We start from the raw sequence: 56863 nt of genomic DNA on the forward strand, positions 1-56863 counted from the left end.
GACCATCATGACCAACGCGCCGGAGCTGGTCGCGCGCCGGCTCGAAGGCATGCCGACGGAGAAACGCCCGGCCGTCACGCCACTGACCGCGACGATCGAGTTGCCGAAGAACACGCCGTTCTACGCCGCGCATTTCAAGCTCGACCTGATGGACCAGGTAGCGGAGAGCTTGCCCGCCGACACGATGATGTTGTTGCTCGACGCCGACATGGTGGCGCTGCTGCCGCTCGACCCCGATCTGATCGAACGATGCGCGCAAGCCGGCCTCGGCGTATTCGATATTTCGGATCAGGTGTTTCCGGCCTACGGCAGCGAGCGCGTAGTCGCGGATCTGCAAATCGTCGCTGATCAGCGGTTGATGAATCCGCGCTGGTACGGCGGCGAATTTCTACTCGCGACACCCGCTGCGTTGCGCCGGCTGGTGCCGCGTGCGCGAGCCAGTTACGCACGCTATCTCAGCGAAAGCGAGCGTCTGAGGCATCACGGCGACGAAGCGTTCATCTCGGCCGCGCTCAATGCGCTCAGCGACGAAGGGCAAGTGCTGATCGAAGTCGGTGCGTATCAGGCTGTAGGGCGTCATTGGCCCGGCAACAACTATCGGGATTTGCGCTGGTTCCGCTGCTGTTCGTTCGTCCATTTGCCCGGCGGCAAGGCACTCCTCGAAAAAGAAGCGCGTTTCGACGATTTCGTGCCGGACCGTTTCTGGCGCAACATGCGCGTGGCGCATTTGCGTGGCCGCGTGCGTCACGCGGTCAAGCGGATCGTGAGGATGCTGAACGTGGAGCGGCTCGCGGCGCGCATGCGCTGCGCGGCGTGAAGAGCTAGCCGCGTCAGTCGCCTATGCATGGCAGCGAGCGCCCGCAAAGCGCGTTCGCCCGTCACATTTTCACATCGATACGTCCATAGACGCCGTTCGCTTCTTCATTCGGCCCGGCGGCGAAAAACAGCGTGTTGACCGGCTGATTGCTGAGCCCATTGCCGAACGCGATACCCCAAAGGCCGTGCTGCACGAACGACGTGTTATCGGGCGAGTTGATGGCGCCGAGAGACTGGCCGCTCGCCGGATCGAAGGCGTTGATCGTGCCGTCACCGAAATTGCCGATCAGCACGTCGCCACTGAAGCGTCCAAAATTGGCCGGCGCCTGCGTGACGCCCCACGGCGCGTTCAGCACGCCCCCTGAGGCGAAACGCTGCAACAGGTTGCCCGCCGTATCGTAGACATCCACGAAACCGAGGCCGGCGCCGTCGACGTTGTCGTGGGCCGCCGCGTCCTGTTTCGCGTAGGTCACGAAAAGCTTCGCGCCGATTGCCTGAATGCCGAACGGCGCAAAGCCTGCCGGGAGCGACGCGTCCTGAAACTTGCCGGGCGTCGACACCTTCGCGAAGCTCTTGTCGAAGACGTCGATTCTGTTGTTGTGAAAGTCGGCGGCGTAGAGGAAGTTGGCGCCACCGTTGCTGGCCAGTGCGAGGCCCTTGTAGACTGCGGCGGCGCTGCCGCTGTCGAATACGACGAAGGCGGTGGTGGGCCCGACCGCCGGCGCCCACGCGGTAATCGTGCCGCCTTCGCCGTCAAAGATAAATGCGCCCACGCCGGATTTGCCGCCTTGAGTCACGACGAAGTCCGTCGTGCCGTTGAACACGATACCGGTCGGATTCGCCGGTCCGTTGATTCCGTTCGGAATGCTGACGACGAGCGATTGTGGCGTGCCGTTGCCGTCATAGAGCGTTGCCAGCGAGGTGGCGTTGTCGGCCACCCAGACGAAACCCTTTGGATTGAACGCAACGCCCCACGCGTTTTTCAGATTCGGGTCCGTATGCGACGCCGCGACGGCGCCGTCCGATACGAGTGCCGTCGACGTAAACGATTGGCTATTGACCGAATTGGAGCCGCCACACGAAGCGACAAGACTCACCAATGCCGCGCCGCCCACGACGACGCCCAATGCCTTAAGCACAGATTTCATGGCCGCACCTCTCTGTCATGACCGATGGTCATTGCGCCTATTGAACGCACGGCGTTGCGGCTTTATTCCTTTGGCAGAGAAGTTTTTTTGATCGATGTTGAGCGGCCAGTTGGGCGGCGCGTCATATCGTGCCGAACAGCGCCCGCGGACGATCCTTGAGCGTGCTGGTCAGGAGCCGCAGCGCGCTCACGAGCTGATCGCGGCTGGTCGCGCAGGCGAGGTTGATCCGTACTCCATGCTCGATCTCCGACCGGTCCACGGCAAACGCCGACGACGGCATCACCACGACGCCGCGCGCCTTCGCATTGGCCGCGAAGTCGTCGGCGCGCCACGGCGGCGGCAACTTCAGCCAGACGAACATGCACGCCGGATCGGTCTGCAGCAACTCCTGCGGCAACAGTTCGCGCGCGAGATCCTGGCGCGCGCGAATCTCGGCGAGTTGCGCGTCCATGATATGGCGCGCGGTGCCGTCTTCGATCCAGATCGACGCGATCAGCATCGACATCGGCGCGGGCATCCATGCCGTCGTGCGCACGGCTTCCGCGCATAGCGCGGCGCTGTCGGGCGGACTCAGCAGATAGCCGAGCCGCAGACCGGGGGCGAGGATCTTCGACGTAGCCGCGAGGTGGAAGGTGAGTTCCGGGCACAGGCTCGCGATCGTCGGCAGCCGTTGCGAGACGAGCGGGCCATATACATCGTCCTCGATGATCGCCACGCTGTGGCGTCGGGCAATATCGACGAGCGCCATGCGTCGTTCGAGACTCATGGTCGTGACGGTCGGGTTCTGCAGGTTCGGCACGGTGAAAATCGCCTTCACCGGCATGCGCCGGCAGGCGCGTTCCACTTCGTCGGTCAGCAGCCCGTCGCGATCGCTAGGAATACCGACGATCTCGAACTGGAACACCGGCGCGAGCGCTTTGAGGCCGTAGTAGGTGAGCTGATCGGCGAGGATCACGCCGTCGGTGCCGATCAGACTGTTCAGCACCGCGTACAAGCCATGCTGCGCGCCGCTCGTGACGACCACGTGATCGGCCGACGGGGCAAAGCCGGGCGCGGCCATCCAGCGCGCGCCGGCCACGCGCGCCCACGCGGGCCCCTGCGGCGGCTGGTACTCCTGCAATTGCGGATAGCGCGGATCGCGCGGCAAGTCGGCCAGCGTGCGAGCGAGGCATTTCAGGAACTCGCCCGTGGCCGGACGGTTGACGGTCAGATCGATCGCCGCGTTGCTCGTGGCCTGCGCCGGTTCCACGCTCGGCATCGCGCCACCGGTCACGAGCGAGCCGCGCCGTTTGCTGCCGATCACGAGTCCGCGCAATTGCAATTCCTTGTACGCGCGCGAAACCGTGGACACGTTGATGCCCAGTTCGGTGGCCAGTTGCCGCTGCGGCGGCAGGCGGCTGCCCGGCGGATAAATGCCGCTGCGAATCTCGTTTTCGATCGAACTGGACACCTCGATATAGGTGGACCGTTTCGCCTGCTCCGGCGCGCCATGGGCGGGGCGGGCGGCGTCTTTGTCAGAAGCCATAAGATCAGGTGTCTCCATACAAAACCGGCTTTGTCCGCAATTGTGCGGAGGTTTGCCGATTCTATACCAGACATGCCTGACTGCAAGCCTTCAGCGCTTGCTCAGGCGGCCACGACGCGCTGGCAAGGAGTGCACCAGCGGCGATCCAGGGAAAATGCTAGGGCCACACAATGTGCGTTTTAATTGCACACAAAAAAATATTGTGTGATTCTAGAGCCATGGTTTGTCTGGTGGCGCGAAGCAGGAGACGTCGCCGGGCGGTGTTCAGCAATCTGTCAGCAGGAGTTGTCCGATGAGCTTTCCCCAGTCCTCCGCACCCGACACCGCGCGGAAACCCGGCGCCGGCTCGTTCACCGGAGACGCGCGCATGGGCTTCGGCGAAGGGCGCAAGTGATGCCGGAGATTGCCATCATCGGTGCGGGATTCATCGGCCTCGCGAGCGCTGCGGCGCTGATGCGCGACGGTCATCGGGTCACGCTGTTCGATCCGGCCGGTGTGGGGCAGGGCGCGTCGTTCGGCAATGCCGGCACCTTCGCGCACTATGCGTGCATTCCGGTCAACAACCCGTCCGTGTTCCGCGATTTGCCGCGTTTCCTGCTGTCGAATCAAAGCCCGTTCAGATTGCGTTGGGGGTATCTGCCGCATCTCGCGCCGTGGCTCGCGCGCTTCATGATGAGTTCGCTGCCGCGCCGCTATGAAACAAGCGCCGGTGCGCTCGCCGCGCTACTGGATTGCGCGAAGGACGGCTACGCGCCGCTGCTCGCCAATGCGGAGTTGGCGCGTTTTGTCCGGCCGCGCGAGTGTCTCTATCTGTATTCGAACGCGGCTTCGTTCGATGCCGCGCGTCCCGCGCTCGAGCTGCGGCAAAAGCTGGGCGTCGCTTTCGAGGTGCTCGACGGCGCCGCAATTCGCGCCCTTGAACCGGCGCTGGCGCCGATCTTCGAGCGCGGCGTGTTGTTCAGCAATAGCTGGCACTTTTCCAATCCGCAAGGCTTTCTGCAGACGCTTTATGAGCAACTCGCCGCGCAGGGTCTGAAGCTCGAGCGCTCGACCGTCGACGCGGTGCAACCCGGCACGGACAGCGCGAGCCTGACGGTCGGCGGCGTGACGCGGCGTTTCGATCACGTGGTAGTGGCGACCGGCGCACGCTCGGCGCAGTTCGCCAGCCAGTGCGGCGACCCGGTTCCGCTCGACACGGAGCGCGGCTATCACGTGCGCTTTCCCGGCGCGCAGCACCTGGTGTCGCGGCCGGTCGGCTGGGCCGAGCGCGGCTTCTACATGACGCCGATGAGCGACGGCTTGCGCGTGGCGGGCACGGTCGAACTCGCCGGCTTCGGTGATACGCGCAACCGCTCGCTGCTCGATCTGCTGACGTTTTCGTCGAAGCGGGCGTTGCCCGCACTCGATACGCCGGATAGCAACTGGCTCGGCTTTCGCCCCACGTTGCCCGACGGCGTGCCGGTGCTCGCACGCTCACGCGCGAGCACGCGCGTAATTTACGCATTCGGTCATCAGCATCTGGGTTTGACGCTGGCGGGCGTGAGCGGGCGCATCGTCGCCGATCTGATCGCACAGCGTGCGCCGCCGCTCGATCTTGCGCCCTACGCGGCCACGCGCTTTTGATTGCAACAGAGGGTTCGTTCGCAGATTTTTTTAAGGTTTTACCACCAGCATCGCAGAGCGGTTTCGACGCGTCGCGCATCGGATCGGCCAACCTGCACACACACGCGCGACGTCACATCTCGCAAGGAGCGCATCATGAATCGCCGCTATTGGCTGTTGAGTGCCACTGTCTGTGCACTCGCCACGTATATGCCGTTTTCGTGGGCCGCCGACCCCCAGATCGTCAAGATCGGTTTCGTTGGACCGTTGACGGGGCCGGTTGCCCGGGTCGGCAAGGACTTGCAGTACGGCGCGCAGTTGGCGCTCGATGAAGAGAACGCGAAGAACCCGGTGATCGGCGGCAAGCCGGTCAAGTTCGTGCTCGACGTGCAGGATGATCAGGCCGACCCGCGCGTGGCGATTCAGGTCGCGCAGAAACTGGTCGACGACGGCGTGGTGGGCGTGATTGGCCACTACAACTCGGGCTGCAGCATTCCTGCGTCGACGGTCTATCACCAGGCGAATGTGGCGATGATCACGCCTGGATCGACCAATCCGCAATTGACGAAGCAAGGCTTCAAGAACGTGTTTCGCACGATGGGCCACGACGGTATCGGCGGCGTCGTGGCGGGGCATTTCGTGGTGGAGCAGATCAAGGCGAAGCGCATTGCGATCATCGACGACCGCACCGCGTTCGGGCAAGGGCTGGCGGATGCGTTCGAAAAGGGCGTCAAGGAAGCGAACGGCAACATTGTCGATCGGGAATTCACCAACGACAAAGCGATCGATTTTCGCGCCATTCTGACCACGCTGAAGAGCAAGAACGTCGACCTGATTTTCTTCGGCGGTCTGGATGAGCAAGGCGCGATGCTGGTCAAGCAGATGCGATCGCTGGGCATGAACACGCAACTGTTTGGCGCCGGCGCGCTGAAGAGCAATGCATTCCTGCAGATTGCCGGCACGGCGGGCAACGGGACGCAGGATCTCGAACCGGGCCCGGCGCTCGACAAGCTGCCGGCCGCGCAGGCGTTCGGCAAGCGCTACAAGGCGCGTTTCAATCAGGATGTCGAACTGTACGCGCCGTTTTCCTATGACGCGGCGCTCGCCATGCTGAAAGCGATCCACGCCGCCGACTCGCTCGATCGCGCGAAGATCGTCGACAGTCTCGCCAAGGTCACGGTCACGGGCGTCACCGGCAATATCACCTTCGATCCTTACGGTGATCTGATCAAGCCGCCGTACACATTGTTCCAGGTTGAGCAGGGCCAATGGAAAAGCGTCAAGACGGTAGGCGGCAGCGGCGCATGATCGGTCTTTTCGAAAGCAGACCGTATTGAGCTGCCGCTTCGCTGAGGTCTGTGAGAAAACCGTGGTGCCGGCAGTGATGGTTTTGTCGAGGCACAATAGAAACAGGCAACCGTTCGTCGTCATCGCGTCGCGCGGTTGCTTCATTTCTGAAAGCTTTCGACGCGAGGCCGACAGCATGCCCGCATCCATCACGCTGGTTCTGTTCGACATGGAAGGTGTTCTGTCCCACTACGACCGCGCCGCGCGAGTCGAGCATCTGGCGGCGACCGCGGGTTGCACACCGGACACCGTGCGTCACGCAATCTGGGGTTCGGGCCTCGAAGCGCGCGCGGACGGTGGCCAGATCAGCGATGACGAGTATCTGCGCGAGTTAGGCATGCTGCTGAACTACCCGATCAGCCGCGACGATTGGCTGGCCGCCCGTCACGCGTCGATTACGCCGAACCACGAGGCGCTCGCGCTTGCCGCCCAGGTCGCCGAGCGGCACCGCATCGCGGTGCTGACGAATAATTGCCGCCTGTTGACCGATCACATCGCTTATCTGAATCCGCCTGTCGCACGGCTGTTCGGGCCGCAGGTTTACTCGTCGGCGGCGTTCGGTGCAGCGAAGCCGGCGGCGCAAACCTATCTGCGTTGTGTGGAGCAACTCGGCGTGCCCGCGGCCCAAACGCTTTTCGTCGACGACACGGCAGCCAACGTGAACGGCGCGGTCGGTGCGGGACTGCAAGGGCACACGTTCGTCAGCGTCGGCGCATTGTCGGACGAATTGCAGCGTCGCGGTTTGATATAGCGGCCATGGCGGTTTTCAAACTCGCTAATCGCTGAAGTCCGGATTCTGCTGCACCAGTTCGTGCACCCACTCGCTGAACACCCGCACGGACATGCTCAAACGACGGTGCGGATAAAGAATCGAGAGCGGCAACGGCGCGCAATGGCAGTCGCGCAGAATCTCACGCAGCGCGCCGGATTCGAGTGCCTTCGCCACCATGAAACGCGGCGTCTGAATCAGGCCCAAGCCTTCCACTGCCGACGCAACATAGACCAGGCCTTCGTTGACCGCGAGTTTGCCCTCGATCGGTCTTTTGATGAGGACGCCGTCCGCTTCGAACTCCATCGGATAGACGCGCCCTGTGCGCGCGGAAAAATAATTCACCGCGCGGTGCCGGTCGAGATCGTCGGGCGTGGCGGGCTCGCCCATCTGCTCAAGATAGGCAGGCGCGGCGCAGATCGTCATGCGCACGCTGCCGAGCGAGCGCGCCACCAGGTTCGAATCGTCGAGCACGCCGATTCGGATCACGCAATCCACGCCTTCCTGCACGAGATCCACGTTGCGGTCAGCCAGGCCCAGCTTCACCGTGATGTCGGGATAGCGCGCGTTGAAATCGCGCATCACGGGAATCAGCACGTGAGCCGCGAACGTGGCGGACGTGTCGACGCGGACCGTGCCGCGCGGACTTTGACGTTTGCTCGATAGCGCCGACTCGGCGTCGGAGACCTCGGCGAGAATGCGTGCGCAGTATTCGTAGTAAAGCGCGCCGTCGTCGGTCACCTGCACGCGGCGCGTCGTGCGATTGAGCAGGCGCACGCCGAGATGACTCTCCAGATTCTGCACGACCGTCGACACGGAGGCGCGCGGCATTTCCAGCGAATCGGCCGCTTTCGAGAAACTGGAGGCGTCCACGACGCGCTTGAACACTGCCATGCCTTGAAGAAGGTCCATACGGTGCTGTCCTCTCGAAGCTGAGCGAATCCGTACTCGCGAATCGTTGGAATGATAGCCGTGACGCGTTCATGACGGACAGTGCGAAGCGGCCTACGGGTTCACGGAGTCGGCCGCAAAAAACCTTGACTCCCGGAGTTCAAGGCCTATAGTTCACCATATGGCAAAGTCTCCAGTCAGTCAACTCGATCGCACGTTTTCCGCCCTCGTGGACCCCACGCGGCGGGCCATCCTCGCGCGTCTCGAGCGCGAGCCCGGTCTGTCCGTCACGGAAATCGCGCGTCCGTTGCCGCTCAAACTGCCCGCCGTCATGAAGCACCTCGACGTGCTGAGCGACGCAGGTCTGGTGGCGCGCACGAAAAATGGCCGAACCGTTTCGGTCGAACTGGTCGCCGGTCCGATGGAAGAAGCGATGGCGTGGTTGCGACGCTACGAACGCTTCTGGTCCGCGAGTCTCGACCGGCTCGCCGATTTTGTTGAGGGGAACGACGAATGAACGAAAAGCCCAGCCTGACCATCATTCGGCGCATCAAGGCGCCGCCTGCAAGAGTCTATGCAGCATGGACGCGGCCCGAACTGATGGCGCGTTGGTGGGGACCGGACGCCGGGCCAGTGCTGAGCGCCGAAGCCGATCCGCGCGTGGGCGGCCGCTTTCGCGTGGTGTTTCAGACGCTGGATGGCGAAACGCACGACTGCCGCGGCGAGTACCAGGAAGTCGAAGCGGACCGCAAGCTCGTCTTCACGTGGGAGTGGGTCACGCTGCCCGAGCGCCGGTCGCTCGTGACGATCCGGTTTCGTCCGGTCGAAGAGGGCACCGAACTGTATTTCACTCACGCGCAGTTCTTCGATGAGGCCGCGCGCGATGGTCATCAGACTGGCTGGAACGGTGCATTCGAAAAGCTGGACGCACTGATTGCCGAGCTGGAAAACGAAGCCGGATGAAGCACATTCCACCGAAGTCAACGCCTACTGAGGTCGACCATGAAGCTTTACTATGCTGAAACGCTGTCTCCCAGGAAAACCTGCGCATTGGCCCAATATTTAGGGTTACCAATCGACTACGCCTTTGTCGATCTGAGCAAGGGCGAGCATACCCGGCCGGACTATCTGGCGATCAATCCGAACGGCAAGGTGCCTTGTCTCGTCGACGGCGAGACGATCATCTGGGAGGCCGACGCGATCATGTGCCATCTTGCGCAGCGCGCGGAATCGCCGCTCTGGCCGCGGGGCGCGCAGCAGCAGATCGACATCGTGCGCTGGTTCAGCTGGAATAGCCAGCATCTGCTCCGGCATGCCGGCGCGCTTTACTTCGAGTATCTGATCAAGCCGTGGGTCGGACTCGGCGAGCCCGACGCCTCGAAGGTCGCCGAAGCGCAAGGGTTTTTCCGCAAGCATGCCGCCGTGCTCAACCAGCATCTGAAGGGACGCAAGTGGCTGCTGGGTGATGACCTGTCGGTCGCGGATTTCTCGGTCGGCATCTCGCTGCCGTACGCTAAAAGCGCGGCGATGCCGGTTGAAGAGTTTCCGGAAGTGGTGCGCTGGCACGATCAGCTGAACGCGATCGACGCATGGCGCGATCCGTTTCCCGCGCGGCAGGAGCGCGCCACGGCGAACGCCTGAGGAGGAGTCATGTGCTGCGCGATCGTTGCACTCACGATGACCTTGCTGGCCAGCTGGCGCAGCGTGTCGGGCTCGCTCGCCGGCCGCATCGGGCGGCTGCGCCGGATTGCGATCGCGGTCATCGCGATTGGTGCCGCGGCGGGGTCCGCCATGGCGGCGGATCAGTTTGCGGTGGCGGGTGGTGGACAGCAGTCGTCGTTGATCGGGCTGCTGGGCAGCATGCCGAATTGCGGGCACTTTATCCGCTAGTGCGCGTTTGATCGTCGAAGCAGGGCGGCTTGCGTGGCTTCAACGTGCTGTGTCGATTTGCCGTATCGTACAGAGTCACTGTACTGCGCGCGAATCGAGGGCACGTCATGGCACTTTCGTCGAAAAACGCTGTAGGGGTTTTGGGCAGACGTCGTTTTCTGCGCACGGCTCGCAGTACCGCGATCGGCTTGTCGGCATCGCTCGCTTTGCCGCGACTGGTGACGGGCCAAACGCAAACGCCATCGCCATCGCCCCAGTCGCAAACCGGATCCGCCACCACGCCGCTGCCACGCATGGCGCAACGCGTGATTCCCGCCACGGGCGAACGCTTGCCTGTAGTCGGCTGCGGCACCTGGCGCACCTTCGATGTCGGCAACGATCCCGCTGGCCGAGCGCAACTCGCCGACGTGCTGCGCATTCTGTTCGAAGCCGGTGGTTCGGTGATCGATTCATCGCCGATGTACGGCTCGTCGGAAGCCGTCGCCGGTGCGCTGCTCACGCAACTGAATGCGCACAACCAAGCCTTCGTCGCCACCAAGGTCTGGACCGAGGGACGCGAGGCGGGCATCGCGCAGATGGAAGAATCGCTGCGCCGCTTTCAGCAGCCGCGCATCGATCTGATGCAGGTTCACAACCTGCTCGACTGGCGCACGCAACTCGCCACGCTGCGCGACTGGAAAGCACGCGGCCGGATTCGTTACATCGGCATCACGCACTACACGTCGAGTGCCTTCGACGAAGTCGCGGCCGTCATGCGCAGCGAGAAGCCCGACTTCGTGCAGATCAACTACGCTGCGGACGACCGCGCCGCCGAAGCGCGCATCTTGCCGCTCGCGGCGGAGTTGGGCATCGGCGTCGTGATCAATCAGCCCTTCGGCGGCGGCGGGCTGCTGGCACGCGTCGGCAAAACGCCGCTGCCTGCGTGGGCAGCGGAAATCGGCTGCACGAGTTGGGCGCGGATTCTTCTGAAGTTCGTGCTCGCGCAGCCAGCGGTGACGGTCGTGATTCCCGGCACGGGGCGTCCGCAATACATGGCCGACAACGTTCAGGCCGGTTCGGGCCCGTTGCCCGACAAGGCGATATGCGCACGAATCGTGGCAGCGGTGAATGGCTAACCGATCGTTTGCGTATTATTCGCGCTAATTCCTTTGTGAACTTTAAGTGCTGAGGTGCCAACACGTCCTTATATTCTCGCTAGCCATTCGGTGCTAATGCGGGAGACCTTTTTCGCTGAAAAAAAAATGAGAAAACCAGCTTAAGCACTCAACGCACTTGTAGTTCTGCGGCCCGCATCGAGTTGCATCGATGCGGGCCGCTGTTTTCATGCCGCTTCATATGCCGCAACAGGTCACGCCGCAGCACCGGGTCGCGAGGACACCGTGTCATACCAACGCCTGAGCGAGTTCAGCTCAGCCGGCACTTGCAAGTCGATTGCTTTCGCGGCGAAGTCGATCGTCACCAGCGCGCTAATGTCGGCGACCGAGAAACGCTCGCCCGCCACGAACGCGGACTGTTTCAGGCGATCGTCGAGGTCCGCCAGAAAATGGGCGGCCCGTTGCCGGCTGCGTTCGGCGAGCGCCGCAATCTGCTCGTAGTCGTGCGGGCCGGCAATCGCGCGGCCCTTTAAACCGGGCGCGGTGTTGCGGATCGCTTCCATCACCGAGGCAAACCCCTCCTGTTCCGCGCGCCGTTCCCACATCGTGATCAGCGCTTTATCTTTCGGTGTGGTGCCGAAAAGCGGTGTGTCGGGATAGACGTCTTCAATGTAGCGCTGGATGGCGGGCACCTCGCCGATCGACGTGCCGTCTTCGAGCACCAGCGTCGGCACGACGCGCCGGGGATTGATCGCGCGATAGGCGTCACCGTGCTGTTCGCCTTTGCCGAGGTCGACCGCCGCGAGCGTCACCGTCACGCCTTTTTCAGCGAGAAAGATGCGTACGCGCCGCGAGTTCGGCGATGCAGTGGAATGGTAAAGCGTCAATGTTTCGGTAGTCATGTTCATAGTCCTTTGAATGATGCTTCGAGGCGCGCGCTTTGCCGCGCGCCGCTGCGATCGGGCGACATTCAGCCGGCGGTCTTGCCGCCGTCGACGGTCACGATCTGCCCCGTGACGAACGACGCCGCCTCCGATGCCAGGAACACGATGGCGCGCGCCACGTCGTCCGGCTTGCCGATGCGGCCGAGCGGCACCTTCGCGGCGAGCGCGGCCTTGTTCTCCGGCGTGCCGGTGAAGCGGTCGAGCATGCCGGTGTCGGTCGGCCCCGGCGCGACGGCGTTGACCCGCACGCCGGTGGACGCCACTTCGAGCGCCGCCGACTTGGTCATGCCTTCCACCGCATGCTTGCTGCCGGCGTACACGGAAGCGAAGGCCGCGCCTTCATGACCGTAAGTCGACGAAACGTTCACCACGCTGCCGCTCTTTTGCGCCGACATCACGCGGAGTTCGTGCTTCATGCTGAGCAGCGTGCCGAGCACGTTGGTGTCGAACGTTGCGGCGTAGCTCTCGACGGTTTGACTGGTGATCGCGCCGGGCTGGCCTTCGGTGCCGGCGTTGTTCACGGCGGCGTCGATGCGGCCGAAGCGCGTGACCGTCTGGTCGACAAGGCTCGCGACTTCCTCGTCGCGGCGCACGTCGGCCTGGATGAAGTGGGCATCCGCGCCGAGTTCGCGCAGTTCTTTTTCAAGCGCCTTGCCTTCGGCTTCGCGACGGCCGGAGACGACGAGACGGGCGCCGGTTTCGGCGAAAGCGAGGGCAGTGGCGCGGCCGATGCCGGTGAGTGCACCGGTGATCAGAATAACGGGCTGGCTCATTTCAAACTCCTGAAGGGTATGTATTTGCGGTATGGGGGCGAAGCAGTTGCGGCTGTTTGAGCGGGTTGCGATCTGCTTTAAATCGTTGCCTTGAGTGCAATTTAGTGACTTCCCAGCCGGAGTAAAAAGACTTTATAAGCTGGCGGGCATGCCTGTCAGGTATGGGGCGTGTTGGGCAACGCAAGCGTTCGGCACGGGCCGGGCGTTCGGTCGTTGCGACGTGAGGCTCTTTGCCAATCCGCCAACGCCGCAACACGATTCATCCGCCGGTTGATCGAAGCTGGAATAAAACCGACCCCGGCTCAGTCATGCCTGACGAACGACTCGCGAGGGCCGCCGGATGATCCACGGCTCGACTGCGACTCTTAATCGTGAGGTCAACATGTCGTCACATCAATCATTCGACGCGTCGCGGCGCGGCGCGCTGAAGTGTCTTGCATTCGGTGGCTTGGGCACAGTGTTCGTTCTCGCCGGCGGCATTCTCACGCCGGTGGAACTGGCACTCGCCGCCGACCAGAACTCGTCCGCCGCAAAAGGCGGTGTGCCACTTTTCCTGCAGATCAGCGACTCGCATATCGGCTTCAACAAGGAAGCCAATCCCGACGTGGCGGGCACGCTGAAACAGACCATCGAGTACGTCAACGCGATGCCGGTCAAGCCCGCGCTGACCATCCATACCGGCGATATCACGCATCTGTCCAAGGCATCGGAGTTCGATCTGGCCGCCCAGTTGATGTCCGGTTTGAATATCACGGAGTTGCATACCGTGCCCGGCGAGCACGACGTGACGGACGGCCCCGGCACCGAATACTTCAGCCGCTTCGGCAAGGCCTCGGACAACAAGGGCTATTACAGCTTCGACCATCAGGGCGTGCATTTCGTCGGCCTCGTCAACGTGATGCATTTCAAGCCGAACGGACTGGGCGGCCTCGGCGACGAACAGATCGAGTGGCTCGAAAACGATTTGAAAGGGCGCTCGTCCAGCACGCCGATCGTCGTGTTCGCGCACATGCCGATGTGGACGATCTACGAGCCGTGGGGCTGGGGCACCGGCGATGCGGGCCAGGCGATGAGCTATCTGAAACGCTTCGGCTCGGTAACCGTGCTGAACGGCCACATCCATCAGATCGTGTCGAAAGTGGAGGGCAACATCACTTTCCACACGGCGCGCTCGACGGCCTATCCGCAGCCGACCGCCGGCAACGGCCCCGGCCCCGGACCATTGACGGTGGCCAGCGACCAGCTCCCGAAAATGCTCGGTGTGACGAGCATCAAGATTGCGCGGCATCCGCTCAAGGCCACGCTCGACGACACGACGCTGGTTTAATCGTCAGTTCTTTTCTATCGCAGGAGATCAGTTATGCAAACTAAAAACATTCGCCGCGTTTTGCTCGCAATGGCCGCAAGTTCGGCGTTGTTCGCGGCATCGTCCGGGTTGTCCGTGGCGCGGGCGGAGACGCCGAACGCGGTCGTCATCAAGAACTTCATGTTCTCGCCGATGGAGATGACGGTCAAAGCCGGTTCGACCGTGACCTGGAAAAATCTCGACGGCGAGCCGCACACCGTCGTGAACGACTCGGGCATGTTTCGCTCCGCCGCGCTCGACCAGAACGACACGTACCAGTTCAAGTTCGACAAACCGGGCGTGTACAAGGTGTTTTGCGGCATCCATCCGAATATGAAGGAGACCATTACCGTGCAGTGAGCGTGAGCGTCGCAGGAGACCCATCTACCGACTGCGGCGAGGGCGCTCACGCATTGCATGCAGATCGGCTGCGTGCCTTGTCTGAAGCGCCTTGAGCGCACGCAGCAGCGATTCGATGTCGAGAGATTTGCGGTAGTCCACGTCGACGTGGACCAGGGCGGCGCTGCCGTCGCGATCGAGCAGAAACGTGGCCGGAATGGGAACCAGCCAGCGGCTTGCCTCATTGGCCGCCGGCCGCGTGTAACCCAGCCGTTCATACGTGGCGCGCAGGCGCAGCGGCAGTTCGAACGCCACGCCATAAGCGCGTGCAACCTGCAGGTCCACGTCGAGCAGATCACGCAAATGGCCGGGGGCGCGATGCACCGCGGTCGCGCACGGCGGCGCGATGGCGACGGCGCTCGCGCCGAGTGCGAGCACATCCTCGTAGCCTGCCGCGAAATCGGCCAGGCTCGACTCGGCAAACGTGCACCAGCCGCCTCTGAAAAAATGCAGCACGACCGGTCCGGCGCTCAGCAGTTCGTCGAGACTCACGCGTCGGCCGGCGCTATCGGGTAACGTGAAAAGCGGTGCGCGCGAGCCTGCCCGCAAGGCGTTCGACGCCGCCGCGGCCGCAGCGCTGACTGCCAGTTCGGCGTCGATATCCGACTGCCGCGATGCGACACTGTCAACGGTTTGTGCGTCTGCCATGTTTCCCTCCGTGCTCTTGCGACCCATTTATTCATTCCACTGTCCGTGCGAAAGGTGCAAAATCGGCTGCACTTATTCCACGGGAGACGCGTGATGGACCGGTTGGCGGCAATCGAAATTTTCATACGCGTGGTCGACACCGGCTCGTTTTCGGCCGCCGCGCGCCATTTCGATGTCGGCCAGCCGGCGGTGTCGAAAGCAATCGCGCAACTCGAGGAGTGGCTCGGCGTCAAGCTCCTGCTTCGCACCACGCGCACCCTCACGCCGACCGAAGCCGGCACCAGCTTCTACCAGCGCGCGAAACGCGCGGTGGAGGAAACCGACGAAGCCGTCATTGCCGCGCGCGGCTCGGCGGCCGGTCTCTCGGGCAAACTGCGGGTGTCGGCGGCGGTGTGTTTCGCGCGGCTGCATATCGTGCCGCGTCTGCCGGCGTTTCTCGACGACCATCCGAACCTCGAACTCGAACTGGTCCTCGACGACCGGAATATCGACCTCGTCGAGGAAGGTATCGACGTCGCCTTGCGCATGGGCGTGCTCGCCGATTCCAATATGACCGCGCGCCGCATTGCCGAGGCACGCCGCCGCGTGATCGCCACGCCGGCGTACTTCAGCCGCCACGGCATTCCCGCAGCGCCGGCCGATCTGCTCGCGCACAAGTGCCTGATCTACACGCGCGACGGCGGCGGCGAAGACTGGAAGTTCCGCAAGGAAACCGCGGAAGTCTCGGTGCGCATGCAAGGGCGGCTCAGGATCACCGCGACCGAAGGCCTGCGCGCGGCCGTCTTCGCCGACATGGGTGTTGCCGTCGCCTCCGAATGGGCCTTTACGCCGGAACTGAAGTCGGGCGCGGTGGTGTCGGTCATGGACGACTGGATGCTGCCCACCATCAGTCTGTCGGCCGTCTATCCGACCGGACGCCTCGCGAGCACCAAGGCCAGGCAGTTCACCGCGTTCGTGGAAAACTGCCTGGCCGACGAAGCCGCTCCCGCTTCACGCGTGGCGAACCCGGCGCTCGAATCCGCGCGGCCAGTCTAGAGCGTCACGACGATCTTGCCGAATTGGCCGTTCTCTTCCAGATAGCGGTGCGCCGCCACCATGTCGTCGAATTTGAAGGTGCGGTCGATCACCGGCTTGAGCGCGCCGCTCGCGAAGCCTTTGAGCACGTAGTCCACCGCGGCCTTCTGCCGTACGGGGTCGCCGCTCGTCAGCCAGATGTTGTGGGCCTTCACGGTCAGCACCTTGGCGATCATGTCGAGCAACGGCAAGGCCGTGACCTCATCGCTCAGCGCGCCGTAGATGTAGGCGACGCCCTGAAACGACAGCGCCGCGAGCAGCTTTGCGAAGCTCGGGCCGCCGACCGGATCGAACGCCACGCGCGCGCCTTTGCCGTCCGTGATGCGCATGACTTCCGCGACCAGACCGGTTTCGCCGGTAGCGATCACGTGCGCGGCGCCGGCTTCAAGCAGTCGCTCGCGTTTCGCCGAAGTGCGCGTGAGCGCAATGGACGTCGCGCCCGCGTAGTTGGCGATCTGAATCGCCGCGAGGCCGACACTGCTCGACGCGGCGGGCACGATGACGAAGTCGCCTTTGCCTACCTTCGCATCTTCGATCAGCGCGCCGTAGGCGGTCACGAACATCATCCAGACCGATGCCGCCTCGGCGGACGAAAGCGACTCGGGATGCTTCACGACGGCAGTGTCCGGCACGACGATGACTTCGCCATAGGTGAAGTACTGGTTCATCGAGAAGGACGGGATCACGTTGACCTTGTCGCCGGGCGCGATACCCGTGACGTCGGCGCCGACCGCATCGACGACGCCCGCGGCTTCGTAGCCGAGTCCCGCGGGAAATTTGACAGGCTCGATATAGGCGTCGCTGCGCCACATCGACTCGGCGCGATTCAGGCCGATGGCCTCGACCTTGATGCGCACTTCGTGCGGACCCGGCGTGGCCACCGGCGTCTCGATGAATTCGAGCACTTCAGGGCCACCGGCTTTTGCAAACATGATGGTGCGTGACATTAACAGTCTCCGGGTTGGGTGAGCGCCCCCGCCACCAACGAGGCAAGCGAGGCGAGGGCGAGCGCGCTCAGGCAGTTTCAGCGGTTTGTTTAGCGGTTTCTACAGTAGGCGAATAAACCGGAAAATCCGAGTAGTGCTTTTCGTCGCCGCCCCAGAACGCCGCGCGGACATACGGCGTGAGCGGCAGCTTGTGCTGGAGCCGGTACGGCAAGTCCGGATTCGACGAGAAGTGGCGGCCAAAGGCGACCAGGTCCGCGTCGCCGGACGCGACGATGGCTTCGGCGCTGTCGCCGTCGAATCCGCCGGCGGCGATGATCGGGCCGGAGAAGTGCGGGCGCAGATATGTCACGGCGACCGGCGCATGGCCTTCGTGCAGCGTTTCGTCACCCTTGATGCGCGGTTCGATCACATGCAGGTAGGCAATGCCGTAGCCGTCGAGCACGCGGGCGACGTGGCTGAAGGTGGCTTCCGGATCGCTATCGGAGATGCCGCCCCATTCGCCGGACGGCGAGATGCGCACGCCGACCCGGTCCGCGCCCCAGACGGAGATCAGCGCCTCGACGGTTTCGCGCAGGAAACGCACGCGGTTTTCGATCGGGCCGCCGTAGGCGTCGGTGCGGTGGTTGGTGCCGTCCTGGATGAACTGGTCGACGAGGTAGCCGTTCGCGCCGTGCAATTCCACACCGTCGAAGCCCGCATCGAGCGCCCGCTGCGCGGCCACACGAAACTCTTCGACGATGCCGGGGATTTCCTCGATGCCGACCGCCCGATGCGGCGAGGCCGGTACGAAGCCGTCTTTCGTCAGCGCCACGCCGTCGAACGGGACGACTGAGGGCGCGAGCGGCGCGACACCGCCGGTCATCTCGACGTGGCTTTGACGGCCGCCATGAATCAACTGCATGAAGACCCGGCCGCCTTTGGCGTGAACCGCATTGGCAACCGCTTTCCAGCCTTCCACCTGGCCGTCGTGATAGAAGCTCGCGGCGCCCAGATACGAGCGGGCGGGAATCGAAATGCTGACGCCTTCGACGATCTCGAGGCCGCCTTGCGAGGCGCGCTGGCCGTAGAAGTCGGCCATCATCGGGCTGGGAATGTCGCCGGGCTGAATGGTGCGCAGGCGGGTCATTGGTGCGAGCACGACGCCATGCGTGAGGGTGTAAGCGCCGACCTTTTTCGTGGTGAACAGGTGAGCCATGATCTTTCCTTTACCGGGTAGTGAGTTCGGAGACGTTCAGCGAGTTGCCGATTCGTTGATGGAGAATTTATCCATTCCGATATGCCCCGGGAAGGCACGCGACGGCATATGAATCATTCCAGAGCGGGATCAATGGTCGCGCGCGGCGTCCGTCGAAAGACGAGCGTGTTGCGGATCAGGCGTGAGTGTGAAAACAGAACGAGCGACTACGCAGGCGCTCCGCAGAAAGAATCCGTCTCGGCTGCAAAGCCGGCCGTCAGGAACGCCACTTGCGTTTAAAACGCATGCCTCGAAGCGTCGATGTCCCCTCACTGTGCTCGGGCGTGGTTGTTACGTGAATGACAGCCACCGGCAGCTCCCTGCCGCGCGCGCCTGTACGACTTGTCCAGACGCCCTGCCAAGCGTTCCCGCACATAGCGCGTAGCTACTCGCGGCGTGGAACGTTTTACTTGTTCCTTCCGCGCAAAACTGCCTCGCAAAGACTGCGTTTAAAGCGCAGCATTGCCGTGTTGATGTTGTCGTGCGATGGGCAGGTTACATTCTTCGAGCGGCTTTGCACGGACCTGCAAAATCGTGTGAATAAAGTCGGCCTACAGGCCAGACGTAGGATTCCGGAGCGTATTGCGATGTACAACGATACAGACTCGCCAAAATCGGTGCTCGATGGCCAGGATGCTGGCGGCCAGACGAGCGGTCTGTCAATTTCCGCCACGCCGCCGAGGTTCGGACGCCTCGCCATGTGCGTGGCCGCGGCCAGCGCGCTCGCCATCGGCGTGATGGGTACGGTGGCGTATAGCGTCTGGTTCAACCACGATCAGCAGGCGTACGCCGAAGCCATGGCCGGCGCACGCCGGGCGCTCGGCAACGGCGCGTCGGCGAGTGCGCCAGTGATGGCGAAAACCGCGAGCGTGACGGCGCTGCCGGCAGCGGCCGTGCCGGCGAAGCCGCCGCAACTAGCGCCAGCAATGGCGACGAGCGGCGCGACGGTAGCGGCGTCGGCAGCCGTCGCGGATCGGGAAGCGGGCGGGCAGTTCGCGTCCTGGTCCGGCCAGGTCAGGGCATCCGCGGCGCAGCCTGAGGTCGTTGCAAATGCGGCGCCCGCCACGCCCGTATCGGCGGCTCCGCCGCCCACGTCTGCTCGCCGCTCGGCAAACGCAGCCACTCCGCCGACGCAGCAGCTGGCCGCGTCGCGTCAAGGCAAAGATGGCCGCGCCACGCCTCAGGAGCGCCGCGCCACGCCCGAGAACGCGCGCCACAAAAACAATCTGTTCGCCCGCGTGGGGCTCTTCTTTCGTCGTGTGAATTACCGGCAGCATGGCAACGCAAATCGGCAAGACATCTACTCCCATCCGTGAGCGGCGCCGTGCCGGGCGCGCTGATTCGAAAGGCGCTTTCATGAGCCGCTTCAGACGGGCTCCCGCCATGCTGGCCGGCGCGTCATTGCTTTGTCTGGTGGTCGGCCTTCTTTATCTCGCGTTGCAGATCAGGACCATCTTCTCCGATCAGTTGAAGCAGGAATACGCCGGACTCGTGCTCGAAGCGGCGGAGCGCGCGGAAAGTGCTCGCGCAATTGTCGGCGTGTGGCAACAACACGCCGGCGACAGTCAAGCGCAAACGCAGGGTTACCGCCATGCACGCATCGAACTCGCCGATCGCCTGAAGTCGCTCGCGGCATTGGTGAATGCCAGTCCGTCCGCGGCGCCGAGGGTGCCGGCGTCGGCGTTGACGCCCGATGCCGGCCTGAATGGCACCGATGCGTTGCTTGCCACGATCCCGCCGTATTGGCGCGCGCAGCGCGATGCCGATGGCGCCGACGTGCGCCTGCGGATTGCCCATGTCGCGAACGTGTTGATCGCGCTGGCCGCGCTGCTGTTCTGCATGTTGCTCACCGCGCTCGGCATGTACGCGAAACGCAATCGTCAACTGGCGGGCGAGTCGCACGAGTTCGAGTACGCGGCATTGCACGATTCCATGACCGGCTTGCCGAACCGGCGCAAGCTCTTTGCCACGCTCGACGAGGCGGCGGCGAATTCGCACGCCGGCCCGATGCCTCGCAAGATCGCCGTGCTGTATGTGGATCTGGACGGCTTCAAGCAGGTCAACGACACGCTCGGTCACCGCGTGGGCGATGAATTCCTGATTGCGGTGTCGCGTTCCTTTCGCGAGTCGGTGCGCAAAGTGGATGTTGTCGCGCGCATTGGCGGCGACGAATTCGCGGTGCTGATTCGAGAATATTCGACGCCGGATGAATTGGCCGAGATTGCCCGACGGCTCATCGCGTGTGTGGTCGAGACCGACGAGGAGATGGGCATCGGCGTGGTGCGCGCTAGCATCGGCATTGCCAGCTATCCCGATCTCGTCAGCGATTACCAGCGCCTCGTCGCCGCAGCCGACGACGCGATGTATCGCGTCAAGCGCGGCGGCAAGAACGGTTACGCGTTTGCGGCTCAGGCTGATTGAGCGGCGCGCTCAGGACGTTTGGGTCTCGGGTGTTGCTTGCGTCGCTTGCGTTTCCGATTTCAGGATCACTTCCCGACCTGGCCGTTGATTGATGACCGCGAGGCGCACGTCGTCGCTCATGGTCTTCCACGCGCGGATTTCGTCGCGCGTACGCAGACAGCCGAGGCAGAAGCCGGTTTTGCCGTCGAGTTTGCAAATGTCGATGCAGGGTGACTGGATTGTCATGATCGGAGCAGCGGTTCCGTGGGGTTGACCTCGACGGTGACGTGCGAGAGTCGGTTAGAAAATGCTGCGGCATTGTAGGGGAGAAGCGCGCTTCGCGGGTCGAAGCTCGCGCACCGTCGCGCACGCTGAGTCTTGTTTCGTGTTACAAAATCGAGGCTTGCCGATGCGCGTCGTTCCATGCGCCGGCACAGCGGCAGCCATTCCGGGTTCATCTACAGCGGAAAGATCCATGTCCAGATATTCGTTGATGCGCGCCGTCGGGCGCTTGAGCCAGCCTGAGTGGATCGTCGCCGTTGTGGCCGCGGCGCTGGCCGCCTGTGCGCCGGTGCCGCCGGCCAGCAGTCAGGCGAGCGCTCCGCCCGCCGTGGTCCAGCTCGTCAGCCGGGCCGACGCTCAAGCCTCCGCACGCCCGGCCGACGGCCCGCTGGCCGTGCCGCCGAACCTCGTCGCGTTGGCGCAGCCGGCCGGCCAGAAACGACTGACGAGCGCCACGTCCAATCAGTCGTACTGGCCGCTCTCGCAGTATTTCGAAACCCAGCGCAACGAAGCCTATTGTTCCGTCGCGACCTCGGTGATGGCGCTCAACGCATTGGGCATCCGCCGGCCGCAATCGACGCAGTATCCCGACTTCCCATTCTTCTCGCAGGAAGATTTCTTCCACGGCATCGATCCGCAGGTGGCGAACGCCGCCAAGGTCTCGCAGGAGGGCATGACGCTCGATCAGCTCACCACGGCCTTGAAGGTCTTTCCGGTCGAGGTCAGGAAATATCACGCGGCGGATCTGTCGCTCGGCCAGTTTCGCGATCTGGTGCGCGCGACCACGAGCCGCAGCGACCGCTTCGTGCTGTTGAATTTCAGGCGGGTGGAAATCGGCGAGACGGGCGGCGGACACTGGTCGCCGCTCGCCGCCTACGATTCGGCGAGCGACAGCGCGTTGCTGCTCGACGTGGCGCGCTACAAATATCCGGCTGTGTGGGTGCCGATCGCGCAGTTGTATGCAGGCGCGTTGGCGCTGGATAGTGTGAGCGGACTTTCACGCGGCATCGTGATCATCGGCAAGCGGCGGAATTGACGCCTGCTGGGGCGAGGCGGCCACGGCATTCAATCGCGCGACACGAGAAGTGGCACACGCGAGTGCGGCCACAGCCAATAGGTCCGCGCGACCTCGATCGAACTCGCATCAATCTTCCTGGTTACGCCATTCGGTCAGTCCTTCGCGCGCATTCAATTCGATGAACGAAGGTAGCGCGCGCAGCTGTCGGATATAGCGGGCAAGATTCGGCCAGCCGAGCGCGGGCCGCGGCATATTGCGGGTCCAGCGCATCAACATGACGGCCATGAAGTCGGCGGTGCTGAGCTTGTCGCCGATCAGATAGTCATGGCTTTCGCCGAGATGGGCATCGAGCCTGTCCCACGCTGCGTCGAGACGACGGCAGGCGAGCGCGCGAACCGCTTCGGCGCCGGCAGGATCGCCGTCGGAGTCCGCATAGAACCAGTCGCGCATGGCGGGCAGAATCGTGTTGGCGAGATAGACCATCATTTCGAGCCACGCGGCGCGATCGACGGAATCCGGCGAGGGGGCGAGCGCGGCCTCGGGATGCCGCTCGGCCAGCAGGATCAGTAACGCGGTCGACTCGTGGCGCGGCATGCCATCCACCGTCAACGTGGGCACCCGTCCCGCAGGATTGAGCCGCAGATACGCCGGGTCGTGCTGCTGGCCGGCGTCGATGTCGACTAGTTGGGCGTCGAACGCGACGCCCAGTTCGATCAGCATCCAGTGCACGGCCATGCTCGCCGCGCCGGGCGAATAGTAAAGCACGTAAGGGGTGGAATCGCTGTGCATAGTCGCTTGATATCCGGTTTCGATCCGGCGAACAGTCTACCGCCGTTCCCGACGGATGCCCATGCGCAAACGCCGAGGGAACGCGCAGTCTCGTAGTGGCACGCTCGATTCCCGCTACTTCACCCGCTTGACCACCGGCGTCTTCCACTTGCCATCCAGCAGCACCGGTTTCGGCCAGTAAAACCGCATGGTGATCATGAACGGTCCCTCCGGCGCCGGCAGCCAGTTGGCCTCTTTCGCCTTGCCCGGTGAATTCGCCTGGATGTAGATCGTCACGCCGCCATCGCGATCCTTCTTGAGTTGCGGCAACATCGGCGAATTGATCAGATAGCGGTCGAGCGGATTCTTCACGAGCAACTGACTGGGCAGCGCATACATGGTCACCGACCAGAACGCATTCACCGGCGGCAACTGTCCTTTCGGAAAGCGCAGCACGTAGCGATGCCGGCTGCCGTCGAGCGGCTGCCCGCTCGAATCCTTGTCGAGCACCGGATACAACGCTTCTTCACGCGAGTTCGCGCCGATCCCGACCTGGGTGCCGGTGGCGCGCGCCACGTAGTCGTTCCTCAGATACTCGCGCGAACCGAACAGCGTATCCGTCTTACCGCCGAGCGACGCGCGCTTGTCGTCGATCGCCTTCTGACCATCCTGCATGCCGGCCTGAAAGGCCGCTTTCTGAGCCGGCGAGAGCGCGTTCGCGTCGAACCGTTTGCCGGGCACCACGCCGATCTGCGCAAGGCGGCTGCGCAATCCGGCTTCGCTCGGATTGACCGGCGCGAACTGCAACACGAACGCGAGCTGATTGAAAAATTCGAGCGATGTCCGCGCGGCGGCCGGCGCGATCGGCTTGATCCACCGCACTGGCGGCGCGGTGGGCGCGGGCTTGCTGCCAGTGAACGCCGACAGCGTCTGCACCTTGTAGCCCGCCTGGATCTGCTTGACGTTATTCAGATCGTCGGGATTGAACAGCTGCGTGCGTCCGACCACGTTCACGAGATCAGTCTCGGAACGGATCACCTGAGTGATGCCGTTCGGCGTCCGACCGTTCCAGCGCGGTCCCGCGATCAGGAATTTGCCGCCGTTGTTGCCCATGGTGCGGCTGCCGATATACGCGAAGTTGAAGGTATAGAGATCCATCAACTGGAACACGAAGTAGCGCTTCGCGTCCATCGGCGGGACCGTGATGACGATGGGTTCCGCGCGCAGATCGAGGCCGGCGAACGAATACGGCGTGTCGGAGTTGGGCGTGACAAAGGCGGTGTCGTCCGGCGTGAAGACGCGCGAGACGTTCAGGATGGAATTGAACGGGCCTTTGTATTGCGGGTTGGTGGTATCCACCGAAAACGCATACATGATGCCGTACACATCGACCATCGGGGTGCCGTAGAGATACGCGTCTTTGGCGATCGAGCGGATGTCGGCGCTGCTGGCGGTGACGGGTGCGACGGGTGCCTTGGAGAAGTCGTTGGAAGGCGCCGTATGGCAGGCCGTGAGGACGATGGCCAGTAGCGCGGCAGCGACGATTCGTGTTCTGTGCATTGCGACCCTTGGGAATGAGCCGTGGACGACGGCAGCGTGATCGTTCGTTCAGCGCATTGATACGGCGCGGCACAACGGGCGCAACAGGAAACGGGACTCGCGGTGCGAGATTCTGCACGCCGCAGCTTGCCTAACGGGGGTGTTAGCTGTCAAGCAGCTTTCTGTTCATCCCCACGCCGCATTCTGCAAAACGATCCGATACCCGTCAGGATCTTCGAACGTTTTGCCTTGACGGTCCCAGTAGGGATTTTCCGATTCGCACGCCGACACGCCGAGCGCTTCGAGCCGTTCGACGGCCGCGCTCCATGCATCGCGTTCAGGAAGATAGAGCACGAGAAGGTGCTCGGTGGTCGGCGCCCGTTCGACGGTCACGCCGTGTTGATGGGTGAACTCAATGTGCCAGGGGCAGTCTCGCCGTCCGACGATGATGCCATCGAAGCCTTCGTGATTCTCGAAGCTCGCCAGGACTTCGAAGCCCAATCCCCGAGTATAGAAATCAGCGACCTTATGCAGATCGTTAGTAGGGCGGGCGACTCGGAGAACGGGCGGCTGCATCGGCAACTCCACGAAACACGGATGTGCCGGATAGCATAACGTGCCGTGTGCGCCGCAGCGCGCCCGAGTGACTTAAAACGGTTCACGCGCTACGCGCTACCTCCCCGACACCCGCGTTGAACTCTTCCCTGCGTGTACCTGCAGCGACCGCCGTACGCGCCCGAACCGGCGTGTTGCCAACTCGCGTATCGCGGAGCGCCGGATGTGCATCGGCCAAATCCGCGTACAACGCGAGATAGTTCGCGGTCGACGCGTGCCAGCCGAAGTCGCGGCTCATCGCATTCCGCTGCAGCACGTGCCACGACGACGGCTGCACGAACGCGGCCAGCGCGCGGCCGAGCGCATGCATCACGTCGTCCGGGCTTTCGCCGTCGAACAGAAAACCCGTCGCACTCTGTTCACCACGAGGATCGTGCGGCGCATAGTCGACGATCGTATCGGCCAGGCCGCCGACACGCGATGCCACCGGAATCGTGCCGTAGCGCATCGCATAGAGTTGCGTGAGTCCGCAGGGTTCGAAGCGGCTGCCGTGCAGCAGAATGTCCGCGCCCGCGTGCAGCATGTGCGCGCGCCGCTCGTCATAGCCGATTTGCACGCCGACGCGTCCCGGCCACGCGGCCGCGACGTCCCGCAGTGCCTGTTCGAGAGCGTGCTCACCCTGGCCGAGAATGGCGAACTGCAGACGCGGATGCCGTTCGAGCAGCGTCGGCAGCGTATGCACGGCGACATCGGCCAGCTTCTGCTCGGTCAGGCGGCTGCCGATAGCGACCAATGGCGCGAACGGATCGCGCGTCAGACCGAAGGCCTGCTGCAGTTCGCGCTTGCAGGCCTGCTTGCCGGCGGTGTCGTCGACGGAGTAGGGGCGCGCGATCTGTTTGTCGGTCGCCGGATTCCAGGCCGCCGTATCGATGCCGTTGACGATGCCCGACAGCTTGCCGGCCTGCGCCCGTAACACGCCTTCCATGCCGTGTCCGAAGTGCGGCGTCAGGATCTCGCGTGCGTAGCGCCGGCTGACCGTCGTGACGCGATCCGAATGGACGATGCCGGCCTTCATCATGCTCAGCGAGCCGTAGAACTCGATGCTGCGTTCGTCGGAGAGCGCGGGCGCCAGCAATTCGGGCGGCACGCCGATCCAGCCCCCCATGGCGAGCGGATGATTGCCCTGGAACGCCAGATTGTGAATGGTGAAGACGCTTTTCGCGGCGACGCCCGCGAGCCGCAGATAGAGCGGCGTGAGTCCTGCATGCCAATCGTGCGCGTGCACGATGTCGGGGCGCCTCACGTTGCGCACGCCGCGCGCGACTCGCGCGGCCGCTGCCGCAAGCGAGGCGAAGCGCGTGAGGTTGTCCAGGTAGTCGCGCCCTTGCAGGTCGCGATAGAGGCCTTCGCGCGCGAACAGGTGATCCATCTGCAAAAGCAGCACCGGCACGCCGGTATCGGGCATCTGGCCGCGCAGGAGTCGCGCGTCGCCGCCGGGCAGGCCGCTCATGCGCGCGACGGGCGCGACGTCGACCGCGCGTTCGAGCGCGGCCGGATAAGCGGGCATCAGGATCGAGACATCGACGCCGGCATCGCGCAGGGCGGCGGCGTAGGCGCTGACCATGTCGCCGAGGCCGCCGGATTTGGCGAGCGGCAGGGCTTCAGAAGCGACAAGAAGAACGTTAAGCGGCAAAGTGGCCCCCAAGGACGGGTTTTTTGCACTTGCACAGTGCGGTGGGATTCGCGGACGCGTCTGTTCAGCAAGGGGTGTGCCTGAGGTCCGCGGTTTTGCAGGGGGCGCGAGGAGGGTTTGTGTTGCAGTGCGGGTGGGCGATTTTTTGGCTTGAAAGGCCTATTTATTTGACTTGACGCTTAGCCGTCTGGAGCGCGGTTTTTTCATTCGTGTGTAGGTTTGATATTCGATTCCAGATGCCGGCGCGGCGTCTGAAAATAAAAAGGGCTATCGCCGAAACGACAGCCCTTCATTCACTACGCAGACAAGAAAGCCTGAATCAATGCACCGGTGCGTGCGTCTGCTCGACCGGCCGCGGCTGCGTCACTGCGCTCACCACCGCAAACACGATGATGTTCACCGCCAACGCCAGGAAGCCGATATTGATGTCCTTCAGCGCATCGGGCAGGAACGGCATCAACTGACCGATGCTCAGGTGCATGGTGGTCGTCACGGTCACTACCGCGACGCCGGCCAGAATCCCGCAAAAGGCGCCTTGCTTGGTCGCGCGGTTATGCGGACGCAGGCTGCAGATCACCGCCGGAAAGAGCTGGGTCACGAAGCTGTAGCCCATCAGCAGCAACGCCACGATGGTTTCGCCGCCTTGCAGCGTGAAGCCGACCGCCACCAGCGCGACCACCGGCACGAGGAATCGCGCGAGCTTCGCGATCGTGGCGTCCGACGCGTTGCGGCTCACCATGCCGCGATACACGTCGTTGGCGAGCAGCGTCGACGCGGACGTCAGGATCATCGAGCCCGGCACCAATGCGGTCAAAATACCGGCCGCGCCGATCACGCCGACAAACCACGGGTCGAAGGTCTGCAACGACAGGCGGAACAGCGACAGGTCGATGTCGCCACCCTTCAGACCCGGCACCTTCAGCGTCGCCGCGAAGCCGACGAAGAACACGAACAGCAGAATCAGCTGATACAGCGGCAGCACCATCGCGTTGCGGCGAAAAATGCGTTCGTCCTTAGCCGTGAAAATCGAACCGAACGTATGCGGCCACATGAAGAAGCCCAGCGCCGTCAGCAGCACGGTCGACTGGAACCACGTCACGCTTGAGCCCTTGGCAGGAAAGGTCAGGAAGCCGGGGCGCGCGGCATCGATCGCGCGGAACATGTCGCTGAAGCCGCCGTAGTAGTGCAGCGGCAAATAGATGCCGAGGAACAGAACGATCGCGAGGATCAGCGTATCCTTCACCACCGAATTCCACGCGGAGCCGCGCACGCCGGAGACGATCACATAGGACGTCACGACACAGGCGCCGATCCACACGGCCGCCGTCGACGAAATCGCGCCGTACGAGGCTGTGGCGACGATAATGCCGAGCCCCTTCAGTTGCAGCACGAGGTAGGGAATCAACGCGGCCACGCCGACCAGCGCGACGAGCGTGCCGAGCGCCGGGCTGTCGTATTTGCGCGTGAAGAAGTGCGGTTGCGAGACGAGGCGGTGATTCTTGGCGTAACGCCAGATCGGCGGCAGCATCCAGTACGAGAGGATGTACGCGAGCGTGCCGTACGCCAGAATGTAATAGACGGGTGCGCCCTTGCCATAAGCAAAGCCGCTGCCGCCGAGGAAGGTGAAGGTCGTGTAGATTTCACCGGCCATCAGCAGGAACACGAAGGCGGTGCCGAAGCTGCGGCCGCCCACGGTCCATTGCTCGAGACTCATGTCGTGGCCGCGCTTGGCGCGCACGCCCAGGTAAAGCGCAAACAGCGTAATGGCCGCAATGATGACGAGTGCGCTCATGAACTGACCTCCTCGCCATCGGCGGCGAGCTGACGGTTGGACGGATCCAGACGGTAGATGATCGCCATGATGATCGAACTGAGCACCACCCACATGACGATCCAGGCCAGCACGAACGGCATGCCGAGCATCAGCGGCTCGACACGATTCACAAACGGGACACCGAGCAGAATGCCGATGAACGGCAGCGCGGCGAGTACACGAAGCAACATGGGGGCAACTCCTCGAACGGGTAGGTACGTCTCGCTGAAAGTGCGGCTTCGCTGGGGACTGTATGCCGGATGCTTTGGTCCCGTAAAGCTGCTCAAAAAAGTGTAGGCTTTCTGAAAGTTGCGGGCGCATCTTTATGGGGTCGGTTGCTGCGCTGCAAGGCGACGTGCATAGCGTGGCGCGCCGCGGCACGCCCGCCGGAGCCTGGCTTTTTTACGGCTTTGGCTGGCGCGCCGCGATATCATCTCGCCACGCAACGCGAGCAACATCGGGATTGCCGGAGAGGGTCCGGTTTCATCAACATGGCGCGGCGTGCCGGGTGCGCAGTGCAGCCGCCTGAGCCGTCGCTCGACACGGAACGCATATGGTCGAAAGTCTGATCTCGGACATTCTGTTTGGCTTTACCGGGCTGATCAGCATCATCAACCCAATCGGCATTGCTTTCGTCTTCCTGGACCGGACTGCTTCGTTGACCACGGAGGAGCGCACCGCGCTGGCCCGCAAGATCGCCATCAACGTGATGTGCGTGCTGCTGGTGGCGTTTTTCATCGGTACGCCAATCCTGCATTTCTTCGGCATCTCCATGCAGGCGCTGCGCATCGGCGGCGGGCTCGCTGTCGCCGTGGGCGGCTGGCAGATGCTCAATGCACCCGACACGCAGCCGGCCGAAAAGCCGGCGGTCAAGCGGGTGGACGCGGACAACGCGATGTCGAAGGCATTTTTCCCGTTCACCATTCCGCTGACCACCGGGCCGGGCTCGATCGCCACGGCTGTCGCGCTGACCGCGAACCGCACGCATAAGCTCACCGAGTTTGTGATTTCGAGCATCGCGTCGGTGGTGATCTCGCTGGCAGTGGCCGTCACGGTCTATCTGATCTATAGCCGCGCGGTGGTGTTCGCCAAGTACCTCGGCGTGGAAGGCACCAAGGTCGCCATGCGTGTATCTTCCTTTTTGCTGTTGTGCATCGGCGTGCAGATCATGCTGACCGGCTTCTCCGAATTCCTGATTCCGATCGCGACGTTGCAGCCTGTAGTCAAGTAGACGCGTACCCGGCGGCACGCTGCGCCGGGACGCTCATGCGTACCCGACAGCCATTATCTTGCATGGGACCCGACAGGAGAGAACGTCATGTGCCGCTGGCTCGCTTATACGGGCAACCCGATTCAGCTCGAAACGGTGTTGTTCAATGCAAAACACTCCCTGATCGACCAGAGCCTGCATTCGCGGCTCGGCCAGACCACGACCAACGGCGATGGCTTCGGCATCGGCTGGTACGGCCAACCGACCGATATTCCGTTTCGCTACCGCTGCATCCAGCCGGCGTGGAGCGACCGCAATCTGCGCGAGGCCGCGCGGGCGATCCGCGCGCCGCTGTTCGTCGCGCACATCCGCGCGGCGACGGATACGCCTTCGCAGGAAACCAACTGTCATCCGTTCCGTTATGGCCGCTGGCTCTTTGCGCATAACGGGCTGATACGCAACTATCCGTCCGTGCGCCGCGATCTGATGCTGGCGATCGACCCCGATCTGTTTCCGTCCATTGAAGGCTCGACCGACTCCGAGGTGATGTTTTTCCTCGCGCTGACCTTCGGCCTGGAACTGGCGCCGGTCACCGCGCTCGAGCGGATGGTGGCCTTCGTCGAGGAAACCGCCCATCAGCACGGCGTGGAGGAGCCGCTGAACATGACCGTGTGCGCCACCGACGGCGAGCAGATTGTCGCAGTGCGCTATTCGAGCGAAGGGCAGTCGCGCTCGCTCTTTCACAGCAGCTCGTTTCGTCAACTGCGCGATCTGTATCCCGACGATCCGCGCATCGAGGCGGCCGGCGAGAATGCGTTTTTGGTGCTGTCCGAGCCGCTCGCCGACTTGCCGGGCTGGTGGCAAGAGATTCCCGAGAGCACGGCGGTGGTGGCACGCGGCGGTGAAATCGAACAGTATCCGTTCAAGCCGCAATCGGCGTGAGCCGCGCGTGCTGCCTGAGCCGTATGAGCGCCGGCGTCAACGCGTGAGCAGCATCGAACTCAACACGGAGAACACTGTCGACGGCAGTTCGGCAAGGCGGCTGACCACCACGTTGTGCGGATAGAAGTCCTCGACCGCGTCCGTCAGCACGCCGATCCCCACCAGCTCGATGCCGCGCTTGCCGATGGCCGCGATGCGCTCGCGCAGATCGCTGCGCAGGATTTTCGGATCGCCGTCGCCGGTGGAGGGATAACCGTCGGAGAACATCATCAGAATGCGCCGTTCGGCCTGATGGTCGGCAAGCCGCGTCGCGGCCCAGGCCAGCGCCTCGCCGTCCGGGTTCTCGTGGCCGCAGTCGATTGCGGCGATCCCGCTCAGGTCCGTCGCGCCGAAGCGTTTATAGACCTTCAGATCGAGCCGTTCGACGAAGCGGTTGTAGCGCCGTAGATCCGCGCCGGCGGCGAGTTGCCGCTCGTAGAGCTGCTTCATGGGCGCGGATTCGACCGAGCAATAACCGAGCACTTCGCAATCGAACGACAGCTGCGTCAGCGCATCGCACAAGGCGGCCGCGCACTGGCGCGCGAGTTCGATCTTGCGGCCGGCCATCGAGCCGCTGCGGTCGATCAGCAACGTCACGGCCACGTCGCGCCCCTTGGCGGGCCGCTGCGTGCGAAACGGCGTGCGATAACCGGGCGAGGTCGCGAGCTTCGCTAGCGCGGTACGATCGATCTCGCCGCGCTCCTGCTCGCGACGCCAGCGCGTGCGCTCGTCGGCGCTCAGCGCGCGTTCGAGCTTTTCCTTGAGCGGCGCGGTGTCCGCGCGAGCCTGCGCCCGCAGCTCGCGCCACGCGGCGCTGTCGCCTTGACCCGTGAGATCGCGGATGTCGTCGAATTCGGTGGCGATTGGAATCGACAGCGTGACCCGCGATGCATTCGAGGTTGCGCCTCCTGCTTCGCCTTCTGAACGCGTGGACGGCTGTTGCGCATCAGCCAGCGATTGACCCATGCCGACCGCGTTGTCCGCCTGCGCGCCACCGCTTCGATCGGACGGCGGCGAGTTCGCGCTGTCCTGATCGGGCAGCGCGCTGTCGTCATCGTCGAGCGGCGCGGACGACGAAGCCGCCGTCTCCGTATCGATGTCCTCGACCGGGTCCGCGGTGAACACCATGCTGTTTACGTCGCCCGCCGACAAGGCGCGTACGCGCGCCACGAGCGCCTGCGCCGCCGCGATGCTCTGCGCGGTCGAGCGGCTCGCACGCGCTTCGTGCAGCAGATCCTCCGCGGCATGCAAGGCGGCGAGCAGCGAATGGCTCGCTTCGATCCGGGTGGGCGGTTCGTCCCACAACGCGCGCTCGACCAGCCAGACCAGCCGGTCGCGCCAGTGCAGCTTCGGCCAGCGCTGCCGCACACGTTCGGCCGCATGCAGGCGCAGCTTGCCGATGAACCAGCGCGCACCCGGATATTCGTCGAGCAACTGCCCGCACACGCGGCGGTCTTCGATTACTTGCGCAAGATCTGCGGCGACGCCCGCGGGCAGCGCATCGAGTTGCGCGAGCGACGCATGCTTGGCGCGCGCGACCAGCAGATCCAGATAGCCGATCAGCACATCGCGCTCGACCTCGCCATTCAATTCGTAGTCGGGAATCACAATGCGGCCCGGCTCCACGCGTGGACCGTCCGGACTGAACACGACCGTCACGCCGTATTGTCCGGTCAGCACGCGGGCGACCTTGCTGAGCGTGGATTCGAAGGCGAAGCCGCGCGTGTCGCGGGTTGCATGCGTTGCGTGCATCGCGCTCACGCTTCAGGGGCCGGCGCGATGTGATGGCGAACGATGCCGCGAATCAAGGCGGCGTCTTCCGGGCTCACCTTCGCGTAGATGGCCGGCCCGGCGGCGCGTTCGGGATCGCCCGTGCGCAGCATCAGTTCGGCCCAGTCGAGCAGGCGCCGGGTGGAGAACGCGCTCGAGAGATCCTCGCGAGCGAACGCCGCGCGGCAGTCGGCGGCAATCGCGGCAAGTGTGGTGGCGAGCGCGCGCGTCATGTGCGGGGCGAGGGTGGCGATCAGCACGTCGGCTTCTTCAGCGGGCGTCAGATAGTCGAGCAGATACACGCGCCAGCGGTCCAGAAACGCCTCGTTCATCAGATTGGCGCCCTGATACAGATGCCGGAACTGACTCATCGCACCGACCGCATTGGCCGTCGCGAACAACCGGAAGGCCGGATGCGGCGCGACGATCTCGTTGCCTTTCTCCTTCAGCACGAGGCGGCCGTGCGGTTCGAGCACGGCGGTGAGGGCGGCGAGAATCGACGGTTCGGCAAAATCGATTTCGTCGACGATCAGCCAGAGACCTTCGCGCATGGCCGTGGGCAGCACGCCGTCGACCCACAGCGTCTCGCCGCCCTTGACGGTCCAGAAGCCGACGAAGTCGCCGACGGTGGTCTGCCCGTTCATGTTCGAGCGCAGCACGCCGTGACGCGAACGCGCCGCGACCTGTTCGATCAGGCTGGTCTTGCCGGCGCCGGTGTGACCGATCAGCATCACGCGCCGGTTCTCGACGATGTCCTCGACAATGTCATTGAAGCGCTCGGAGAACAGATAGGCCGGATTGATGCGCGGCACGAGCGGATTGTCGACGCCGCAAGGTACCTCCACATGACCGATGCGCACGGTCTCGCCCGTGCCGTCCACCTGCCGATGTTTCGCCGCCGAAGCCCGCGCCGCGACGCGCTGCAATTCCGGCATGAAGGCGACGCGGCCGGCTGCGGACTGCTCGCTCGCGGCGTCGTCCGTATCGATCGCGAAGCCTTCGCGGCGCCATTTCTTCAGCTTCGCGCGCAGATTTTCCGCGTCCACCACGAGATCGATATCGACCGTGCCAAGGCCGCTGCCATTGTCGGCGCCGTGTTCGAGCCGATAGTTTTCCGGCCGGTCGGCTACGCTCACGCGCCACCATTCCGCGCCGTTTTCCGTTGCGCGTTGGTAAAGGCCAAGGTTTTCGTCTTCAGTCAGTTCGGGCGCGTTCATGGCAGAGGTTGAATAGTCAATAACGAATCATGCATTGCAATTTGGCTGAGGCCGAATGACCGACTATCTTATCTTGAGCGGCTTTCGATCTTCCCATTCCGTTTGCAAGCGGGCTTTGTCGAGCGCATGCCGGGCAAATATTTGTTGCGTCAAACGAATAGGCCATGAAGCGCCCGTCGCCTATAGTTCGTCGGACTGGGCGCTGTAGTTTTACAAACATCTTTCTCGCCGATCGTGTTTTAAAGCATCCGCAGTCCGCTTTGGCCTGCATCGCGATACAAAAATTGACGGCAAAACAATGAGACTACATACAAAATTAATGGCAGCCCTCGCCGTGGCAAGTCCGCTAGCCTATGGTCAAACCAGCGTGAGCTTATATGGCCGCCTCGACGCGGGCCTGGAATACCTGAATCACATCAACAATGGCGCGGGTGGCAGTTCGAGCCGCTGGAGCGCCGAAGGCGGCGACTGGGGCACCAGCATGCTGGGCCTCAAAGGCAACGAAGATCTGGGCGGCGGCCTCAATGCGATCTTCAACCTCGAAACCGGTTTGCAGGTCATGAACGGCACGACGAGCGGCGGGCGGCTCTGGTCGCGGCGCGCGTTCGTCGGGTTGAAAAGCGAGCAGTGGGGCACGTTGCAGGCTGGCCGTAATCTGTTTATCGACAGCGACGGCGTATGGGAATTCGACCCGTTCGTGCAGCAGGCGTTTTCGTCGGCCTCGCTCGTGCGTGGGCGCAACTGGCAGCAAACCAGCAACAACGTCGAGTATCACAGCCCGGTGTTCTGGGGTTTCGATGTGCAGGCGCAATATGCGTTCGGCAATCAGGCGGGTGCTTTCAACAGCGGCGCGGCCGGCGAGTTCGGCCGCTCGGACGGCATCATGCTGACCTATCACTCGCCGCTCTTCGACGTGCGCGGCATCTACGACGAACTACGCGACGTCAACGGCCGCTTCAGCAACATCTTCCAGGCATCGCGCGAATATTTCGCCGGCGTCAACGTGCACTTCGACTCGGTGAAGATCCAGGGCGCCTACACGCATTACTCCGCGCCTGACTCACCGGTCGGCGTCGCCGACTCGGCCGATCACTACTGGCTCGGCGCCACCTACAATTTCCTGCCGCGCTGGGCCATGACGGCGGGCGGCTTCTACGTGAAGGTCGGCGACGGCTCGGGCGATGCCGCGCACGACCCCTCCGGCCACGCGATGATGTACGTGCTCGGCACCACCTACAACCTGTCGAAGCGCACCTTCCTGTACGGCACCGTGGGTTACGTGCGCAACGGCAGCAACTCGAATTTCTCGCTCGAAGCGTCGCCGCGCGACGCGAGCAACAATACGAGTCCGCTGGTGGGCGAATCGCAAACCGGTGCGTATGTGGGGATGCTGCATCAATTCTGACGCGGTGTAGAGAGCGGGTAGTTCGGTATGGCAGAAAGGGCGCCCCGGTTCATGCCGGCGCGCCTTTTCTGCATTCTTACGCCGCTAAATCCTCGATCACCACCGACTTGCGCAGCCGCACCGGAATCGACTTCGACGCCGGCACCTGACTCGATACCGCGTGATGCGAGAGTGGAATCAGGCGATTGCATTCCGGGTAGTAGCCCATGATGCAGCCGAGCGGAATGTCGAACGCGTGCACATACATGCCATCGATTTCGCGCGTCACGTCGTCGTTCGAGACGGTGGAGATGCACACCGCGTCGCCCTCCGCAAAGCCGCGCCGCGTCATGTCGTCCTGATGCATGAGCAGCACGTTGCGGCTGCCGTACACGCCGCGGAAGCGGTCGTCGAGACCGTACACGGTGGTGTTGAACTGGCTGTCGCCGCGGGCCGTCATCAGACGCAGCACGTCGGGACCTCGCGACGGCATGTCGGCGTCTTCGTCGAGCGTCTCGGGCACGATGAAGTTCGCCTTGCCGCTTTCCGTGTTCCATTTGCGCTCGCAAGCCGCGAGTGGCCGGTGAAACCCGCCTGGTTGCCTGAAGCGCTGGTTGAAGTCCTTGAACTGATCCGGATAGGTGCGTTCGATGGCGTCGCGCACCAGCGAGTAGTCGTCCACCCAGGCATCCCAGTCGATCTTCGGATTGCGCGGCAGCAGCGCCTTCGCAAGGCCCGCGACGATAGCGGGCTCCGACAGCAGCATGTCGCCGGCCGGCTCGGCAAGCCCGTGCGAGCCGTGCACGCAGGCCGTACTGTCCTCCACGCTGACCCATTGCTCACCGCTCGCCTGACGGTCGATCTCGATGCGCCCGAGGCACGGCAACAGATACGCGACCTCGCCGTGCAGCAGATGGCTACGATTGAGTTTGGTGGCGATTTGCACCGTGAGCCGCAGCCGCTGCCACGCGGGGTCCATCACATGATGATCGGGAATCGCCACCTGAAAATTGCCGCCCAGGCCGATGAAGGCTTTGACCTTGCCATCGAGCGCGCCGCGGCAGGCTTCGACCGTGGTCATGCCTTTGTCGCGCGGTGGCTCGAAGCCGTAGAGGTCCTTCAGCTTGTCGAGCGGCGCGAGTTCAGGCTTTTCCGTGATGCCGACCGTGCGCTGTCCCTGCACGTTCGAATGGCCCCGAATCGGGCAGATGCCCGCACCCGGCCGGCCGATATTGCCCCGCAGAAGCAGCAGGTTCGACAACATCTGTACGTTGTGCACGCCGCTGCGATGCTGCGTAATGCCCATGCCGTACAGCACCATCGCGGCATTCGCTTTCGCGTAGACCCGTGCCGCGTCTTCGAGCGCGGCGCGGCTGAGTTGCGAGTGGTGTTCGATCTCATCCCACGTAGTGGCGCGCATCGCGTCGGCGAAGGTTTCGAAGCCATGCGTATGTTCCGCGATGAAAGCCGCGTCGAGCACCCGTGGCTCACCGTTGCGTTGGGCGTCGTCGTCCCATTCGATCAGCAGCTTGCAGAGGCCGGCAATCGCTGCCGCGTCGCCGCCGATCTTCACCTGGTGGTATTGCGTACTGATCCGCGTGTCGGCCGGGGTGAGCATGTCGAGCGGCGACTGCGGGTTAGCAAAAGTGACGAGCCCGCGTTCCTTGAGCGGATTGAAGGTGATGATGTCCACCCCGCGTTTGCGCGCGTCCTGCAACTGATGCAGCATGCGCGGCGCGTTGGTGCCTGTGTTGTGGCCGAAGAACAGCATGCAGTCGGTATGCTCGAAATCTTCGAGTTGCACGGTCCCGACTGGCACGCCGATGGTCTTCGGCAAGCCGACGGAGGTGCTCTCGTGACACATGTTCGAACTGTCCGGGAGGTTGTTGGTGCCGTACAGGCGCGCCAGCAGCGCATACATGTAGGACGTTTCGAGCGACGCCCGGCCCGATGCATAGAACACCGCTTCATTCGGATCGAGTGCTTGCAGTTCGCTCGCGATTTCGGCGAACGCGTGTTGCCAGGTGGTCTGCACGTAGCGGTCGGTCGGCGAATCCCAGCGCATCGGCGCGGTCAGCCGCCCGCGCGATTCGAGCTCCAGCCCGCTCCACGAGCGCAATTCGCTCAGCGTATGGTCGGCGAAAAATTGCGCATCGATACGTTTGCTGGTGATCTCCCACGCGGTCGCCTTTGCGCCGTTTTCACAGAACTCGAAGAGGTGCGGGTCCGCGGGTTTGGCCCATGAACAGCTCACACAGGCGAAGCCGTCAGGCTTGTTCTGCTGCGAGAGGATGCGGCTGCCGTTCAACGTCACGTGTTCCCGCACGAGGATCGACGCGACCGCTTTTACCGACCCCCAGCCGCCTGCGGCGTTGCGATATGGCTTGATGGGCGCGCTGTCGGGTGCGCCATTCGCTGCGCTCTCCGGCGCTGTTTCGACAATGTGGTCCGTGCTCATGTTGACTCCTGGCGGGTTGCCGCTCGCTGCGCGCCGGCTTGCCCGAAGAGTCCGCAATTACCGGACCACTGGATTAATTTGCGCTTACAACGATCCCCCACGACCTTCGCCGGGCAAAGCCGCTTTGGACCGGATCACGCGGCGCTGACCGGCGGCGGCCTGGCAGGCGGATCGCCGTCGGGCGCACGGTCCGGATCGTTCGGCGGCACGTCGTCCGGCGGCGGCGACGAATCGGGATCGCTCGTTGGGCGCGGCGCGTCGGGCTCGACTTCCGGTGGCATCGGCGTATGCAGATGCAGACTCGGCATGCAATGCGTGCTCGTCATTGTGGTCCCCGTGGTGTGCATACCTTTCCATCGCAACCGGCATGCCACCGGTCATATTCGCTGCAAATGCGGGCCCGCGCCGTGTGGAACAGCTATTGCTCGACCATAGCATGCTCGTGACGTCACAGCGGCGAGACGCCCCGCGATATCACCGAATATGACGCACTGAAGTGCAGGGATAAGGGAAAGACAAATGGCGCGACATAAGGCCGACGTTGCTGACGATGACTTCGAGATTTACGCCAGCTATCACGGAACAGGCGACGGCCGTTACGTAGGTGGACTGAAGGTTGTCAGAAAAGCGGACAGAAAAATTCTGTTTCCATTCGATGGCGCGCCCGAAATCGGGCCGTACGCGACTGCCGACGAGGCGCGCCGCGCCGCGATCGACTATGGCCGGGAGATCGTGGCCGCGGATCGCGCGAGCCCTGAGAAGTGACGGGTAAGTGATGGAAGGCGGCGCATTCGCGCCGCCGGAAAAACGGGTTTGCTTATGGCATGCCGCCGAGCGACGGAGAGATTATGCTGCCGCGGCCCGGATCGTCGGGATGTTCGTCAGGCATCGTCGGATGCGCCGCGAGGGGTGGATGGGTGCGGTAGCAACTGCCGATCGAGGTATCGCCGAGGCATCGCTGAAATGCGTCCGCGTCGTTCTTTTGCGCGAACTTGTACAAAGTGCGTTCGACTTGCACTTCGGTATCTGACAGGCGAATCGTCGTCATTGTCATGAGGTTCTCCTTTTTACAAATATCGGTCCAGACCTTCACTCGATTTGGCGCAACGGCTGTGCCCAGCCTGCCGTCCACGTGCTTTTAGGCCTGTTGACGGAGAGGGACCAGATGTTGCTTCATCGAAGATATATCCGACGTCATGAGGAGAGCGACATGCAGGACACCAAACCGCAGGACGAACTGGAGGCGCTGGTCACGGACGAAGTCAAACAGCGCAACAAGCCCAGTGGCACGCACTATGTCGAACCCAGCCCGCTCGGCATCGAACCCGTCGAACAGACCGGTGTGGACGAGGCGACCAATCCGCCGCGCTCGAACGAGCGCCCGGCACAAACCGCCGAGGTGCCGCTCGGCACCGACGCTCATGCGGAGCCGCCCGGAGGCGGCGGACGTGAATCGCAGCGCAAGGATTGACCGGCTTGCGCGGCAATCGACCCTCGCGGCCGGCGCCACGCAAACAGCGACACACAAGCGAGCAATACTTCATATGTTTGCAAAATTCGTCCACCGTCACGGCAGCGCGCACAAAAATGCTCGAAAAGAAGCGGACGCGAACGCAGGCGCGCTTTATGCGGCGCTGAAAAGATCGCCCGAGCCGGCAAGCACAGTGTCTTCAACGTCGGCTTCAGGGGAGCATTGCGATCTGCAGGACGCGAAGGAGCAAACCATGTACAACGATTCAACGCATGGATTCGACGCCGCCAAGACCGAGTACGAAGCCTTCATGCTTAAGCCACACGACTGGGTGCCGAACAACCGCACACTGCCGGTCGTGATTTACCGGCGCGCGCTCATGCCGGACAGCGGTGACCTCGCGGCCGCCTTCGAGATCCTCTTTGAAGGCAACGCGTGGCCGCCGCAGTGGCGCGACGGCATCTTCGACTATCACCATTTCCACGCCACGGCGCACGAAATACTGGGCGTGACGGACGGTTCCGCGCAGGTGATCATCGGCGGTCCTGGCGGCAAGGTGGTGACGCTATCCGCGGGCGACGCGATCCTGTTGCCGGCCGGCACTGGCCATTGTATGCAATCGTTCGCGCGGCATTTCCGGGTCGTCGCCGGTTATCCGGAAAGCCAGCAGTGGGACATCCGCCGCGAGGCGCTCACGCCGGATGAACTGGCGGCCATGGAGGCGTTGCCTTTTCCGCCGCTGGATCCGATCGATGGCAGGCATGGTCCCCTGGTCGAGCATTGGCTGCGCGCAGCTTGATGCCGGCGCGCGCCGTTTTTTCCTTCGTGTCCGCGCCGATCCGAACGGGTTCCAGTCGCAAGCCCGCTGAAAGATCCGCTTCCCGCAGCGAGGCCGCCCGACGCCGCGTGTAACGCTCCGTGCAGATTTGCGCGCATCGGCGCATCATCGTTGAGCCTCGCAGCGGTTCCTCATGCGTTCTTCCACGTAACACGGTTCGCCGGGTGCGCCGACACAGTGCGTCCCGGCTCTCTCTTCAACCGCCGAACAAGGAGTGTCCCATGCAAAACGATCCCGCCCTCGATCAGCTGTGCATCAACACGATCCGCACGCTGTCGATGGACGCTGTGCAAAAGGCCAATTCCGGTCACCCCGGCACGCCGATGGCACTGGCACCCGTTGCCTATCATCTGTGGCAAAACCATCTTCGTTACGATCCGGACCAGCCGTTGTGGCCGAACCGCGATCGCTTCGTGCTCTCGGCAGGGCATGCATCGATGCTGCTGTATTCGCTGCTGCATCTGGCCAACGTGAAGGAGGTGGACGACGAGGGCAAGCCCACCGGCGCGCCGGCCGTCTCGCTCGACGACATCGAGCACTTCCGTCAGATCGACAGCAAGACGCCGGGGCACCCCGAGTTCCGCATGACCACCGGCGTCGAAACCACCACCGGCCCGCTCGGCCAGGGGCTCGGCAACAGCGTCGGCATGGCGATGGCGGGGCGCTGGTGCGAGAGCCACTTCAACAAGCCGGATGCGCCGCTCTTCGATCATCGCGTCTACGCGCTATGCGGCGACGGCGACATGATGGAAGGCATCTCGCACGAGGCGGCTTCGCTAGCCGGGCATCTGAAGCTGTCCAATCTGACCTGGATCTACGACAGCAACCGCGTGACGATCGAGGGGCATACCGACCTCGCGTACAGCGACGACGTGGAAAGCCGTTTTCACGGCTACAACTGGCATACGCTGCGTGTGAACGATGCGAACGACGCGGCCGCGCTCGAAGCTGCTTTCGTCGAGGCGAAAAGCATCACCGACAAGCCGACGCTGATCGTGGTGCATAGCATCATCGGCTGGGGCGCGCCGCACAAGCAGGACACCTCGGCGGCGCACGGCGAAGCGCTCGGTGTCGAAGAAGTGGCGCTCACCAAGAAGGCGTACGGCTGGCCCGAAGACAAATTCTTCTATGTGCCGGACGGCGTGCACGAGCGCTTCGCGGCGGGCATCGGCGCGCGCGGCAAGGCAGCGCGCGAGGCATGGCAGGCGCAGTACGACGCGTACAAGACGAAGCAGCCGGAACTCGCGCGGGAATTCGCGCAGATGGAAGCGCACGAATTGCCGGCGGGCTGGGACAGCGATATCCCCACGTTCGACGCCGACCCGAAGGGCGTCGCGTCACGCGATTCGTCGGGCAAGGTGCTCAACGCGATTGCCGCGCGCGTGCCGTGGATGATCGGCGGTGCGGCCGATCTCTCGCCGTCCACCAAAACCAATCTGAAATTCGAGGGTGCGGGCAGCTTCGAGCACGATAGCTACGGCGGCCGGAATCTGCACTTCGGCATCCGCGAACACGCGATGGGCGCGGCGGTGAACGGCCTCGCGTTGTCGAATCTGCGGCCGTACGGCTCCACATTCCTGATCTTCAGCGACTACATGAAGCCGCCGATCCGCCTCTCGGCAATCATGGAAGTGCCGTCCATCTTCGTGTTCACGCACGATTCGATCGGCGTGGGCGAAGATGGTCCGACCCATCAGCCGATCGAGCAACTGGCGTCGCTGCGCGGCGTGCCGGGCCTGACCGTGCTGCGTCCGGGCGATGCCAATGAAGTCGCCGAGGCCTGGCGTGCGGCGCTGTCGGATCCGCGGCGGCCGTCGTGCATCGTCGTGTCGCGTCAGGCGTTGCCCACGTTGGACCGCAGCCGTTATGCCGCCGCCAGCGGCACGCAGAAGGGCGCATATGTGCTCGCCGATGCAGCGGATGGACAAAAGCCGCAAGTGATCCTGATGGCGACGGGCAGCGAACTCTCGGTGTGCGTCGACGTGTACGAGAAGCTCAAGGGCGAGGGGATCGCGGCGCGCGTGGTGTCGATGCCGTCGTGGGATATCTTCGAGCGCCAGGACGAGGCGTACCAGGATTCGGTGTTGCCTCCCGACGTCGACGCCCGCGTTGTCGTCGAACAGGCTGCCTCGCTCGGTTGGGACCGCTATGTGGGCCGTCTCGGCGCGCAGGTGGTGATGCATACGTTCGGTGCGTCCGCGCCGCTCGCCGATCTGAAGAAGAAGTTCGGCTTCACGCCGGAGCATGTGTACGAAGCGGCGAAGCAGCAGATCGCGCGGGTGCAGTCCAAGCGCAGCCAGGAATGAAGGCACGAACAGGTGCGCGGTAAAAGACCGGCGGCTTGATGAAAGTCGCCGGTTTTTTTATCCACCACCGCCAATTCGCGGGTCGCCGCTATCGCGCCAACAATTCGCCGGAATCGATTTAGAGGGGCACGCAGGATTTGCGATTGTTTTGCAAGATTTGCAGAATAAGCGCCCCGTTTGCGTGGTCGCCTAACTTACGTGGAACCGTCCACGGCGTCCGCTGGCGTGTCCCCCGAAACCTCGCGCGTTCCGTCGAGCGTGTTGCGATAAGCGCGCGATTGCATTTCGGCGAGCCGGCTCAGCGTGCGCGACAGATCGTGCGCGCCTTCCAGCCCGTTGAGCGCCGCCTCGATCGGTTCATCCGACGCGATGAACAGCGCGCGCTTGCGGTCGTAGAAGATATCGACCAGCCAGATCAGCCGCTGCAGCGTGTGGGATGTGGTCAGCCATTCGGTGCGCAGATTGTCGAGGATCAGACCATGCCATTGCTCGGCGAGATCCAGATAGTCGAGATGCGAGCGGCTCGCCACGCACAGCTTCTCGAAGTCCGCCCACAGTAAGGCCGCGCCCGCCGCGCGTGCGGCAAGCGGGCGGCCCGCCGCGCTCACCGTGACAGGATCCAGCGTTTCGCTGCCTTCATAGCGCACGAAAATCTGCAGCAATGTCTCACGGCTGGCGGCATCGAGTGGCGCGAAGAAATGCGGCACTTGCGCTTCTTCACCGCCGAAACGGTAGTCGCGCGCGCCGTCGAAATGAATCACGGTGAAGCAGCGTTTGATCTGCTCGATGGTCGGCAGAAAACGCTCGTGAAACTCCGGGTCGGACAGCAGGCCCTCGGGCGCGTAGTTCGAGGTGAGCACGACGCGTGTGCCGAGACCAATTGCGGTATCGAGAAAGCGGCCCATCAGGAATGCGTCGGCGATATCGTGCACGTGGAATTCGTCGAAGCACAGCAGCTCGATACCGTCGAGCCATTGCCGCGAGACCGAGCCGAGCCGGTCGTCGCCGCGCGGCTCGCTGACGAGCCGCCGGTTCATCTCACGCAGAAATTCGTGGAAGTGCAGACGCCGCTTGCGGCAGGTCGCCAACTCGAACACGGTATCGACCACCAGACTCTTGCCGCGCCCTGGCAGCCCATGGCAATACACGCCCTGATGCAGCGGTGTCGCGCTGGAACGCGCGCGCCGGCCGTTCGCGCCGAGCAATGTGACGAGTGCGGCGATCGCTTCGCGCTGGCTCGCGTCGGGCACGATGCCGCGCGAGGCGAGGGTGCGTGTGACCTGAGCGTCGTCAAGCATGGGCAGGCGTGCCAGTGCGTGGCGAAACGGTTTCGCAAGAGAGGGCAGCGAATGCGGCAGCGGTGTCGATGGACATAAAGGGAGGGCGGCGGGCGGAAATCGCGTCAGTTTAACAAGGCGCGTTCATCGCTCACACCCGCTGCCGGCTCAACACCCGCTGCAACTCGCCTGGATCGACCGGCTTCGTGAAGTGATGGTCGAAGCCCGCGGCGAGAGCCGTCTGCTTGTCCTGCTGCTGGCCCCAGCCGGTGACGGCGATCAGCACAATGCCGGCGTCCGAATAATCCTGGCGAATCCGCCGCGCCACTTCATAGCCGTTCAGATGCGGTAAGCCAATGTCGAGAATCACCGCCTGCGGCGCGAATGCGCCGATCAGTTCGAGACCGGCGATACCGTCGCCGGCCGTGCGCACTTCGTGGCCTTCGAGTTCGAGCACCATCGCGAGGCTGTCGGCGGCGTCCGCATTATCGTCGACGATTACGACTCGCAGGCCGCCCGCGTGCGGCGCCTCGGCGGGAGCGCTATCGGACGGCAGCGACGCGGTTTTCGTTACCGGCAGCCGGATCACGAATTCGCTGCCTTTGCCGGGACCGTCGCTGAAGGCCGCGACCGTGCCGCCGTGCAGTTCCGCGAGGCCGCGCACCAGCGCGAGGCCGATGCCGAGTCCGCCCTGCGAACGGTCCAACGCAGGAGCCAGTTGCGAGAACATTTCGAACACGCTGTCCAGATGCTCGGCCGGAATGCCGATGCCGGAATCGCGCACGACGATCACCGCTTCATCGCCCTCGCGCTCCGCCGCGAGCGTGATTCTGCCGCCAGGCGGCGTGTACTTGGCGGCATTGTTGAGCAGGTTCAGGATCATCTGCGACAGGCGCGTGGGATCGGCGACCAGATAGAGCGGCTCGCGTGGCAGCGTCACGCTCAGATGATGCGACGAGGCTTGCACGGTCGGCCGCGCCGCTTCCATTGCCGATTGCATCGCGCGCGCCAGTTCGAGACGTTGCTTGCGCAATTCGAGTTTGCCCTGGGTGATACGCGAGACTTCCAGCAGATCGTCGACCAGATGCGTCATGTGTTGTAGTTGCCGGTCGAACACGTCGCGCGACCAGCTCAATTGCGGATCGGCGAACTCTTTCAGGCGGAGAATCTCGAGCACGTTGCGCATCGGCGCGAGCGGATTGCGCAGTTCGTGCGCGAGCGTGGCGAGGAATTCGTCCTTCCGTCGATCGGCCTTCGAGAGTTCGAGATTCAGCCGCGTGAGTTGCTGTTCGGCGTGCCGTCGCCCGGTAATATCGCGATTGATGCTGACCGCGCCGTAGATATCGCCGCGCGCGTTGGCGAGCGGCTTAATGACGGTTTCGCACACGCCGCGCGAACCGTCGCGCCGCACGAACGGCAATTCGCCCCGCCACGTGCCTTCGGCAGCCAGTGCCGCGAGTGCTTCGCGGCGAATGTTCAGTGCCTCTTCCGGCGGCAGGAAGAGCGCGACCGGCTTGCCCAGAATCTCGCGCATGCGATAACCCAGCATGCGTTCGCCGCCCACGTTGAAGTCAGTGATGTTGCCGCGCAGATCGGTGATCACGATCGCGTCGCTCAGGTGCTCGAAGATCGCCGCCTGGCGCAGCAGGACGGTCTGCGCTTCCTTGCGTTCGGTGATGTCGATGCCGAGGCCGTAGATAGTGAGCGGCTCGCCGTGGCGATCGTAAGTGGCGCGTCCGCGGCCTTCCATCCAGCACCAGTCGCCGCTCGCGTGCAGAAAGCGGAACTCGCCGACATAGTCGTCACCGGTTTCCACCGCGTGGTCCACGGCCTCGTTCAGCGCGATCAGATCGCCCGGATGAATCAGTTCGAAAAAACCGCCGGGCGTGTTGGCAAAGCGGCCTTCGGCGTAGCCCGCGAGCGCTTCGAGTTCGCGGCTCCACCAGAACTTGCCCGACTTCGGTTCATGCGACCACGCGCCCATGCGCGCGCCGCGCATGGCGAGGCTCAGCACGTCGCGGCTTTCCTGCAACTCGCGCTGCGCGAGCTGATGCGCGGCCACGGACGCCTCGGCATTGCGTCGCGCGAGCAGCAACTCCTGCTCGTACTTATGACGGTCCGCGACGATCAGCACCGCTACTTCGAGGTAAGTGACGTCGCCATGACGGCGGCGCACCGCGTTGAGCAGCATCGGCACCATGTGGCCGTCGCGATGCATCATGTTCAGCTTGACCTCGGCCACCGAACCCTGCATTTGCAGAAGCGGCGCCCAATGCGTCTGATAGAACACCTTGCCGCCGGCGCTCAGCAGATCCTGGATTTGCCTCGCCCCGGCGAGCTCCGCGGTCTCATAGCCGAGCCAGCCGCAGAAGGTCGCGTTCACGCGCAGGATGCGGCCGTTAGCATCGGTGATGAGCAGGCCGCAGGCGGCGTGCTCGAACAACGCGTCGGCTGAGGGTGGCGGGTGGTCCGTGCTTTGCATCGTGCTACAGGCTCATCGGCTCGAGAAAGGCGTTCATCGCGGCCGCGCTCGCGCTCGGTGAACTCAGATGCGGACAATGGCCTACGTTCTCGATGAGATGCAGCGTGCTGCCAGGAATCATGCGGTGCAGGTATTCGCCGACCACGCACGGGGCGATGATGTCGTCGCTACATTGCAGAATCAGCGTGGGCGTGGTGGTGCGCGACAGTATCGCGCGATGGTCGGAGAGAAACGTGACGCGCGCGAATTGACGCGCGATCTCGGGGTCGGTGCGGCAGAAACTGTTGGTCAGTTCGACGCCGAGTTCCGGCTGCTCCGGTGCGCCCATGATGGCCGGCGCCATCGTGCTCGACCAGCCGAGGTAGTTACTTTCGAGGGTGCGCAGGAGATCTTCGATGTCTTCGCGCGAGAAGCCGCCGACGTAGTCGCCGTCGTTCACGTAGCAGGGCGACGGGCCGACCATGACAAGAGCGGAGAAGAGTTGCGGCGCCTTGAGACTCGCGATCAGGCCGATCATCGCGCTGACCGAGTGGCCGACGAACACCACCGGGCCGTCGGTCACTTCGCGGATAACCTCGATCAGGTCGCTGGCGTAGCCGTCCAGCGAGTCGTACTTGTCGATGTCGTAGGCGCTCAGATCCGACGAGCCGCTGCCGACGTGATCGAACAGCACGGTCCGGTATTCGTCATGGAACGACGGTGCGAGGTAGCGCCACATGCTCTGATCGCAACCGAAGCCGTGCGCCAGCACCATGGTCCGTTTGCCGTTGCCGGAAATCTGTATGTTGTTGCGCTGGGTGATGCTCATTGTCGGGTCCTGAAGCCTGCCGGGTGAAAGCGGCGGTTACGCCAGGCGTGCGCCTCGGCCGGTATTCAGCAGAATGTTACCCCAGTCTTGCCGCCAGGCCATGTTGCCGAGCCGTAACGCGCATCGCGGCGAGCACTCAACCGGTCTTGATGTCGGGCTGCGGCGCCTCAAGCGGCTCGAGCCCGAATCGTTCGTATTGCGAAATCACCTGAGCCCCGAGCAGCAGCAAGGTTGCGAGCCATTCCAGGCTGAACAGAATCACGATCGCCATGGTCAGCGACCCGTACACCACGCTGACCTGCGAGAGAGTAGCAAAGTACCAGACCAGCACGTGCCGCGTAATTTCCCACAACACGGCGGCGACCACGCCGCCGAACAGCGCGTGTTTGAGCGAAGGGCGACCGACCGGCATGACCATATAGATCGAGGTCAGCACGAAGACCTCGCCCGCGAGGCCGAGCAGATACAACACGATGCGCGAGAGTCCCTGCAACGAAACATGCAGGCCGAACAGATCGATGCCTTCGGCGCCGATCGCTTCGAGTCCGCTCGACACGAAGGTGACGATCAGCAGGCCGACGCCGAGACACAGAATGTAGCAATACGGCAGCATCGCCGAGAGCAGGAAGTGCCGCCGCCTGACCACCACGCGGTGGACGAAAATCAGCGACATCGCGTTCTCGAGCACGGTGAAGGCCAGCGAACTGAAGAAGATCATCGTCAGCAGCAAGACCCAGCCGATCACCGCGCGATGCGAGAGAAAATTGGCCAACTCGCGCACCAGCGCATTCGATTGGCCCGGCACCAGCCATTGCAGCAGATGCGCGAGCGCCGCGAGCAACACATGCTGTGGCACGAAGCGCGACAGGGCGATCACGATCAGGATCATGAGCGGTACGATCGACAACAACGCGTAATACGCGACCGCGCCCGCGAGCAGCAAGCCCTGATTGGCGCGAAAGGCCTTCAAGGTTTGCAGCGCGAATGTGCCGGGATGTTTCACCACATATAACGCGTGGTCATCGATGATGGATTGCATGGGACCTCACAGCGCGCGTGGCTGGCCTGCCGGAATGCTGGCTTTGCCGATGCGCTTGCCTTGTTGCTTATACATACTGAAGCAAGAATGCAACCACGCTGACATCGCAGTTTTTCGCTTGCACGCTGATACGCCAACGCTTGCCAGGAATGCAGTTTGCTTGGCGGCTGTATCGAGATTGCATCGACATGCTTCAACACGTATGACAACGCGAGTTGTCATACAGACATCTATCACTCGCAAGCGCGCCGTGCCATATCACACGCCCGCTTCCCATCGGAACCGCCATTGACTATAGCCTCTCACGAAGTAGCCTCTGACGAAGCAGATCCCGCGGACCTCGTGGTGGCGCGGCCGGAGGGACTGTATTGTCCGCCTGGCGACTTCTATATCGATCCGTGGCGTCCCGTCGACCGTGCGGTGATCACGCACGCGCATTCCGACCACGCGCGCTTCGGGCATCGGCACTACCTCGCGTCGCGAGCGGGGGCGGGTGTGCTGCTATCGCGTTTGCCTGGCATATCACTGCAAACGCTGGCGTATGGCGAGCGCCTCGATCTCAACGGCACGACTGTGTCGCTGCATCCGGCGGGGCACGTGCTCGGCTCGGCGCAATTGCGCATCGAACATCGTGGGCGCGTGTGGGTCGCCTCGGGCGACTACAAGCTCGACCCCGACCCGACCTGCGATGCCTTCGAGCCGGTGCGCTGCGATACCTTCATTACCGAGTCGACCTTCGGCCTGCCGATCTATCGGTGGGACGCGCCGCAAGCCGTGTTCGATGGCGTCGATTCGTGGTGGCGTCATAACGCTGCCGAAGGACGCGCGTCCGTGTTGTTCTGCTATTCGTTCGGCAAGGCGCAGCGCGTGCTGGCGAGTGTCGATGCCGCCATTGGGCCGATCTTCTGTCACGGCGCCGTGGAGCCGCTCAATCGCGCGTATCGGGACGCCGGCGTGCCTTTGCCGCCGGTGCGGCTCGTGAGCGAGATACCGGTCAAGGACAAGGCGGCGTTCCGCCAGGCATTGATCGTGGCGCCGCCATCCGCGCAGGGCAGCGCATGGCTCAAGCGCTTCGGCGACTATAGCGATGCGTTCGCGTCGGGCTGGATGCGTCTGCGTGGCGCGCGCCGCAGGCGTGGCGTCGACCGTGGCTTCGTGCTGTCGGATCACGCCGATTGGCCGAGCCTGCAAACCGCCATTCAGGCGACGGGCGCGGAACGCGTGATCGTCACGCATGGCTCGGTCGAGCCGATGGTGCGCTGGCTGCGTGAGCAAGGTCTTGAGGCCGGCGCGTTTGAAACGCAATATGGCGACGATACGGTCGAAGCCGAAGCCGATGCCGCGGGTGCGGATGAAACCGCCACGACGGGCAGCGTGCCGCTCGAGTTCGATCAGACGGCCGAGCCAGATGAGTCAGCTGATGATCAGGTTAACCCGGCCAACGCGGCCAACCCGTCGAGCCGTGCATGAAACGCTTCGCCGCCCTCTACACCGCGCTCGACGCGACCACGTCGACGCACGACAAACTCGAAGCGCTCACCAGCTACTTCACCGTGGCCGAACCGGAAGATGCGGCGTGGGCATCGTATTTTCTTGCCGGCGGGAAACCGCGCCAATCCGTGCCGACGCGTCTACTGACCGAAATCGCCCGCGAGCGCGCGGGTTTGCCGGCGTGGTTGTTCGAGGAGTCTTATCACGCAGTGGGCGATCTGGCCGAAACCATCGCCCATATCCTGCCGCCCGCGCAACGCAGTTCGGAACTGGGTCTCACGCAATGGATCGAGCAACGCGTGCTGACCTTGCGTGGTGCGGCGCCGGAAGAGTTGCGCACGCGTTTGATCGGTTACTGGGACGAGCTCGATTGGGGCGGCCGTTTTCTGCTGACCAAACTGATCGGCGGCGGGTTTCGGGTGGGCGTCGCGCGGCAACTGGTGGTGAGGGCGCTGGCGGAAGTGGCGGGCGTCGATCATAAGCGGATCGCGCAACGCATGGTCGGTTGGACCGACTCGCAACAGAAGCCCGATGCCGCGCGCTATCTGCGTTTGATCGCGCCCGAAGCGACAGGCGACGAGACGCAGCCCGGCGAGCACCAGCAGGAGAGCGATCTCGGCCTGCCGTACCCGTTCTTTCTCGCGCATCCCTTGCAAGCCGATCCGGCGACGCTCGGCGATCCGTCGCACTGGCAGATCGAATGGAAGTGGGACGGCATTCGCGCGCAACTGGTCAAACGCGGTGGACGTGTCTGGTTGTGGTCACGCGGTGAGGATCTGATCACGGATCGATTCCCCGAAGTGGCGGCGTTGGGCGAAGCTTTGCCGGACGGCTTCGTGATCGACGGAGAGATTCTCGCGTGGGAGCCGGGCGCCATGGCGCCATTGCCGTTCGCGCGCCTGCAACCGCGGATCGCCCGCAAAACGCTGACTAAAAAAATCCTCGCCGATTCTCCGGCCACGCTGCTTGCCTACGATCTGCTCGAAGCGCACGGCAAGGACCTGCGCATGACGCCGCTCGTCGAACGGCGGGCGCAACTCGATGCGCTAGCTGTTTCAATCGAAGGCACACTCGCGCGCGACCTGCTAAGTGTGTCGCCTCTAGTACATGCAGCGGACTGGCAGGCGCTTGCTGCGTTACGCGACGAGAGCCGTTCGCGTGGTGTAGAAGGGCTCATGGTCAAGCAACGCGAATCAATGTACGGCGTGGGGCGCACCAAAGCTTCCGGCACATGGTGGAAATGGAAGATCGATCCGTATGCAGTCGATGCCGTGCTGCTTTACGCACAACGCGGCCACGGCCGCCGCGCGAGTCTCTACACGGATTTCACCTTCGCGGTGTGGGACGAAGCGAATGGCGTACGCACGTTGGTGCCCTTCGCGAAGGCTTATTCCGGTCTAACCGACGAAGAAATGCGTCAGGTGGATGCGATCGTTCGCAAGACCACGATCGAAAAGTTCGGTCCTGTGCGCAGCGTGACGCCCACGCTGGTATTCGAAATCGGCTTCGAAGGCATTCAGGCGAGTCCGCGTCATAAGTCCGGCGTGGCGGTGCGTTTTCCGCGCATGTTGCGCTGGCGTACCGATAAACACATCGACGACGCCGATACGCTGGCGATGCTCAAGGGCTTCATCGACGATCGTGCGGGATAACCCGCTGAGTACAAATCCCTAAAACGGTGCAGGGTTTTTAGCCAGCGGCATTTTATTGCCTGAGCTAAGGTGATGAGGTAAGGCGTACGCTGCGAACGCGACGCAACTAGAGGGCCATCGTCTGGCGAACGATGAGTTTTGTCTGCGCGTCAGGAGCGAATCTTGCGCGCCTGTTCCGAAGTGCCCGCGAGTGGCACACGGGAAAAAAGCCAAGGAGAAGATGGTGACGTTCGACGATCGAATGGACGATAACGAAGACGTCGTAGTGTGGCGGCCTATCCAATATGCGATGGCCTCGAATCGGCGCGTCCTGGTGGTGGACGATTACCGCGAAGCGGCAGAGGCATTGCAGATGTTGCTGGTTGCCGACGGCTTCGAGTGCCGCGCGCTGGAGGATCCATTTGCCGTCTGCGAGATGGCCCGCGAGTGGCAGCCGTTTGCGGTGGTGCTGGACATCAAGATGCCGGGCCTGGATGGCCTCGAACTGGCTCGGCGCCTGCGCGCCCACGCTTTGACTTCGCATATGTTGCTGGTGGCGTGCACCGCGTTTGCCTCGCGCGACGACCGCGCACGTGCCAAGGCCGCTGGTTTTGATGCGCATTGCGCGAAGCCGCTGACGCCCGAGCGTCTGTTGCGGGTGCTCGAATCGGCGGCGGCGCTGCATGCGGCCGGGCCGCCGTAAAGGCTGCGCGCGGTTTGAAAGAAATTCTCCATGTGGCGATTATGGAATTCGCGGCGGATTGAAGCGAACGCATAGTGTCGAAGGCGTGACTTCAATCATCGTGTTGCTGTATCGAGAGCTAAGCGGCACGCAAATTATTTAGGTTTATTGAATATATAACCGTGCCGAACAGGTTGACTGGTTACGGATGCCAGCGCCACAAACCGGTCTGCAAGGCCGATCCCTTGCAGCCGGTCAATCGAATCAGAACCCTCGCTCAATCCGGCGCGTACTTGAATTCAGGTAGCGCCTCGAGCGATTTCTTGGTGGCCTCAGGCAGCACCACACGGCGGTTATTGATCTGCAGATCGTTGAACGGCACGGCGACCAGGTGTTTGCCCATGCCGAGGAATCCGCCTACCGACAGGATCGCGTACGTGCTGCGGTCGCCGCTCGGCGAGACGATCAGATCGTCCAACGTGCCGATTGTGTCCTTGCTCTTGTTATAAACATCGGCGCCACTCAACTTCGACGCGCGGTAGCCGCTTGCGAGTTGAACCACATCCGTACGTTTTTCCGTAATGGCCTGAGGCGCGCCCTGAGCGTAAGCGTTGCCGTACGACGTCAGCGTGGCGAAGAGTAGGGCGGTGGCGGCCAGCGTCTTGATCTGTATTCGTTGCATGATGTTTTTCTCCCTGATGACATGTGCGGCGCTTCTTATGCCGCGCCGCTTCACTGAGTCAGCTTTCGCCATGCTTGCTGCAAGAGTTGTGCCGCGTCGCGCAAATACCCGCGTCAATCCTCTCAGGTCCGGAACTTGCTAAATCAGCGGGCTTGCTGTTCGACGTTCCGATGGTGCATTCCATGCGGCCGGAAACTCTCGCATCGACTTATCCACTGCCTACACTAAACACGCGCGCCCGCGCCTCTTGCTTCCACAGGAACCACTATGTCATCCCAGGCCAACTACTCGACGCGCATCGCGGAAGGCACGCCTTTTCCGCTTGGCGCGACATGGAACGGAAGCGGTGTCAACTTCGCGCTCTTTTCGGCGCACGCCACCAAGGTCGAACTGTGTCTATTCGATGAAACCGGCGAAAACGAAATCGAACGCATCGAACTGCCGGAATATACCGACGAGGTGTGGCACGTGTTCGTGCCGAACCTCAAACCGGGCGCGGTGTACGGCTATCGCGTGCACGGTCCGTATGAACCCGAGAAGGGCCATCGCTTCAATCCGAACAAGCTGCTGCTCGATCCGTATGCGAAAGCGCATATCGGCGAACTCAGGTGGGCGCCGGAAATCTTCGGTTACACGCTGGATTCCGAAGAGGGTGACTTGTCTTTCGACGAGCGCGACAGCGCGCCCTTCGTGCCCAAGTGCAAGGTGGTGGACGCTAATTTTTCGTGGAGTCATCCCGAACGCAACGCATTGCCGTGGGAGCGCGTGATTTTTTATGAAACCCATGTGCGCGGATTTACCAAACGGCATCCGGAAATACCGGAAAATCTGCGCGGCACCTTCGCCGGACTCGGGCAACAGGTCGTGCTCGACTACATCAGGAACCTCGGGGTGACGTCGGTCGAACTGATGCCTGTCCAGACCTTTGTTAACGACAGCTACCTGCTCGACAAGGGCCTCACCAACTACTGGGGCTACAACACCATCGGCTTCTTTGCAGCCGATCCGCGCTTCTTTGCGTCGTCGATCGATTCAGTGGGCGAGTTCAAGGAGATGGTGGACCGCTTTCACAACAACAATCTCGAAGTCATTCTCGACGTGGTCTACAACCACACCGCCGAAGGCAACGAGCGCGGCCCGACGATCTCGTTCAAAGGTATCGACAACGCGTCGTACTATCGGCTGATGCCCGACGAGCCGCGCTATTACATCAACGATACCGGCACCGGCAACACGCTGAATCTGTCGCATCCGCGCGTGCTGCAAATGGTGACCGACAGCCTGCGTTACTGGGTGACGGAAATGAAGGTGGACGGTTTCCGTTTCGACCTCGCCACGATTCTCGGCCGTGAATTGCATGGCTTCGACGAAGGCGGCGGTTTCCTCGACAGTTGCCGGCAGGACCCCGTGCTCTCGAGCGTGCGGTTGATTGCCGAGCCATGGGACTGCGGCCCCGGCGGCTATCAGGTCGGCGGCTTTCCGCCCGGCTGGGCCGAGTGGAACGATCGCTTCCGCGACACGGTGCGCGAATACTGGAAGGGTGACGAAGGCAAGGTGGCCGATCTCGCCACACGCCTTACCGGTTCGGGCGACCGGTTCAATCATCGCGGCCGCCGCCCGTGGGCCAGCGTGAATTTCATCGCCGCGCACGACGGCTTCACGCTCAACGATCTGGTCTCGTACAACGACAAGCACAACGACGCCAACGGCGAGGACAACAAGGACGGCCACCCGGACAACAAGTCCTGGAACATGGGCGTGGAAGGTCCGACCGACGATCCGGAAATCCGTCAGCAGCGTGAGCGCCAGAAACGCAATCTGCTGGCCACGTTGCTGCTGTCGCAAGGCACGCCGATGATTCTCGCCGGCGACGAATTCGGCCGCACGCAGAAGGGCAACAACAACGCCTATTGCCAGGACAACGAGATCAGTTGGGTGGATTGGGAAGCCATCGACGACGACGGCCGCGCGCTCACTGAGTTCGTCAAGAATCTGACCACGTTGCGCCACCGTCTGCCGGTATTGCGGCGTGGCCGCTTTATCATCGGTGAATACAACGAGGCACTGGACGTGACCGACGCGCGCTGGCTCTCGCCGGACGGCACGGATCTCTCGCAGGAACAGTGGGACGATCCGTCGATGCGCTGCTTCGGCCTCGTGATCGACGGCCGCGCACAGGCGAGCGGTATTCGCCGTCCGGCTTCGGACGCGACCTTGCTGCTGGTGCTGAATGCGCATCACGATGTCGTCAACTTCACGCTGCCCGACATTCCCGAGGGCGATCAGTGGACCTGCCTGCTCGATACCAACATGCCGGTACGCTCCGGGTTACCTCTGTTCAGCGCCGGCGACGCGTATCAGGTGACGGGGCGTTCCCTGCTGCTGTTCGCGCTCGACGCACCGAACCGCGCGACGCAGCGTGTATTCGACCGCCTCGAAGAGCAACTCACCACTGACGAAAGCGAACCCACCGCAGGAGCTTGACGGACCAAGGCGTAAAACGCTGTCGAGCCCGCGTTGCCGGGTATAGCGCTTGCTCGATTGCTAGGGACTGCGCGTAAGCCGCTGTTTTTGCAGCGGCTTGCACGCAGCGCAGCCGATATCGGCCCACGCCAGGTTCAACCGAGGTGATCAAATGGAACAGGAACAAGCCTCTCAAGAGGAACAGATTCGCATGCGCGCTTATTACTTGTGGGAGCAGGCCGACGATCCCAAGGGCACGCCCGACGAGTATTGGGATCAGGCACGCGTCGAGATAGAGAAGGAAGCGCCGCCGGTAGAAAGTGGACCAGTCTCTGGCGAGCCTTTGAAGTAAGTTGGCTATCGCACAAAAACGGAAACCGAACGGAACCGGACAGATTGCGCCAAATGAAGGACATACCCGAACCGCGCGGTGTGAGGCCGGCCGCCCGCATTCAAGCTCCCGCCACGGCCTTTGGCCTCGACAACCTGATCGCGCTTGCGGTGGGCGTCACGGTGGTCGCTTGCCTCTACTTCGCGAGCGCCGTGCTGATTCCGATGACGCTCGCCATCCTGCTCAGCTTCCTTGTCGCGCCGCTCGCCAATGCGTTGATGCGTTTGCGGCTCGGCCATGTGGCGTCGGTGTTCGCCGCAGTGGTGATCTCGGTATCGGTGATCGTCATGCTCGGCGCAGTGATCGCCACGCAACTGTCCGATCTCGCGGCCGGCATGCCACGTTATCAGGCGACCATCGAACAGAAGATGGAAACGGCGCACAGCCTGACCATCGGCAAACTGGACCGCTTTGCCAGCGCGGCTGGCCAGGCGCTGCAACGCGCGACGGTCGAGCCGCCGCCTGCGCCGCAGCCTGGCCCGGCGTCCCGTGGCAATGCGCATTCGACACCCAGTGCCCCTGCCGCCGTGCCCGTCGAAGTGCGCGAGCCGGTGCCGACGCCGTTCGAACTCGCGAGGCGCGTGTTGTCGCCTGCTATCAGTCCGCTCGAAACGGCGTTTATCGTTTTCGTCGTGATGGTGGTGATCCTGCTGCAACGCGACGACTTACGCGACCGTGCAATCCGTCTGTTCGGCTCGCGCGACCTGCACCGCACGACCACGGTGATGGACGAAGCCGCGCGACGTTTGAGTCGTTACTTCGTTTCGCAACTCGGCCTAAATGCGGGCGTCGGCGTGATAATCGGCACGGGGCTTTTCATGATCGGTGTGCCGAGTCCGATTCTGTGGGGCATTCTCGCGGCGCTGCTGCGACTCGTGCCTTACGTCGGCATCTGGATCTCGGCGACGCTGGCCACCGCGCTCGCCGCCGCCGTGAGTCCCGGCTGGGCGATGGCGATCTGGTCGCTGGCGCTGTTCGTCACCGTGGAAGTGCTGGTGGGGCAGATCGTCGAGCCGCTGCTGTATGGACGCAGCACGGGGCTCTCGCCGTTTTCGGTGGTGGTGGCCGCGATTTTCTGGAGCTGGATCTGGGGGCCGATAGGACTGATTCTGTCGACGCCGTTGACGCTTTGCCTGCTCGTGCTCGGCCGGCATGTGCGGCGCCTCGAATTTCTCGATGTGCTGCTGGGCGACCAGCCGGCGCTGACGCCCATCGAAAACTTTTATCAGCGTGCGTTAGCAGGCGACCCGGACGAAGCGATCGAGCAAGCGGAACTCCTGCTGCGCGAGCGCTCGTTGTCGTCCTACTACGACGAGGTCGCGATCAAGGGCTTGCAACTCGCGGCCAACGACGTCGTGCGCGGCAGTGTCACGGCGGCGCAACTTGCTCGCATCGAGGCGACGACGAACGACCTCGTGGACGGCCTCGACGGTTACGAGGACCGCGAACCAGCGACGTCCGCCGCAGCCGAAAACTGGAGTGCGGCAGGGCCGTTGGCGCCTTCTGCTTCTGACGCCTCCAATGGTGCACAAACTGTAGCAGCGAATCCACGGCCCGTTACTCCAGCCAATGTGGGAGAAGAACGTGCAGCGAACCAGTCGCCGCTAGCGGCGAGCAGCCGCGTGTTGTGCATTCCCGGACGCGGCCCGCTCGACGCATTAGCGACAACGATCCTGTTGCAGTTGCTCGGTAAGCACGGGTTCACGTCACGTGCGTTGCCGCATGAGGCCGCATCGCGCGCGTCGATCGACCAGCTGGACGCCGACGA

Annotated in this window: 53 protein-coding genes (2 of these 53 cut by a window edge); 28 read left to right on the forward strand and 25 right to left on the reverse strand. The window is 63.3% G+C overall.

Features of this window, described 5'->3' with window-relative positions; genetic code table 11:
- On the forward strand, positions 1 to 817 hold the 3' portion of the coding sequence (locus HF916_RS18850) for a hypothetical protein (protein ID WP_168790371.1). It extends 143 nt beyond the left edge of the window; only the last 817 of its 960 coding nucleotides appear in the window; the start codon falls outside the window, past its left edge; the stop codon is at positions 815 to 817.
- A 61-nt stretch (positions 818 to 878) separates the two neighbouring features.
- Here HF916_RS18850 and HF916_RS18855 read toward each other — a convergent pair whose 3' ends face one another.
- Positions 879 to 1964, reverse strand: a complete 1086-nt coding sequence (locus HF916_RS18855; RefSeq protein ID WP_168790372.1) for a TIGR03118 family protein — start codon at positions 1962 to 1964, stop codon at positions 879 to 881.
- A gap of 121 nt (positions 1965 to 2085) precedes the next feature.
- Complete coding sequence (locus HF916_RS18860) at positions 2086 to 3489, reverse strand: PLP-dependent aminotransferase family protein (RefSeq protein WP_168790373.1); 1404 nt, start codon at positions 3487 to 3489, stop codon at positions 2086 to 2088.
- A gap of 393 nt (positions 3490 to 3882) precedes the next feature.
- On the opposite strand from HF916_RS18860, the gene HF916_RS18865 reads away from it, so the two are divergent.
- From HF916_RS18865 to HF916_RS18875, 3 genes are all read left to right on the forward strand, one after another.
- Positions 3883 to 5112 carry an NAD(P)/FAD-dependent oxidoreductase gene (locus HF916_RS18865; protein WP_168790374.1) on the forward strand — a complete coding sequence of 410 codons (1230 nt, stop codon included), beginning with the start codon at positions 3883 to 3885 and terminating at the stop codon, positions 5110 to 5112.
- Between the two features lie 135 nt (positions 5113 to 5247).
- On the forward strand, positions 5248 to 6399 hold the full coding sequence (locus HF916_RS18870; RefSeq protein WP_168790375.1) for a branched-chain amino acid ABC transporter substrate-binding protein: 1152 nt from the start codon (positions 5248 to 5250) through the stop codon (positions 6397 to 6399).
- A gap of 175 nt (positions 6400 to 6574) precedes the next feature.
- Complete coding sequence (locus tag HF916_RS18875; RefSeq protein ID WP_168790376.1) at positions 6575 to 7189, forward strand: HAD family hydrolase; 615 nt, start codon at positions 6575 to 6577, stop codon at positions 7187 to 7189.
- 24 nt (positions 7190 to 7213) lie between these two features.
- Here HF916_RS18875 and HF916_RS18880 read toward each other — a convergent pair whose 3' ends face one another.
- Complete coding sequence (locus HF916_RS18880) at positions 7214 to 8119, reverse strand: LysR family transcriptional regulator (RefSeq protein ID WP_168790377.1); 906 nt, start codon at positions 8117 to 8119, stop codon at positions 7214 to 7216.
- 160 nt (positions 8120 to 8279) lie between these two features.
- Between HF916_RS18880 and HF916_RS18885 the strand changes: the two genes are divergently transcribed.
- The 5 genes from HF916_RS18885 to HF916_RS18905 all read left to right on the forward strand — a co-directional run bounded on the left by HF916_RS18885 (position 8280) and on the right by HF916_RS18905 (position 11103).
- Positions 8280 to 8615, forward strand: a complete 336-nt coding sequence (locus tag HF916_RS18885) for an ArsR/SmtB family transcription factor (protein ID WP_168790378.1) — start codon at positions 8280 to 8282, stop codon at positions 8613 to 8615.
- The gene (locus HF916_RS18890; RefSeq protein WP_168790379.1) at positions 8612 to 9061 is read left to right on the forward strand and encodes an SRPBCC family protein; all 450 of its coding nucleotides are present in this window, start codon (positions 8612 to 8614) and stop codon (positions 9059 to 9061) included. The genes HF916_RS18885 and HF916_RS18890 overlap by 4 nt, the downstream gene beginning before the upstream one ends.
- A 39-nt stretch (positions 9062 to 9100) precedes the next feature.
- Positions 9101 to 9739, forward strand: a complete 639-nt coding sequence (locus tag HF916_RS18895; protein WP_168790380.1) for a glutathione S-transferase family protein — start codon at positions 9101 to 9103, stop codon at positions 9737 to 9739.
- A gap of 9 nt (positions 9740 to 9748) precedes the next feature.
- A complete protein-coding gene (locus HF916_RS18900) occupies positions 9749 to 9988 on the forward strand; it encodes a hypothetical protein (protein WP_168790381.1) in 240 nt (79 codons plus the stop codon).
- A 107-nt stretch (positions 9989 to 10095) separates the two neighbouring features.
- Positions 10096 to 11103 carry an aldo/keto reductase gene (locus HF916_RS18905; RefSeq protein ID WP_168790382.1) on the forward strand — a complete coding sequence of 336 codons (1008 nt, stop codon included), beginning with the start codon at positions 10096 to 10098 and terminating at the stop codon, positions 11101 to 11103.
- A gap of 233 nt (positions 11104 to 11336) precedes the next feature.
- Here HF916_RS18905 and HF916_RS18910 read toward each other — a convergent pair whose 3' ends face one another.
- Positions 11337 to 11984, reverse strand: a complete 648-nt coding sequence (locus HF916_RS18910) for a glutathione S-transferase family protein (RefSeq protein ID WP_168790383.1) — start codon at positions 11982 to 11984, stop codon at positions 11337 to 11339.
- A gap of 68 nt (positions 11985 to 12052) precedes the next feature.
- A complete protein-coding gene (locus HF916_RS18915) occupies positions 12053 to 12799 on the reverse strand; it encodes an SDR family NAD(P)-dependent oxidoreductase (protein WP_168790384.1) in 747 nt (248 codons plus the stop codon).
- Between the two features lie 382 nt (positions 12800 to 13181).
- Here HF916_RS18915 and HF916_RS18920 point away from each other — a divergent pair, with 382 nt between their 5' ends.
- The gene (locus HF916_RS18920) at positions 13182 to 14126 is read left to right on the forward strand and encodes a metallophosphoesterase family protein (RefSeq protein WP_168790385.1); all 945 of its coding nucleotides are present in this window, start codon (positions 13182 to 13184) and stop codon (positions 14124 to 14126) included.
- A gap of 33 nt (positions 14127 to 14159) precedes the next feature.
- The gene (locus HF916_RS18925; RefSeq protein WP_168790386.1) at positions 14160 to 14504 is read left to right on the forward strand and encodes a cupredoxin domain-containing protein; all 345 of its coding nucleotides are present in this window, start codon (positions 14160 to 14162) and stop codon (positions 14502 to 14504) included.
- A 24-nt stretch (positions 14505 to 14528) separates the two neighbouring features.
- Here the strand turns inward: HF916_RS18925 and HF916_RS18930 are convergent, their stop codons facing one another.
- Positions 14529 to 15191 (reverse strand): peroxiredoxin-like family protein, encoded by a 663-nt coding sequence (locus HF916_RS18930; RefSeq protein ID WP_168790387.1) that lies wholly within the window; start codon positions 15189 to 15191, stop codon positions 14529 to 14531.
- A gap of 93 nt (positions 15192 to 15284) precedes the next feature.
- Between HF916_RS18930 and HF916_RS18935 the strand changes: the two genes are divergently transcribed.
- Positions 15285 to 16226, forward strand: coding sequence for a LysR family transcriptional regulator (locus tag HF916_RS18935; RefSeq protein ID WP_168790388.1), 942 nt, complete (start codon positions 15285 to 15287; stop codon positions 16224 to 16226).
- Here the strand turns inward: HF916_RS18935 and HF916_RS18940 are convergent.
- Positions 16223 to 17212, reverse strand: coding sequence for a zinc-dependent alcohol dehydrogenase family protein (locus HF916_RS18940; protein WP_168790389.1), 990 nt, complete (start codon positions 17210 to 17212; stop codon positions 16223 to 16225). The two genes, HF916_RS18935 and HF916_RS18940, sit on opposite strands and share 4 nt — an antisense overlap.
- A gap of 67 nt (positions 17213 to 17279) precedes the next feature.
- Entirely contained in the window at positions 17280 to 18407 is a 1128-nt protein-coding gene (locus tag HF916_RS18945) for an alkene reductase (RefSeq protein WP_168790390.1), read from the reverse strand.
- Between the two features lie 626 nt (positions 18408 to 19033).
- Here HF916_RS18945 and HF916_RS18950 point away from each other — a divergent pair.
- Both HF916_RS18950 and HF916_RS18955 read left to right on the forward strand, forming a co-directional pair.
- Entirely contained in the window at positions 19034 to 19762 is a 729-nt protein-coding gene (locus HF916_RS18950) for a hypothetical protein (RefSeq protein ID WP_168790391.1), read from the forward strand.
- A gap of 40 nt (positions 19763 to 19802) precedes the next feature.
- Positions 19803 to 20867, forward strand: a complete 1065-nt coding sequence (locus HF916_RS18955) for a GGDEF domain-containing protein (RefSeq protein WP_168790392.1) — start codon at positions 19803 to 19805, stop codon at positions 20865 to 20867.
- A gap of 9 nt (positions 20868 to 20876) precedes the next feature.
- Here HF916_RS18955 and HF916_RS18960 read toward each other — a convergent pair whose 3' ends face one another.
- The gene (locus HF916_RS18960; RefSeq protein ID WP_168790393.1) at positions 20877 to 21092 is read right to left on the reverse strand and encodes a DUF1289 domain-containing protein; all 216 of its coding nucleotides are present in this window, start codon (positions 21090 to 21092) and stop codon (positions 20877 to 20879) included.
- Between the two features lie 229 nt (positions 21093 to 21321).
- On the opposite strand from HF916_RS18960, the gene HF916_RS18965 reads away from it, so the two are divergent.
- Positions 21322 to 22164, forward strand: coding sequence for a phytochelatin synthase family protein (locus HF916_RS18965; protein ID WP_168790394.1), 843 nt, complete (start codon positions 21322 to 21324; stop codon positions 22162 to 22164).
- A gap of 108 nt (positions 22165 to 22272) precedes the next feature.
- Here the strand turns inward: HF916_RS18965 and HF916_RS18970 are convergent, their stop codons facing one another.
- The 6 genes from HF916_RS18970 to HF916_RS18995 all read right to left on the reverse strand — a co-directional run bounded on the left by HF916_RS18970 (position 22273) and on the right by HF916_RS18995 (position 28705).
- Entirely contained in the window at positions 22273 to 22935 is a 663-nt protein-coding gene (locus HF916_RS18970) for a glutathione S-transferase family protein (RefSeq protein ID WP_168790395.1), read from the reverse strand.
- Positions 22936 to 23049: 114 nt separating this feature from the next.
- Positions 23050 to 24474, reverse strand: a complete 1425-nt coding sequence (locus HF916_RS18975; RefSeq protein ID WP_168790396.1) for a DUF1254 domain-containing protein — start codon at positions 24472 to 24474, stop codon at positions 23050 to 23052.
- A 165-nt stretch (positions 24475 to 24639) separates the two neighbouring features.
- Positions 24640 to 25029: a VOC family protein gene (locus HF916_RS18980; RefSeq protein WP_168790397.1), complete on the reverse strand. Its 390-nt coding sequence runs from the start codon at positions 25027 to 25029 to the stop codon at positions 24640 to 24642.
- 82 nt (positions 25030 to 25111) lie between these two features.
- Entirely contained in the window at positions 25112 to 26701 is a 1590-nt protein-coding gene (gene glgA, locus HF916_RS18985; protein ID WP_168790398.1) for a glycogen synthase GlgA, read from the reverse strand.
- A gap of 319 nt (positions 26702 to 27020) precedes the next feature.
- The gene (locus HF916_RS18990; RefSeq protein ID WP_168790399.1) at positions 27021 to 28493 is read right to left on the reverse strand and encodes a sodium:solute symporter family protein; all 1473 of its coding nucleotides are present in this window, start codon (positions 28491 to 28493) and stop codon (positions 27021 to 27023) included.
- Positions 28490 to 28705, reverse strand: coding sequence for a DUF3311 domain-containing protein (locus tag HF916_RS18995; RefSeq protein ID WP_168790400.1), 216 nt, complete (start codon positions 28703 to 28705; stop codon positions 28490 to 28492). The genes HF916_RS18990 and HF916_RS18995 overlap by 4 nt, the downstream gene beginning before the upstream one ends.
- Before the next feature lie 362 nt (positions 28706 to 29067).
- Between HF916_RS18995 and HF916_RS19000 the strand changes: the two genes are divergently transcribed.
- A complete protein-coding gene (locus HF916_RS19000; RefSeq protein WP_168790401.1) occupies positions 29068 to 29745 on the forward strand; it encodes a MarC family protein in 678 nt (225 codons plus the stop codon).
- Positions 29746 to 29832: 87 nt separating this feature from the next.
- Positions 29833 to 30666, forward strand: a complete 834-nt coding sequence (locus HF916_RS19005) for a class II glutamine amidotransferase (protein WP_168790402.1) — start codon at positions 29833 to 29835, stop codon at positions 30664 to 30666.
- 36 nt (positions 30667 to 30702) lie between these two features.
- Here the strand turns inward: HF916_RS19005 and HF916_RS19010 are convergent, their stop codons facing one another.
- Together HF916_RS19010 and HF916_RS19015 are read right to left on the reverse strand one after the other, a co-directional pair.
- Positions 30703 to 32457 (reverse strand): cobaltochelatase CobT-related protein, encoded by a 1755-nt coding sequence (locus HF916_RS19010; RefSeq protein WP_168790403.1) that lies wholly within the window; start codon positions 32455 to 32457, stop codon positions 30703 to 30705.
- Positions 32458 to 32462: 5 nt separating this feature from the next.
- Positions 32463 to 33692: an AAA family ATPase gene (locus tag HF916_RS19015; RefSeq protein ID WP_168790404.1), complete on the reverse strand. Its 1230-nt coding sequence runs from the start codon at positions 33690 to 33692 to the stop codon at positions 32463 to 32465.
- A 319-nt stretch (positions 33693 to 34011) separates the two neighbouring features.
- Between HF916_RS19015 and HF916_RS19020 the strand changes: the two genes are divergently transcribed.
- Positions 34012 to 35097: a porin gene (locus HF916_RS19020; RefSeq protein ID WP_168790405.1), complete on the forward strand. Its 1086-nt coding sequence runs from the start codon at positions 34012 to 34014 to the stop codon at positions 35095 to 35097.
- Between the two features lie 76 nt (positions 35098 to 35173).
- On the opposite strand, the gene HF916_RS19025 is transcribed toward HF916_RS19020, so the two are convergent.
- Together HF916_RS19025 and HF916_RS19030 are read right to left on the reverse strand one after the other, a co-directional pair.
- The gene (locus tag HF916_RS19025; RefSeq protein WP_168790406.1) at positions 35174 to 37534 is read right to left on the reverse strand and encodes an FdhF/YdeP family oxidoreductase; all 2361 of its coding nucleotides are present in this window, start codon (positions 37532 to 37534) and stop codon (positions 35174 to 35176) included.
- A gap of 134 nt (positions 37535 to 37668) precedes the next feature.
- A complete protein-coding gene (locus HF916_RS19030) occupies positions 37669 to 37860 on the reverse strand; it encodes a hypothetical protein (RefSeq protein WP_240975586.1) in 192 nt (63 codons plus the stop codon).
- A gap of 193 nt (positions 37861 to 38053) precedes the next feature.
- On the opposite strand from HF916_RS19030, the gene HF916_RS19035 reads away from it, so the two are divergent.
- Positions 38054 to 38299: a DUF6723 family protein gene (locus HF916_RS19035; protein ID WP_168790408.1), complete on the forward strand. Its 246-nt coding sequence runs from the start codon at positions 38054 to 38056 to the stop codon at positions 38297 to 38299.
- Between the two features lie 52 nt (positions 38300 to 38351).
- Here the strand turns inward: HF916_RS19035 and HF916_RS19040 are convergent, their stop codons facing one another.
- Complete coding sequence (locus HF916_RS19040) at positions 38352 to 38588, reverse strand: hypothetical protein (protein WP_168790409.1); 237 nt, start codon at positions 38586 to 38588, stop codon at positions 38352 to 38354.
- A 156-nt stretch (positions 38589 to 38744) separates the two neighbouring features.
- On the opposite strand from HF916_RS19040, the gene HF916_RS19045 reads away from it, so the two are divergent.
- The 3 genes from HF916_RS19045 to tkt all read left to right on the forward strand — a co-directional run bounded on the left by HF916_RS19045 (position 38745) and on the right by tkt (position 42149).
- Complete coding sequence (locus HF916_RS19045; protein WP_168790410.1) at positions 38745 to 39005, forward strand: hypothetical protein; 261 nt, start codon at positions 38745 to 38747, stop codon at positions 39003 to 39005.
- Between the two features lie 253 nt (positions 39006 to 39258).
- Positions 39259 to 39804 (forward strand): cupin domain-containing protein, encoded by a 546-nt coding sequence (locus HF916_RS19050; protein ID WP_168790411.1) that lies wholly within the window; start codon positions 39259 to 39261, stop codon positions 39802 to 39804.
- 260 nt (positions 39805 to 40064) lie between these two features.
- Positions 40065 to 42149, forward strand: a complete 2085-nt coding sequence (tkt, locus tag HF916_RS19055; protein WP_168790412.1) for a transketolase — start codon at positions 40065 to 40067, stop codon at positions 42147 to 42149.
- Positions 42150 to 42343: 194 nt separating this feature from the next.
- Here tkt and zapE read toward each other — a convergent pair whose 3' ends face one another.
- The 4 genes from zapE to HF916_RS19075 form a co-directional block, all read right to left on the reverse strand.
- A complete protein-coding gene (gene zapE, locus HF916_RS19060; protein WP_168790413.1) occupies positions 42344 to 43447 on the reverse strand; it encodes a cell division protein ZapE in 1104 nt (367 codons plus the stop codon).
- Positions 43448 to 43577: 130 nt separating this feature from the next.
- The gene (locus HF916_RS19065) at positions 43578 to 45908 is read right to left on the reverse strand and encodes a hybrid sensor histidine kinase/response regulator (protein ID WP_168790414.1); all 2331 of its coding nucleotides are present in this window, start codon (positions 45906 to 45908) and stop codon (positions 43578 to 43580) included.
- 4 nt (positions 45909 to 45912) lie between these two features.
- Positions 45913 to 46716 carry an alpha/beta fold hydrolase gene (locus HF916_RS19070; RefSeq protein WP_168790415.1) on the reverse strand — a complete coding sequence of 268 codons (804 nt, stop codon included), beginning with the start codon at positions 46714 to 46716 and terminating at the stop codon, positions 45913 to 45915.
- 136 nt (positions 46717 to 46852) lie between these two features.
- On the reverse strand, positions 46853 to 47755 hold the full coding sequence (locus HF916_RS19075) for a YihY/virulence factor BrkB family protein (protein WP_168790416.1): 903 nt from the start codon (positions 47753 to 47755) through the stop codon (positions 46853 to 46855).
- 288 nt (positions 47756 to 48043) lie between these two features.
- Between HF916_RS19075 and HF916_RS19080 the strand changes: the two genes are divergently transcribed.
- The 3 genes from HF916_RS19080 (at position 48044) to HF916_RS19090 (ending at position 51580) form a co-directional block, all read left to right on the forward strand.
- Complete coding sequence (locus tag HF916_RS19080) at positions 48044 to 49225, forward strand: ligase-associated DNA damage response exonuclease (protein WP_431311430.1); 1182 nt, start codon at positions 48044 to 48046, stop codon at positions 49223 to 49225.
- Entirely contained in the window at positions 49222 to 50898 is a 1677-nt protein-coding gene (locus tag HF916_RS19085) for an ATP-dependent DNA ligase (protein ID WP_168790417.1), read from the forward strand. The genes HF916_RS19080 and HF916_RS19085 overlap by 4 nt, the downstream gene beginning before the upstream one ends.
- Positions 50899 to 51121: 223 nt before the next feature.
- Positions 51122 to 51580 carry a response regulator gene (locus HF916_RS19090; protein ID WP_431311431.1) on the forward strand — a complete coding sequence of 153 codons (459 nt, stop codon included), beginning with the start codon at positions 51122 to 51124 and terminating at the stop codon, positions 51578 to 51580.
- 256 nt (positions 51581 to 51836) lie between these two features.
- On the opposite strand, the gene HF916_RS19095 is transcribed toward HF916_RS19090, so the two are convergent.
- Positions 51837 to 52241: a PRC-barrel domain-containing protein gene (locus HF916_RS19095; RefSeq protein ID WP_206001912.1), complete on the reverse strand. Its 405-nt coding sequence runs from the start codon at positions 52239 to 52241 to the stop codon at positions 51837 to 51839.
- Positions 52242 to 52508: 267 nt separating this feature from the next.
- On the opposite strand from HF916_RS19095, the gene glgX reads away from it, so the two are divergent.
- The 3 genes from glgX to HF916_RS19110 all read left to right on the forward strand — a co-directional run.
- Entirely contained in the window at positions 52509 to 54725 is a 2217-nt protein-coding gene (gene glgX, locus HF916_RS19100; protein WP_168790419.1) for a glycogen debranching protein GlgX, read from the forward strand.
- A 151-nt stretch (positions 54726 to 54876) separates the two neighbouring features.
- The gene (locus HF916_RS19105) at positions 54877 to 55056 is read left to right on the forward strand and encodes a DUF2934 domain-containing protein (protein WP_168790420.1); all 180 of its coding nucleotides are present in this window, start codon (positions 54877 to 54879) and stop codon (positions 55054 to 55056) included.
- A gap of 53 nt (positions 55057 to 55109) precedes the next feature.
- Positions 55110 to 56863 carry the 5' portion of an AI-2E family transporter gene (locus HF916_RS19110; protein WP_168790421.1) on the forward strand. 277 nt of this gene lie beyond the right edge of the window, so 1754 of the gene's 2031 nt are visible here — the first part of the coding sequence; it begins with the start codon at positions 55110 to 55112; the stop codon falls past the right edge of the window.

Origin of the sequence: Paraburkholderia aromaticivorans, from assembly GCF_012689525.1 — a bacterium.
Lineage (GTDB): Bacteria > Pseudomonadota > Gammaproteobacteria > Burkholderiales > Burkholderiaceae > Paraburkholderia > Paraburkholderia aromaticivorans_A.

Bases quoted from the DNA above. Each gene is read 5' to 3' on its own strand.
- HF916_RS18855 (WP_168790372.1), bottom strand. From the start codon at position 1,964: ATGAAATCTGTGCTTAAGGCATTGGGCGTCGTCGTGGGCGGCGCGGCA.
- HF916_RS18860 (WP_168790373.1), bottom strand. From the start codon at position 3,489: ATGGCTTCTGACAAAGACGCCGCCCGCCCCGCCCATGGCGCGCCGGAG.
- HF916_RS18865 (WP_168790374.1), top strand. From the start codon at position 3,883: ATGCCGGAGATTGCCATCATCGGTGCGGGATTCATCGGCCTCGCGAGC.
- HF916_RS18870 (WP_168790375.1), top strand. From the start codon at position 5,248: ATGAATCGCCGCTATTGGCTGTTGAGTGCCACTGTCTGTGCACTCGCC.
- HF916_RS18875 (WP_168790376.1), top strand. From the start codon at position 6,575: ATGCCCGCATCCATCACGCTGGTTCTGTTCGACATGGAAGGTGTTCTG.
- HF916_RS18880 (WP_168790377.1), bottom strand. From the start codon at position 8,119: ATGGACCTTCTTCAAGGCATGGCAGTGTTCAAGCGCGTCGTGGACGCC.
- HF916_RS18885 (WP_168790378.1), top strand. From the start codon at position 8,280: ATGGCAAAGTCTCCAGTCAGTCAACTCGATCGCACGTTTTCCGCCCTC.
- HF916_RS18890 (WP_168790379.1), top strand. From the start codon at position 8,612: ATGAACGAAAAGCCCAGCCTGACCATCATTCGGCGCATCAAGGCGCCG.
- HF916_RS18895 (WP_168790380.1), top strand. From the start codon at position 9,101: ATGAAGCTTTACTATGCTGAAACGCTGTCTCCCAGGAAAACCTGCGCA.
- HF916_RS18900 (WP_168790381.1), top strand. From the start codon at position 9,749: ATGTGCTGCGCGATCGTTGCACTCACGATGACCTTGCTGGCCAGCTGG.
- HF916_RS18905 (WP_168790382.1), top strand. From the start codon at position 10,096: ATGGCACTTTCGTCGAAAAACGCTGTAGGGGTTTTGGGCAGACGTCGT.
- HF916_RS18910 (WP_168790383.1), bottom strand. From the start codon at position 11,984: ATGACTACCGAAACATTGACGCTTTACCATTCCACTGCATCGCCGAAC.
- HF916_RS18915 (WP_168790384.1), bottom strand. From the start codon at position 12,799: ATGAGCCAGCCCGTTATTCTGATCACCGGTGCACTCACCGGCATCGGC.
- HF916_RS18920 (WP_168790385.1), top strand. From the start codon at position 13,182: ATGTCGTCACATCAATCATTCGACGCGTCGCGGCGCGGCGCGCTGAAG.
- HF916_RS18925 (WP_168790386.1), top strand. From the start codon at position 14,160: ATGCAAACTAAAAACATTCGCCGCGTTTTGCTCGCAATGGCCGCAAGT.
- HF916_RS18930 (WP_168790387.1), bottom strand. From the start codon at position 15,191: ATGGCAGACGCACAAACCGTTGACAGTGTCGCATCGCGGCAGTCGGAT.
- HF916_RS18935 (WP_168790388.1), top strand. From the start codon at position 15,285: ATGGACCGGTTGGCGGCAATCGAAATTTTCATACGCGTGGTCGACACC.
- HF916_RS18940 (WP_168790389.1), bottom strand. From the start codon at position 17,212: ATGTCACGCACCATCATGTTTGCAAAAGCCGGTGGCCCTGAAGTGCTC.
- HF916_RS18945 (WP_168790390.1), bottom strand. From the start codon at position 18,407: ATGGCTCACCTGTTCACCACGAAAAAGGTCGGCGCTTACACCCTCACG.
- HF916_RS18950 (WP_168790391.1), top strand. From the start codon at position 19,034: ATGTACAACGATACAGACTCGCCAAAATCGGTGCTCGATGGCCAGGAT.
- HF916_RS18955 (WP_168790392.1), top strand. From the start codon at position 19,803: ATGAGCCGCTTCAGACGGGCTCCCGCCATGCTGGCCGGCGCGTCATTG.
- HF916_RS18960 (WP_168790393.1), bottom strand. From the start codon at position 21,092: ATGACAATCCAGTCACCCTGCATCGACATTTGCAAACTCGACGGCAAA.
- HF916_RS18965 (WP_168790394.1), top strand. From the start codon at position 21,322: ATGTCCAGATATTCGTTGATGCGCGCCGTCGGGCGCTTGAGCCAGCCT.
- HF916_RS18970 (WP_168790395.1), bottom strand. From the start codon at position 22,935: ATGCACAGCGATTCCACCCCTTACGTGCTTTACTATTCGCCCGGCGCG.
- HF916_RS18975 (WP_168790396.1), bottom strand. From the start codon at position 24,474: ATGCACAGAACACGAATCGTCGCTGCCGCGCTACTGGCCATCGTCCTC.
- HF916_RS18980 (WP_168790397.1), bottom strand. From the start codon at position 25,029: ATGCAGCCGCCCGTTCTCCGAGTCGCCCGCCCTACTAACGATCTGCAT.
- HF916_RS18990 (WP_168790399.1), bottom strand. From the start codon at position 28,493: ATGAGCGCACTCGTCATCATTGCGGCCATTACGCTGTTTGCGCTTTAC.
- HF916_RS18995 (WP_168790400.1), bottom strand. From the start codon at position 28,705: ATGTTGCTTCGTGTACTCGCCGCGCTGCCGTTCATCGGCATTCTGCTC.
- HF916_RS19000 (WP_168790401.1), top strand. From the start codon at position 29,068: ATGGTCGAAAGTCTGATCTCGGACATTCTGTTTGGCTTTACCGGGCTG.
- HF916_RS19005 (WP_168790402.1), top strand. From the start codon at position 29,833: ATGTGCCGCTGGCTCGCTTATACGGGCAACCCGATTCAGCTCGAAACG.
- HF916_RS19010 (WP_168790403.1), bottom strand. From the start codon at position 32,457: ATGCACGCAACGCATGCAACCCGCGACACGCGCGGCTTCGCCTTCGAA.
- HF916_RS19015 (WP_168790404.1), bottom strand. From the start codon at position 33,692: ATGAACGCGCCCGAACTGACTGAAGACGAAAACCTTGGCCTTTACCAA.
- HF916_RS19020 (WP_168790405.1), top strand. From the start codon at position 34,012: ATGGCAGCCCTCGCCGTGGCAAGTCCGCTAGCCTATGGTCAAACCAGC.
- HF916_RS19025 (WP_168790406.1), bottom strand. From the start codon at position 37,534: ATGAGCACGGACCACATTGTCGAAACAGCGCCGGAGAGCGCAGCGAAT.
- HF916_RS19030 (WP_240975586.1), bottom strand. From the start codon at position 37,860: ATGACGAGCACGCATTGCATGCCGAGTCTGCATCTGCATACGCCGATG.
- HF916_RS19035 (WP_168790408.1), top strand. From the start codon at position 38,054: ATGGCGCGACATAAGGCCGACGTTGCTGACGATGACTTCGAGATTTAC.
- HF916_RS19040 (WP_168790409.1), bottom strand. From the start codon at position 38,588: ATGACAATGACGACGATTCGCCTGTCAGATACCGAAGTGCAAGTCGAA.
- HF916_RS19045 (WP_168790410.1), top strand. From the start codon at position 38,745: ATGCAGGACACCAAACCGCAGGACGAACTGGAGGCGCTGGTCACGGAC.
- HF916_RS19050 (WP_168790411.1), top strand. From the start codon at position 39,259: ATGTACAACGATTCAACGCATGGATTCGACGCCGCCAAGACCGAGTAC.
- tkt (WP_168790412.1), top strand. From the start codon at position 40,065: ATGCAAAACGATCCCGCCCTCGATCAGCTGTGCATCAACACGATCCGC.
- zapE (WP_168790413.1), bottom strand. From the start codon at position 43,447: ATGCTTGACGACGCTCAGGTCACACGCACCCTCGCCTCGCGCGGCATC.
- HF916_RS19065 (WP_168790414.1), bottom strand. From the start codon at position 45,908: ATGCAAAGCACGGACCACCCGCCACCCTCAGCCGACGCGTTGTTCGAG.
- HF916_RS19070 (WP_168790415.1), bottom strand. From the start codon at position 46,716: ATGAGCATCACCCAGCGCAACAACATACAGATTTCCGGCAACGGCAAA.
- HF916_RS19075 (WP_168790416.1), bottom strand. From the start codon at position 47,755: ATGCAATCCATCATCGATGACCACGCGTTATATGTGGTGAAACATCCC.
- HF916_RS19085 (WP_168790417.1), top strand. From the start codon at position 49,222: ATGAAACGCTTCGCCGCCCTCTACACCGCGCTCGACGCGACCACGTCG.
- HF916_RS19095 (WP_206001912.1), bottom strand. From the start codon at position 52,241: ATGCAACGAATACAGATCAAGACGCTGGCCGCCACCGCCCTACTCTTC.
- glgX (WP_168790419.1), top strand. From the start codon at position 52,509: ATGTCATCCCAGGCCAACTACTCGACGCGCATCGCGGAAGGCACGCCT.
- HF916_RS19105 (WP_168790420.1), top strand. From the start codon at position 54,877: ATGGAACAGGAACAAGCCTCTCAAGAGGAACAGATTCGCATGCGCGCT.